General features: G+C 38.8%; 43 protein-coding genes and 1 riboswitch. Of the genes, 8 read left to right on the top strand and 35 right to left on the bottom strand.

Features of this window, described 5'->3' with window-relative positions:
• Nucleotides 1–254 precede the first annotated feature (254 nt).
• From VER_RS02420 to VER_RS02445, 6 genes are all read right to left on the bottom strand, one after another.
• Nucleotides 255–1400 carry an efflux RND transporter periplasmic adaptor subunit gene (locus VER_RS02420; protein ID WP_162099299.1) on the bottom strand — a complete coding sequence of 382 codons (1146 nt, stop codon included), beginning with the start codon at nt 1398–1400 and terminating at the stop codon, nt 255–257.
• Nucleotides 1401–1504: 104 nt separating this feature from the next.
• Complete coding sequence (locus VER_RS02425) at nt 1505–2131, bottom strand: tetratricopeptide repeat protein (RefSeq protein ID WP_162099300.1); 627 nt, start codon at nt 2129–2131, stop codon at nt 1505–1507.
• A 241-nt stretch (nt 2132–2372) separates the two neighbouring features.
• Entirely contained in the window at nt 2373–6998 is a 4626-nt protein-coding gene (gene gltB / locus VER_RS02430; protein ID WP_162099301.1) for a glutamate synthase large subunit, read from the bottom strand.
• A 309-nt stretch (nt 6999–7307) separates the two neighbouring features.
• On the bottom strand, nt 7308–10196 hold the full coding sequence (locus tag VER_RS02435) for an AAA family ATPase (protein WP_162099302.1): 2889 nt from the start codon (nt 10194–10196) through the stop codon (nt 7308–7310).
• A complete protein-coding gene (locus tag VER_RS02440) occupies nt 10186–11454 on the bottom strand; it encodes a DNA repair exonuclease (RefSeq protein WP_162099303.1) in 1269 nt (422 codons plus the stop codon). The genes VER_RS02435 and VER_RS02440 overlap by 11 nt, the downstream gene beginning before the upstream one ends.
• 1 nt (nt 11455) lies before the next feature.
• A complete protein-coding gene (locus VER_RS02445; RefSeq protein ID WP_162099304.1) occupies nt 11456–12943 on the bottom strand; it encodes a PLP-dependent aminotransferase family protein in 1488 nt (495 codons plus the stop codon).
• Nucleotides 12944–13345: 402 nt separating this feature from the next.
• Here VER_RS02445 and bioB point away from each other — a divergent pair, with 402 nt between their 5' ends.
• Nucleotides 13346–14365: a biotin synthase BioB gene (bioB, locus tag VER_RS02450; protein WP_162099305.1), complete on the top strand. Its 1020-nt coding sequence runs from the start codon at nt 13346–13348 to the stop codon at nt 14363–14365.
• A 184-nt stretch (nt 14366–14549) separates the two neighbouring features.
• On the opposite strand, the gene VER_RS02455 is transcribed toward bioB, so the two are convergent.
• From VER_RS02455 to pta, 4 genes are all read right to left on the bottom strand, one after another.
• A complete protein-coding gene (locus tag VER_RS02455; RefSeq protein ID WP_162099306.1) occupies nt 14550–15860 on the bottom strand; it encodes a DUF445 family protein in 1311 nt (436 codons plus the stop codon).
• A complete protein-coding gene (locus VER_RS02460; RefSeq protein WP_162099307.1) occupies nt 15857–17092 on the bottom strand; it encodes a DUF445 family protein in 1236 nt (411 codons plus the stop codon). The genes VER_RS02455 and VER_RS02460 overlap by 4 nt, the downstream gene beginning before the upstream one ends.
• 18 nt (nt 17093–17110) lie before the next feature.
• Nucleotides 17111–17815, bottom strand: a complete 705-nt coding sequence (locus VER_RS02465; protein WP_162099308.1) for an MBL fold metallo-hydrolase — start codon at nt 17813–17815, stop codon at nt 17111–17113.
• A 237-nt stretch (nt 17816–18052) separates the two neighbouring features.
• The gene (gene pta / locus VER_RS02470; RefSeq protein ID WP_162099309.1) at nt 18053–19054 is read right to left on the bottom strand and encodes a phosphate acetyltransferase; all 1002 of its coding nucleotides are present in this window, start codon (nt 19052–19054) and stop codon (nt 18053–18055) included.
• A 346-nt stretch (nt 19055–19400) separates the two neighbouring features.
• Between pta and VER_RS02475 the strand changes: the two genes are divergently transcribed.
• Genes VER_RS02475 through bioF form a run of 3 tightly spaced genes read left to right on the top strand, consistent with a single transcriptional unit; the run spans nt 19401 to nt 21852 of the window.
• Nucleotides 19401–19904, top strand: coding sequence for a hypothetical protein (locus VER_RS02475; protein ID WP_162099310.1), 504 nt, complete (start codon nt 19401–19403; stop codon nt 19902–19904).
• On the top strand, nt 19894–20643 hold the full coding sequence (locus tag VER_RS02480; RefSeq protein WP_162099311.1) for a 6-carboxyhexanoate--CoA ligase: 750 nt from the start codon (nt 19894–19896) through the stop codon (nt 20641–20643). The genes VER_RS02475 and VER_RS02480 overlap by 11 nt, the downstream gene beginning before the upstream one ends.
• A gap of 12 nt (nt 20644–20655) precedes the next feature.
• Nucleotides 20656–21852 carry an 8-amino-7-oxononanoate synthase gene (gene bioF / locus VER_RS02485; RefSeq protein WP_162099312.1) on the top strand — a complete coding sequence of 399 codons (1197 nt, stop codon included), beginning with the start codon at nt 20656–20658 and terminating at the stop codon, nt 21850–21852.
• Here the strand turns inward: bioF and VER_RS02490 are convergent.
• The 5 genes from VER_RS02490 to VER_RS02510 form a co-directional block, all read right to left on the bottom strand.
• Nucleotides 21845–23185 carry a metallophosphoesterase family protein gene (locus tag VER_RS02490; RefSeq protein WP_162099313.1) on the bottom strand — a complete coding sequence of 447 codons (1341 nt, stop codon included), beginning with the start codon at nt 23183–23185 and terminating at the stop codon, nt 21845–21847. The genes bioF and VER_RS02490 overlap by 8 nt on opposite strands.
• Nucleotides 23186–23344: 159 nt before the next feature.
• Entirely contained in the window at nt 23345–23875 is a 531-nt protein-coding gene (locus tag VER_RS02495) for a cyclophilin-like fold protein (protein ID WP_162099314.1), read from the bottom strand.
• Nucleotides 23876–23922: 47 nt separating this feature from the next.
• Complete coding sequence (locus tag VER_RS02500) at nt 23923–24906, bottom strand: alpha/beta hydrolase (protein ID WP_162099315.1); 984 nt, start codon at nt 24904–24906, stop codon at nt 23923–23925.
• Nucleotides 24907–25019: 113 nt separating this feature from the next.
• Entirely contained in the window at nt 25020–26252 is a 1233-nt protein-coding gene (locus tag VER_RS02505) for an alpha/beta hydrolase (RefSeq protein WP_202922108.1), read from the bottom strand.
• Nucleotides 26253–26314: 62 nt separating this feature from the next.
• Nucleotides 26315–27487, bottom strand: coding sequence for an MFS transporter (locus tag VER_RS02510; protein ID WP_162099316.1), 1173 nt, complete (start codon nt 27485–27487; stop codon nt 26315–26317).
• A gap of 216 nt (nt 27488–27703) precedes the next feature.
• On the opposite strand from VER_RS02510, the gene VER_RS02515 reads away from it, so the two are divergent.
• Nucleotides 27704–28579, top strand: coding sequence for a LysR family transcriptional regulator (locus VER_RS02515; RefSeq protein WP_162099317.1), 876 nt, complete (start codon nt 27704–27706; stop codon nt 28577–28579).
• Between the two features lie 97 nt (nt 28580–28676).
• Here the strand turns inward: VER_RS02515 and VER_RS02520 are convergent, their stop codons facing one another.
• The 9 genes from VER_RS02520 to VER_RS02560 form a co-directional block, all read right to left on the bottom strand.
• Nucleotides 28677–29987: a metallophosphoesterase family protein gene (locus VER_RS02520; protein WP_162099318.1), complete on the bottom strand. Its 1311-nt coding sequence runs from the start codon at nt 29985–29987 to the stop codon at nt 28677–28679.
• Nucleotides 29988–30356: 369 nt separating this feature from the next.
• Nucleotides 30357–31364 (bottom strand): galactose/methyl galactoside ABC transporter permease MglC, encoded by a 1008-nt coding sequence (mglC, locus tag VER_RS02525; protein ID WP_162099319.1) that lies wholly within the window; start codon nt 31362–31364, stop codon nt 30357–30359.
• Nucleotides 31365–31376: 12 nt separating this feature from the next.
• Nucleotides 31377–32888: a sugar ABC transporter ATP-binding protein gene (locus VER_RS02530; RefSeq protein ID WP_162099320.1), complete on the bottom strand. Its 1512-nt coding sequence runs from the start codon at nt 32886–32888 to the stop codon at nt 31377–31379.
• 70 nt (nt 32889–32958) lie between these two features.
• Complete coding sequence (locus VER_RS02535) at nt 32959–33999, bottom strand: galactose ABC transporter substrate-binding protein (protein ID WP_162099321.1); 1041 nt, start codon at nt 33997–33999, stop codon at nt 32959–32961.
• A gap of 66 nt (nt 34000–34065) precedes the next feature.
• A complete protein-coding gene (locus VER_RS02540; RefSeq protein WP_162099322.1) occupies nt 34066–35250 on the bottom strand; it encodes an ROK family transcriptional regulator in 1185 nt (394 codons plus the stop codon).
• A 20-nt stretch (nt 35251–35270) separates the two neighbouring features.
• On the bottom strand, nt 35271–36425 hold the full coding sequence (locus VER_RS02545) for a galactokinase (RefSeq protein WP_162099323.1): 1155 nt from the start codon (nt 36423–36425) through the stop codon (nt 35271–35273).
• Nucleotides 36418–37413, bottom strand: coding sequence for a galactose-1-phosphate uridylyltransferase (gene galT, locus VER_RS02550; protein ID WP_162099324.1), 996 nt, complete (start codon nt 37411–37413; stop codon nt 36418–36420). The genes VER_RS02545 and galT overlap by 8 nt, the downstream gene beginning before the upstream one ends.
• A gap of 415 nt (nt 37414–37828) precedes the next feature.
• A complete protein-coding gene (locus tag VER_RS02555; protein ID WP_162099325.1) occupies nt 37829–38641 on the bottom strand; it encodes a MetQ/NlpA family ABC transporter substrate-binding protein in 813 nt (270 codons plus the stop codon).
• Nucleotides 38642–38808: 167 nt separating this feature from the next.
• Nucleotides 38809–38911, bottom strand: a riboswitch (SAM riboswitch).
• A gap of 84 nt (nt 38912–38995) precedes the next feature.
• Complete coding sequence (locus VER_RS02560) at nt 38996–40207, bottom strand: helix-turn-helix domain-containing protein (protein ID WP_162099326.1); 1212 nt, start codon at nt 40205–40207, stop codon at nt 38996–38998.
• Between the two features lie 608 nt (nt 40208–40815).
• Here VER_RS02560 and VER_RS02565 point away from each other — a divergent pair.
• A complete protein-coding gene (locus VER_RS02565; protein ID WP_162099327.1) occupies nt 40816–41397 on the top strand; it encodes a hypothetical protein in 582 nt (193 codons plus the stop codon).
• 149 nt (nt 41398–41546) lie between these two features.
• Here the strand turns inward: VER_RS02565 and VER_RS02570 are convergent, their stop codons facing one another.
• The 10 genes from VER_RS02570 to VER_RS02615 form a co-directional block, all read right to left on the bottom strand.
• On the bottom strand, nt 41547–42329 hold the full coding sequence (locus VER_RS02570; protein WP_162099328.1) for a cyclase family protein: 783 nt from the start codon (nt 42327–42329) through the stop codon (nt 41547–41549).
• A 204-nt stretch (nt 42330–42533) separates the two neighbouring features.
• A complete protein-coding gene (locus tag VER_RS02575; RefSeq protein ID WP_162099329.1) occupies nt 42534–43727 on the bottom strand; it encodes a phospholipase D-like domain-containing protein in 1194 nt (397 codons plus the stop codon).
• Nucleotides 43728–43729: 2 nt separating this feature from the next.
• The gene (locus tag VER_RS02580; RefSeq protein WP_162099330.1) at nt 43730–44170 is read right to left on the bottom strand and encodes a hypothetical protein; all 441 of its coding nucleotides are present in this window, start codon (nt 44168–44170) and stop codon (nt 43730–43732) included.
• A gap of 18 nt (nt 44171–44188) precedes the next feature.
• The gene (locus tag VER_RS02585) at nt 44189–44659 is read right to left on the bottom strand and encodes a hypothetical protein (protein WP_162099331.1); all 471 of its coding nucleotides are present in this window, start codon (nt 44657–44659) and stop codon (nt 44189–44191) included.
• 263 nt (nt 44660–44922) lie between these two features.
• Nucleotides 44923–46665 (bottom strand): hypothetical protein, encoded by a 1743-nt coding sequence (locus tag VER_RS02590; RefSeq protein ID WP_162099332.1) that lies wholly within the window; start codon nt 46663–46665, stop codon nt 44923–44925.
• A gap of 358 nt (nt 46666–47023) precedes the next feature.
• On the bottom strand, nt 47024–47845 hold the full coding sequence (locus VER_RS02595; protein ID WP_162099333.1) for a hypothetical protein: 822 nt from the start codon (nt 47843–47845) through the stop codon (nt 47024–47026).
• A 481-nt stretch (nt 47846–48326) separates the two neighbouring features.
• Nucleotides 48327–49229 carry an alpha/beta hydrolase gene (locus VER_RS02600; RefSeq protein ID WP_202922109.1) on the bottom strand — a complete coding sequence of 301 codons (903 nt, stop codon included), beginning with the start codon at nt 49227–49229 and terminating at the stop codon, nt 48327–48329.
• A gap of 196 nt (nt 49230–49425) precedes the next feature.
• Nucleotides 49426–50448 (bottom strand): LacI family DNA-binding transcriptional regulator, encoded by a 1023-nt coding sequence (locus VER_RS02605; protein ID WP_202922110.1) that lies wholly within the window; start codon nt 50446–50448, stop codon nt 49426–49428.
• Nucleotides 50449–50576: 128 nt separating this feature from the next.
• Nucleotides 50577–51821, bottom strand: coding sequence for an Nramp family divalent metal transporter (locus VER_RS02610; RefSeq protein ID WP_202922111.1), 1245 nt, complete (start codon nt 51819–51821; stop codon nt 50577–50579).
• Nucleotides 51822–51979: 158 nt separating this feature from the next.
• Nucleotides 51980–52924, bottom strand: a complete 945-nt coding sequence (locus VER_RS02615) for a dihydrodipicolinate synthase family protein (protein WP_162099336.1) — start codon at nt 52922–52924, stop codon at nt 51980–51982.
• Nucleotides 52925–53323: 399 nt separating this feature from the next.
• Between VER_RS02615 and VER_RS02620 the strand changes: the two genes are divergently transcribed.
• Nucleotides 53324–54601 (top strand): S-layer homology domain-containing protein, encoded by a 1278-nt coding sequence (locus tag VER_RS02620; RefSeq protein ID WP_162099337.1) that lies wholly within the window; start codon nt 53324–53326, stop codon nt 54599–54601.
• Nucleotides 54602–54741: 140 nt separating this feature from the next.
• Nucleotides 54742–56199 carry a catalase gene (locus VER_RS02625; RefSeq protein ID WP_162099338.1) on the top strand — a complete coding sequence of 486 codons (1458 nt, stop codon included), beginning with the start codon at nt 54742–54744 and terminating at the stop codon, nt 56197–56199.
• Between the two features lie 78 nt (nt 56200–56277).
• On the opposite strand, the gene VER_RS02630 is transcribed toward VER_RS02625, so the two are convergent.
• The gene (locus VER_RS02630) at nt 56278–57582 is read right to left on the bottom strand and encodes a YjiH family protein (protein ID WP_202922112.1); all 1305 of its coding nucleotides are present in this window, start codon (nt 57580–57582) and stop codon (nt 56278–56280) included.
• Nucleotides 57583–57671: the final 89 nt, after the last annotated feature.

The raw sequence follows: 57671 nt of genomic DNA on the forward strand, positions 1-57671 counted from the left end.
TAAACGTCAACCCCTTTTTTAATTTTTTTCAGAAAAAAACTGTTGAGGTTTATTTTACACTTAAACCTCAACAGTCTAATAAGTAACACAATCCTTAATTCAACCGTCGATTAGCTATCGCCTTCCTTAGTCAACAACCGAATAGCTAACCCCACCCTTAATTCAACAGTCGAATAGCTAATGCCCCCCTTAATCCAATCGATAAATAACTAACGCGTTCTTTAATCAGCAATTTAATAGCTAAGCTAATACGCCTAATAAGTAACTTGTTCACCTAATTCAAATTCACCTTTAGAGTTAATTATTCGTTCCCCTTTACTAAGGCCCATAACGATAGCCGTATAATCATCAACCGTTTCACTGGTTTCAACAACACGTACATCGACCGTATTATCTGCCGTTACCACATAAACAAACTTGCCATCTTTATTTTCGTGAATAGCTGTCTTTGGTACCGCCAACACAGGCGCCGTAGCCGATGACTCAATAACTAAGGTATAAAACTCCCCTGGCTTAATCACATCATCCGTATTCGCAAAAGTGGCTTTTACTAATACACTTGGTGTACCTGCTGGCGCATTAGTATCTATATACGTTAATTCACCAGGTATTTCTTTATCGTCCACTTTTAAATACACTTTCAAGGTGCTTTTCGTAGCTGGTTCAGCTAATTTCAAAGCAAAGCTCTGAGGAATACTTAAGGAAGCAACCACAGGTGAACTTTGCTGAATGAGCATAAACGGCCGGCCCTCAATAGCCACTTTACGATCTTCATTATAAATAGCCGCTACGCGCCCATTCATAGGCGATACAATTTGGGACTGAGCAATCTGCGTCTGCAATTGAGCAATAGCCGCTTGAATACCTGCCACTTCCATGCCACCGCCCGTAGCTACATAGCCACCACCACTGGTAACTACCGTAGCTTGTGACCGCTGCACAATCGTTTGATATTCTTTTTCTGTAATTATCCCATTCATCATCATTTCGTGAGCTCTATTTACATCAGCTGCCGAAACAGCCCCTGGCACAACCGTAGTTTCTTGTGGCACCGCTTGTACGCCAGCATGACTCTGCTGATCACCTAACTCTTGAATCAACTGATTTAACTGAGTTTGCAAAGTACTGGTATCTAACATGGCCACCACTTGACCTTGTTTTACTTCATCCCCCACTTTGACAGTCATGGTGCTCACCTGCCCAGACACAGTAGGTTCAATCGTCACCTTATTAAGCGCTGTAATATTCGCATCATTACTAATCTTAACTGGCATTTCTTTTGTTTCCACTTCCGCCGTAGTTACTTTAGTCGGCCCAAAGCAACCACTTAAGAGTGCCATCATTAACATAATTATCGGAATTATAGACCAACGAAAGGCTCGTTGTTGCCGTCCTGTCATGCTTACGCCTCCACTCTATTACACTTTCATATTTTACTTATTTCAATGGTTTACCTATTTCAATGGTTTATCTATTTTAATGGTTTATCTATTTCCCGTTTTACCTATTTCACAATAGCTTCAAAGGTCTCATTCCCATGGAATCGCACAAAATGGTCTTGTGTGCGTGCCACCTCTTTTACTACAGGGTCTAATGAAACTGCTTGACGCAACCAAGTCAATGCGTCGGCTTCATTACCTTGATCAGCATAAATGGTAGCAATACCATACACTGACCACGTATTGTGAGGGTCTTTGGCTAACACCTTTTCAAACCAACCTTTAGCTTCGTCCAATTGTCCCTGCAATTTATACAACATGGCCATATTATAATAATTGCCTACATTATTAGGATTGAGTTCATACGCCTTTTTAGTAAATACTAAACCACCGGTCGCATCACCATCAAGGCCTAACGCCATACCTTTAATCGAATACGCTTCATCTGAATTGGGATATTTTGTCAAAATCTCATCCGCTTTAGCAATAGCCCCTTCATAGTCATTCTTTTGTAATAATCGAGTGGCCTCTTCAAGCGCCGCTACAGGCTTAGCCTCAGTAGCTACGGTCGTATTGGGTGTCACCGGTTTAGCACCTTCACTAGCGCCTGTGTCCACCGCATCAGCGCCACAACCACTAAGCCATAAAGCACTGCCTACTAAAATAGCACCTAGTGCATATGTTATTTTCACTGTACACTCCTTTATTCTGCACCTCTCCGTAAAACTCGTTTCAAGAGCTACGGTTTCCTGTCATTTATTATATACCATTTCCTGTAAATCTGAAATATTCAATACGCGAAAAACGGAGTTTAACGCAAAATGAGCCCGTTTGCAAGAGAATTCACAAGAACTCGCCCACAATATACGGACTCATATATACTCGTAGAAAGGTTATTAAAATTGAACCAGTTTCAAAAACTTCACCCTTCTTTTATTTAATGTGATAGGTATCTTTAAAGGCTTGTAATTGTGCGTCTTCTGCGCTAAACCCTTTAGCTTCATAAGTGGCAATAGCTTGTTGCATAGCTTCATAGGCGGTTGGCACAATTTTGGTAAAACGATGAGCAAAGTTTTGCCAGTTATCTAAAATATGACGTCCTTTGCGACTATTCGTATGCAATACATGAGCTTCAACCAAGGATTTAATTCGTTCTAAATCAGCACCTGTAGCTGGTCTAGGTTCGACTAAGCTAGTATTACATTTCCGTGCATCAAAATCTAAAATATAGGCATAGCCACCAGACATACCGGCCCCAAAGTTACGACCTGTATTACCAAGGACAAGCACTTCACCACCAGTCATATATTCACAGCCATGATCTCCAACACCTTCTATTACAGCCGTTATCCCACTGTTACGCACGGCAAACCGTTCACCAGCGCAGCCACTAATATACGCTTCACCAGCCGTAGCACCGTAAAAAGCAACATTACCAATAATAACGTTTTGATCAGCTTCAAATAAAGCCGCTCTTGGTGGATATACGGTAATTACCCCACCAGATAAACCTTTACCTAAATAGTCATTCGCATCCCCTTCTAATTCCATGGTCATCCCTTTAGGAATAAAGGCACCAAAGCTTTGGCCCGCACTACCTACAAAGTTAAGTTTAATCGTATTGGGCGCTAAACCTTTCGCACCATAGCGTTTCGTAATTTCACTGCCCACAATGGTGCCAACTACACGATGGGTATTATTAATGGCTAATTTGGCCCGAATCGGCTTCTGTTCCTCAATAGCCGGACGACACATGCGAAGTAGTTTCCCTTCATCCAGCGTTTTTGCCAATTCATGGTCTTGTTCATGTTGGTGATAGTGTCCCACCGAAATATCTGTATATGGTCGGAATAAAATCCGTTTTAAGTCTACGCGCGATAATTTATAATTATCATCCACTACTTTTTGACGCAATAAATCAACACGTCCTACCATTTCTTGGACTGTGCGAATTCCCAAACGAGCCATAATTTCACGAAGATCACGAGCTAAGAATAGCATCAAATGCTCTACATATTCTGGTTTGCCTTTAAAGTTTTTACGCAATTTTTCATCCTGCGTAGCTACACCGTACGGACAGGTATTCAAATTACATACACGAGCCATCTTACAGCCTACCGCAATAAGTGGCAAAGTACCAAACCCAAACATTTCAGCCCCTAATAAGGCCGCTACCGCAATATCAAAACCAGTCATCAATTTACTATCTACTTCAAGCACAATGCGATCGCGTAAACGATTTAATAATAAAGTCTGATGCGTTTCCGCTAGCCCCAATTCCCAAGGCGCACCGGTGTGACGCATACCGGTACGACCAGCCGCCCCAGTGCCACCATCATAGCCACAAATCAAAATATTGTCAGCTTTTGCTTTAGCTACCCCTGCCGCAATAGTGCCAACGCCAGCTTCCGCTGCTAATTTAACACTTATACGGGCATTGCGATTTGCATTTTTTAAATCAAAAATCAACTCAGCTAAATCTTCAATGGAATAAATATCATGATGAGGAGGTGGTGATACTAATTCTACACCAGGCGTAGAATGGCGGGCTTTACCAATAGGGGGATATACTTTTTTTCCTGGTAGTTGCCCCCCTTCACCTGGTTTAGCCCCTTGGGCACATTTAATCTGTAATTCTTTAGCATTGACAAGATATTCCGACGTAACACCAAAACGGCCTGAGGCAATTTGCTTAATTTCACTGCAAAGATTATCGCCATTTGGCAATAATTGATAGCGGCTAGCATCTTCGCCGCCTTCCCCAGAATTACTCATCGTTCCTAATCGATTCATAGCAATAGCAATCGTTTCATGCGCTTCTTTACTAATGGCACCATAACTCATAGCGCCCCCTTTGAAACGTTTCACAATGGATTCAACCGGTTCCACTTCTTCAATGGCGATACCACCACCTACCGGATAATTGAAATCTAACAAACTACGCAAAGTTACATGATAGTCATGACGAATTTCCTGCGCATACTCTTTGTACAAATCATAATTATTGTCAATACAAGCACGTTGTAATAAATCAATGGTCTTAGGATTATATAAATGAGGTTCCCCATCTTTCATAGGGCCATAGAAACCGCCCGCTTCAAGAACTGTTTCCTTCGTTTCAAAGGCACGAGCATGACGAGCCAAGGCTTCACGGGCGACCCCTTCCGTACCGATACCACCAATGCGAGTCGGCGTATTCACAAAGTATTTATCAATAAAGTCACTGTTAAGGCCCACTGCTTCAAAGATTTGCGCACCATGATAACTGCGCACCGTGGAAATCCCCATTTTTGACATAACTTTCAGAATACCGCTCACCGCTGCCTTAATATAATTGTGCTCCGCTTCTTCTGCCGTGATGTTCCCTAAACGTCCTTCTTGCTGTAAAGCGGCCACTGTTTCAAAAGCAATATATGGATTAATTGCCGTTACGCCATAGCCGATTAAAGTACAAAAATGATGAACTTCACGTGGTTCGCCAGACTCCAACACAAGGCCAATATCTGTGCGCAATACTTTTTTAATTAAGTGATTGTGTACAGCTGCCACCGCTAATAAAGCAGGAATTGGTGCATGCGTTGCATCTACGCCACGGTCCGACAGAATCAATACATTATGATCAGAACGAGCCGCTTCTTCCGCCTTAGCACATAACTCAGCTAACGCTTGGCGCATGCCTTGACTTCCTTCAGCCGGGTTAAACAAAATAGACAAAGTAGTGCTCTTCATACGGCGACAATCTAATTGTTTAATAGCAGCAAATTCTTTATTCGTTAAAATCGGCCGATCCAAGGACACACAATAGGTGCCACTCTTATGAGGATCCATCATATTGCCACTATTGCCAAACATGACGCCTGTAGACGTTACCATCTCTTCACGAATCGCATCAATTGGCGGATTCGTTACTTGGGCAAATAATTGTTTAAAATAATTATATAATAATTGCGGTTTATCTGATAAAATCGCTAACGGTGCATCAGCCCCCATAGCACCTACAGGATCTTTACCATCCTTAGCCATAGGCTGCAACATGCGCACTAAATCTTCCTGCGTATAACCAAAGACTTGCTGTTGTTCTTTTAAATTCGTAACGGTTGGTAAATCCGCTTCATTAGCAGGCGCAATGTCTTCCAAGTGAATAATATGTTCTTTGACCCATTCACCATAAGGCTGTTCAGTAGCAATACGATGCTTAATTTCTTCATCTGATACAAGGCGTTGTTCCTTCGTATCAACCAAAAGCATCTTGCCTGGTTCTAAACGCCCTTTATAGCGAATATTTTCAGCCGACTCATTCACTACCCCTACTTCAGAAGCCATGATTAAGCGGTCATCGCTAGTAATATAGTAACGAGATGGACGTAACCCATTGCGATCAAGAACACCGCCAATGACAGTGCCATCGGTAAAGCCCATAGCGGCTGGACCATCCCAAGGCTCCATCATAAAACTATTAAATTCATAGAAATCACGTTTTTCTTGACTCATGAGTTGATTCTTTTCCCAAGGCTCTGGGATCATCATCATCATAGCATGCGGTAAACTACGCCCCGTCATATATAAGAACTCAAGCGTATTATCAAACATAGCCGAATCAGAACCTGTGTCATCTACAACAGGGAATACTTTTTTAATCTGCGGAAAATACTCGGAATTAGCTTTCCCTTCACGAGCATTAATCCAGTTAATATTGCCACGGATAGTATTAATTTCCCCATTATGAACGATGAAACGATTTGGATGGGCCCGTGCCCAACTAGGGAAGGTATTGGTACTGAAACGGGAATGTACCATAGCCAAAGCGGAAGTAAAATCTAAATCCGCTAAATCCAAGTAGAAATCACGCAATTGTTTTGGCGTAAGCATCCCCTTATAAACGATAGTCTTAGCTGATAAGGAAGCAATATAAAAATCCCCACTTTCCGCCTTACTCAAGGGGATTATTTGTTTTTCTGCTTCTTTACGAATGACATACAAAATACGTTCAAATTCTTCGTCATTCATAACATTATTGCCTTTACCAATAAAAATTTGAATAAACCAAGGGCGAATTGCTGCCGCTTCATCCCCTACTGCATGGGAGTCTACAGGCACTTCACGCCAACCAAGAACGACTTGCCCTTCAGCACGGACAATATCTTCCAATATAGCTTTTTGTTTATTCCGCAGTGCTTCATAGCGATGGGCAAAAATCATGCCCACCCCATAACTGCCTACTGGGGGCAAAGAAAAACCTAACACTTCACATTCCCGTTGAAAAAAATTGTGAGGGATTTGTACTAAAATCCCCGCCCCATCGCCAGAAGATGCATCAGCACCACGGGCACCACGATGTTCTAGGCGCTCTAAAATACGCAAACCATCATCAATAATATCATGTGATTTACGTCCCTTTATATCAACTACAAAGCCCATCCCACAGGCATCTTTTTCATAGGCCGAATTATATAAGCCTTTTGCTTGCCATTGCGCCTGCTCTTGTTGTTGAATTTCAATTTGACTATTTCCTAATTGTCCTAATTGCGCGGATTGTCCGGCTTTACTGATTTGTCCCATAAGCCCTTGCTCCTTCCAAACCTATACTCTCTCTTCTTATTCATAGACTATTAGCTACAGCTACCTCATCCCTTAGTGATAAACTGCAACATAATTTCTATTCCTTCTCAATTCTATAGAAAATAGATTGTTTATATTATAACCCCTTTTCTCAAAAAATGCATATAGAAGATTAAGATATATATTGTGCAATAATCTCATGTATACAAGGTACTTTCAAATACAAAAGGACTTCTTAGCGTACTAAGAAGTCCTTAATTTTATTTAGGCTATAATCAAGACGGTCTGTTTTTATGTATTTTTATACTATTAACCTTGTAAACTATACACCGACATTCCCTCTAAATTGTCACTTCGCTCAGCCGTTCCTTGTTGACAGGTAAAGATAAAAATTTGTTCTGTAGCGCCAATATGAGCTAACAATTTAAGAGCGGCTTCCTGACGCCCTTCATCAAAGCGTAACAAAATATCATCTAAAATAATAGGCAAGGATTCCACTCGTTCCCCAAATACTTTAGCTAAACTAAGGCGCAAAGCCAAATATACTTGGTCACCTAGGCCACTGCTCCAACGTTCTGTTGGTACCACTTCGCCTGTAGCGAGTACTGCCTGTAGTGACGATGCCGTATCGCCTAATTGTAAAGTATATTTCCCATCAGTCATCATCGATAAATAAGACGACGCATTGGCCATCGCTTCTGGCTGGCGATCTTTTTCATAATCCATTTGCGCCAATTCCATAAAATGGCTCACTAAAACTTGAGTCGCCCAAGCTGTTAGTGCTTCTTGCAATTCCCCTTCCAATTGTTGTTCTTCTTGAAGGGCTAAAGACATAGCTTGATCTTGCGACAATGTGCGCATAGCTTCTTGCACTTGACCACGTTTTTCATGCAAGGCCGCTAACCGCTTCTCTAAGGCTTGTATTTCAGAGCGACTCCGTTCAGCCTCGGACTGCCATTTTTCTTTATTTCCCGATTTCAAGCGACGGTATAAAGCTTCATGGCTATCTTTCTTAGGCGCAAACAAGGCCAATTGGTCACGACTTTGTTCATACACCTTTTGCCATTGTACGTACTGATCTTGTAGTAATAAACGCTGACGATATTCACCAGCTGTAGCTACGCCATTCTTCTGTAATAATTCAGCTTGTTCCAATAACAAGGCTTTTTCTTGTCGGCTCCACTGCTCATACTCTTCGTGATAATTACGGCGCTGTGATTCTTTTTGTTCCCAACGCACTTGATTCTGACGATGAGATTTCAACAAATTATATACCCGACGCAATTCAATAGGAGTTACAGGAATAGCCAATTCTAGTTTTTCCCATAGTGCTGCGCAGCGACTTTCTAGCTCATGCAAGGATGCTTCGTGTTCTTGCAAACGTTTTTCATATTCTTTATATTGGTTCACATCTTCCATGTAAGTATCATATTCTTGCTTCAGCGCAAAGAATTGATTATCCGTAAGTACACGGCTAGCCCCTTGAGGCAACCAACGTTGCCAAGCTTCCATGGCTTTATTGCCAGCTGCTTCTAATTCCTTACCTTCTGCCAGCCATTGACTATGAACTTGTTCGTAACTATGAATCTTAGCCAATACTAAGTTCTGATTACTAAAAGCCGCACGCTTTGCCTTAACGGAATCTTCCATATCTACTACGTCCGCAGCAGACTGAGGTACCTGAAACCCTACATCTTGCGCTAACTTAGCCACCAACTCTTGCTGGCGTTCACATTGGTGAAGAGCCGCTTCATACAGCCCCTGATGTTTACGTTTATATTGCCAATCATAGGCAAATAAAGCACCCCCTGCTATAACTAATAAAATAGCCACCCAAACTCCGCCCGTAGCTAACATCATTAAGGCTAATACGGCTAGAATAAAACATGCCATCCCGCCATAGCGATAATACGAGGTTGGTAACGCTTCCCCCAAAGCCTGCCGATTAGCTACCGCCGCCTCATAATCAGCATACGCAGCTTTAATAGCTGTTACACCAGCTTCTAACCCTTTTAAGGTATTTTCTTCATCCTTAACATTTGTATTCACTAATTCTGCTGGTTCTACAGGCTTGCGTTTTTGCCAATGCAAATAATTATCTTGCGCACTGCGCAACTGCCGTGCTAAAGACTCCCCTTCGGCCCAATTAACCTCAGCCGGCATCTCCGCATCAGGACGCCAAGCATTATGCAAGGTCCGCGATACGTCTAATTGCGCTTTTACCCGCTTCAAATAAGCTCTGCCTTGATCACACTCTTTTTGCAGTTGTGTCCATTTACCAAGCTCCTGAAATAAGCTTTCAATCTCTTGGCTATACACGCCAATCAAGGAATCAGGCGCAAAATTATCAGGCACTAAGCCCGCCTCTTTACCACTCCAAAGTTGCATGTTATTACGACACTGGGTTATTTTTTCATCGAGTTCGTAAAAAGCGTCCTTTTCCAACAAATCCGTCACTGCGTACGTATTCATCTGCTCTTTGGCATGTTCAGCGCGCTTATACACATCCCAAGCACGCAATACTAAATCCACTTCCTTGCCGTAGTCCTGCCATTCTTTAAGACGCTCCGTCAATTCCTTTTCCGTCGTCACCATGCCATCAAGCTCTTGCTGATAGGCTGTATACGCTTCTTCGTGCTTACCTAGGTTAGCCATGGTTTCACGAACTTGTTTTAAGCGCTCCATAAGCACATTGATTTTCCGCTTCCCATTCGCTGAGGCTACTAATAAGTCAGATGAAGCCTTCTCAATATCTTTAACAGCCGTACTAAGGCGCTCGCCCCCTTCACCTCCAAAGAAACGCGCCCGTACTTCCACTTCAGCTAATACGTCCGCCCCTTGTAATTCATCAACAGTAATCGCAAAAATACGATCATAAGTTTTCTTATCCAGACCATGCCACCACAAGGAAGATGGTTCTTCAGCAATAGGCCCTTTGCCTAAGGGGTAAAAATTGAGTTTTTTACCATCGCGCCCAATATGATAAGACACGCCATCTCGTTCCACAATCAAATGTCCAGAGCCGTAACCATAGGCTTTACTTTTTTTACCAAACAGTAAAAAGCGTAAAGCTTCTAACAAAGAGGTTTTCCCACTTTCATTAGGGCCATAAATGACCTGCACCCCGTCAGCAGCTGGCGTAAATGACCAATCCCGATAGGGGCCAAACTCCTTAATATATATCTCCTTAATCCTCATCCGTATCTCCCATGAGACAACGAGCCCCTTCTACTTCTGCTCGTCGCAATGCTTCTTCCAAAATTTCATCCGTTAATAAATTACTATACATGCCTAAGCGCTTACTTTCAGGCCGTGCCTCAATAAGGTTTCGTATCTGGGCCACTTGTTCGGCCTTAGGCAAAGCACCTAACGTATCATAACTCCGCAAATAGTCGCCTACCATATCTTCCATTTGGCGTCGTGCCGTCCAATCAGTAACCCCTGCGGTCCTATCTACAATCGCATAAGGCATAACAAAATTGAACTTATTTTTTTCTTCTTCCTGTGCCAATTGTAGCCATACTTGCTGTGCTTCTATTTTACAACATAATTCGTGAAGTGCCCCTGTGCCAGTCAACACAATTTCCAACAAGATTTGCTTCTTTAACTTGCGCAGCATTTCTTTTTTATGGCGAATCATTTCTACCATATCGGAATTGTTGGCAAGACTAGCAATATCAATCGTCACCTGTTCAAAACGAATGGGCGCCGTTTCCTGAAATTGCATAGTTACTTGGCCTGTAGCACTTACATCTACTAAATAACAACCTTTTGCCCCCAACTCTTTTTTATGTAAGCCTTGCGTATTACCTGCATATACCACATAAGGGCTTTCATGTAATACTTGCCGTTTATGAATATGCCCAATAGCCCAGTATTTCATAGGCGAATTAGTTAATTCTCCCAAGGTGGTAGGCCCCACCACTTCATGGTCAGGCGTACTGCCTACACTGCCGTGAAACATACCAATCGAGAAGGGATCGTCCGCCCAAGGTTTCAAAAATTGAGCCACATTATCCGCTCGATTCTGTTCACTGCAACTAATGCCATATACATAGGCCGCCACTTTTCCTTTTACCAGTAAAGGCTTGCGCTCACTTTGTAACGAGGAAAAAACATGAACCGTTTCAGGTAAGCGAATATTAGATGTCCAACTCTCAGCAGGGTCATGATTCCCTTGTACGAGAAATACGGGAATTGTATGTTCACTTAAACGCTCACACTCATAGGCAAAACGTACTTGTGCTTCTAAATTATGCGTATCGCTATCGTAAATATCCCCTGTAATCAGCACTGCTTGAACTTGCTGCTCAATAGCCAAATCTACGATTTCAGTAAAGGAACGGTAGGTTGCTCGATTAACAGCCTCATCCACTTGTTTGCCTAACGATTTTAAGTATTTAAAAGGAGTCCCTAAATGAAGATCTCCACATTGTATAAAACGAAATGGTATCATTTCAAACTCCTTTCCAAGCCGCTGCTAATCGTGTAACAGCTGCATGCAGTTTAGCCGTAGGTATCGCACTGAAGGATAATAAACAATGAACTTCCCCTTCCATAGCAATATCCGCTTCAATACGCACATCACAGCCAGCTTGACGCGCTTTAGCTAATAAATCGTCTGCGCCTAGCAATGTATATACACTCAAACCAATGTATACACCACCTTCAGGTAGGTAGGCTTTTGCTTGATCACCAAAGGCTAATTGCAACTGCGACACCAATTGTTTGCTCTTATCAGCATAATGTTTACGTAACCGCCGAATTTGCTTAGACCATTCACCAGCCGCCATATAACGAGCCCATACAAGTTGTTCCATAACACTAGCGCTTTGCCGATACGAACTGCGGTACATCAAAAAGTCATTCCATAAAGATGGCGGCAATACCATGTAACTAATACGAATGGATGGCGGTAGCACTTTAGAAGGCGTTCCTAAGTAAATAACATGCTCCTCGCGCGCTAAGCCCTGCAAAGACGAGATAGGGCGACCATAATAACGCAACTCACTATCATAATCATCTTCAATCAAATAACTCCCAACAGCCTTAGACCATTGCAATAATTCTTTGCGCCGCCCTGCACTCATAACTCGACCCTGTCGGTCACCATGAGATGGGGTACAATATAAAGCCTGCACATTAGCGCTCATCAAATCAGCAATCAAACTCTCACTATGTTGATCAATGGTCACTACGGTAAAGCCATAATCTTTAAAAATATGCGTCACGCCAATTAACGCACTATGATCAATCGCTACCGTTGTAATATGTGCTCGTTTCAAAAGCGCTGCAATCATCATGACCATAGCCTGCGTACCACTGCCAATAATAATTTGTTCCGCTGTAGTCCGCACCGCTCTTGCGGTATTCAAATATTGGGCCAATTGTAAGCGTAGTTCTAATTCGCCTTGCGGATCGCCATACGCTAGCAAACGTTCCGGCTCGCGCAATACATAACCAATATACCGTTTCCAGCGCGTATAATCAAACCCTTCTGGATCCATAGCGCCAGTGGCAAAATTATATTCAATGACTGGCTTAGCAGCCACATTACTAGCCATCAGTGAATCTGGCCCTGCAAACGGACTTAGTGCCTTACCCAGCCCTGCCTCCGCCGTCACACTTTCGTCTAGCTTTACTGCTCTAGACTTTTGAAACAAAGAATCGACTCCACTAACGCCAGCAAATATAGTCTCCCCCGTTAAAGGCAAGGCTAACACTTCATAGGGCGAGCGATCATGCGCTTTAATATATCCTTCTGCGGCTAATTGTAAATAGGCCTGTTCCACCGTAATTTTGCTAACCCCAATTTCACCTGCTAAGGACCGTACAGAAGGCAATCGAGTCCCCGCTTCATACTGCCCTGCTTCAATACGGGCTTTAATATATTGATAGATTTGTTCATATAAAGGCGTAGCACTGCTTCGCTCTAGCACTAACACGGTCCTCACCTCCTTGCCATAACCTACCGACTACATTACTTTCTATTTTATCACAGCCCTTTGAAATTCGTAATCTGTCCTAGTCATTTTTTGTTAAATTTTTACAAACTGGCACTAACTATGTTAACCAAGCAAATACCAGTCATTGTTAACTGCCCTACCATTGTTAACTTAACTACTATGCATGTCCTTAACCTAAATGGGCAAACGCTCTTTATTAAGCGCGCTAACCAAGGTAAGCTACACTATTGTTAACCTTATTTATCTTTACAGTTATTGTTAACTCTATTTAAAATTTACGGTTGACTATATCCTATAAGCTACGTATAATAAAGGCAACGACTCATAGTCGTTGCTCCCAGGTAGAGCGGGATAAACTTTAGAATACAGAGGTGTAGGTTCATGACAACAAAAAAAATTGGTTACGAAGAAATTATTGCATACGCCCAACGCGTTTTAGATGGTGGTGAGATTACCCCAAAAGAAGCAGAAGAGCTTATTAATGTATCTGACGAAGATACTATGATTCTCTTAGCTATGGCTGATAAAATTCGCCAGAAATTCAACGGTAAAGAAGTTGACTTATGTGCTATTGTTAACGCCCGTTCTGGTAAATGTCCTGAAAACTGTAAATTCTGTGCACAATCAGCGCATCATGAAACAGGAGTTACCGTATATCCTTTCATGAACGAAGAAGATATTGTTGAACATGCACGCAAAGCAAAAGAAGCTGGTGCTATTCGCTTCTCTATCGTTACTAGCGGTCGTAATACCAATAATCCTAAAGAATTTGAACAAATTCTTAGTGCTTTACGCCGTATCCACGAAGAAACAGGCCTTGAAATTTGCTGTTCCTTAGGGCTTCTCACCTACGAACAAGCTGTACAATTAAAGGCTATTGGCGTAACTCGCTATCATTCCAACATTGAAACTGCACCTAGCAACTTCCCTAATATTTGTAGTACTCATAACTTTGAAGACAAAATGTCTACTATTGAAAATGCTAAAAAAGCAGGGATTCGCGTTTGCTCCGGTGGTATCATCGGTTTAAATGAAACCTTAGAACAACGTGTTGAAATGGCCTATGAATTAAAACGTTTAGGCATTGATTCCGTACCACTCAATATTTTAAACCCTATTAAAGGCACTCCATTTGAACATAATAAAGCGTTAGCTCCGCTTGAAATTTTGCGTACTTTCGCTATGTTCCGTTTCGTATTGCCATCCGCTCAGATTCGTACAGCTGGTGGTCGTGAAGTTAATCTCCGCGACTTACAAGTATTGGCTTTATCCGGCGGTCTTAATGGCATCATGGTTGGTGGCTATTTAACAACTGACGGTCGTTCCCCTCTTCAAGATTTGCAAATGATTGAAGACTTACAATTGGATCGTACCGCTCCGCAACCAATCCAAGCAAACTAAGCTGCTTTCATAGTCACATGACTATTTAGGCTACCATCGTAGTAGTACCATACTATAGATAACGTAAATAACTTCTTATTCCTTCAAACAAGAAGGGGCATTGGAAACCCTCCATTTCCAATGCCCCTTCTTTCTGTTTGTAATAACAGGAATTAGGTTATTACCTTTAATATCCTTATTAGCCTTATAACCCCCACATAGCTAATAAAGGTTCATAAATAAAATGTAAAAAACTCCAAGCCCCTAAGCCACACACAGCTCCTACTAAGGCACCATTAATACGGATCCAACTTAGATCATCTTCCACTTTAGATTCGATGAAATAAATAAATCGTTCTGTACTCAACGCCCCCAGTACTTGCCGTACAATCACGCCTAGTAAGGCATGACCACGTATTAGTAAATAGCCGGCCATATGTTGGCACATAGTTTCAATTTTAGCTTCAATGTCTGGTTTCTGACTATATACCTTCCACAAATCCTGCAAGGATTGCTCAAGTACTTTCACTGGAGTCTCTTGTTCAAATGTATCTTCTGTATCTGCCATATGAATAACATTATGAATGTACGGACAAATATAAGTTTCTAAAATATCGGCCCAATCCTGTTCATCAATCCAATGCTGCCATACCCCATCAATGGTCTGACTGACCGAACTATTATAGGCTAACTCTTGCAAGGGCCCTAACCATTGTTGCATCCACACCAATCGCTCGGTACTACCAGGTCGTTTCCACCGCTCTAATACCATGTACAATTCACGAAGCATAGCCATAGCCATGTCGCGAGCATTAATAATATCCGTTGCTTCTGAAACGCCAATAACAATGGCAGATATAAAATTATCTTTACGAGCTTGAATTTCACGGTCAATCGTATGCGTTAACCATAAAAGAACTTGTGGTTTGTCCAAAGCCTCTTGCAATAATACAATACCTTTAATAATGGTAGTTTCATGCTTATTCGTACGACATATGTCGGTCAAGAATTGTTGCATAGGACCTGTAATAGATTGGCGATGTAAAAAATAACGTAACTTTTCAGCGCCCCACTGGGCCCATTCTTTCTCACTACGACTATGCCATACTAGATGTAATAGACTACGCAAGGCTTTCCGAATATATTGACGCCCTCGTTCGCTTTGAATATAACCATCAATATATGGCAAAAACTTAACTGACTGCAATGCTTTTTGACATTGTTCTAAGGTTAATAAGCGAGTTTCAATCAAATGAATGAGCCCTGAAATCATACGCTCTTTATTGCGTGGAATCAACGCTGTATGATAGGGAAAACCGAGTGGTTTACGGAACAAAGCCGTCACCGCAAACCAGTCTGCCACACTGCCAATTAAAGCAGATTGTACTAACCAATACAAAGCTTCATACCAGGTAGCTTTGATATAAAATTGTCCAATAAAAACAGCGCCATACAAAATAGCGGAGATGACCAAAATACGATTGGCCCACACGCGATACGGTACGCCACCAATCATAAACCTACACCTCCTTGGACAAGTTGCGCCGCCACATAGAAGAGACCGCCCAACACAGCACCTACTAAGGAGCCGTTAATTCGAATCATTTGCAAATCATGATACAACTTCCCCTTAATAACATCGGACAACTTCTGTGGCGAATAAGCCATCAACTCTCGTACAACTGACGTATCCACAAAAGGTCGCAATTTTCGTAATAAAGGCACTAATTGATATAACAAGAGGCGCTCTAAACTTTGTAGCTTACCTTTATCTTGTAATAAACTACGTGCATAAGCTTCCGCCTCTTCTTGAGCCCGTTTAAAAATGCCTTGCCAAGCTTTCGTATCGCCGGACAAATCTACATCTTCTAACGCATCCTGAAGCCAACGATTTTTTACATTCTCTACCGTTTGGCGCCACTCACTATTTCGTTCTAATTCAGATAAGCTCCATAACACTTTATTATACACATACTGTCCCATAGGCGAATGAATAGATTCTTGAGACGCCAAAAATTCCGTCCCTTTTTGCTGAATTAATTCCGCCACACGCTCCGGTGAAAAACTATCACTCCCTAAGGCTAGCGCTAATTCACGCCAAAACGAATTTTCAGCATACCGATTCATCATCGATGCTACAATGCCTACAATATAAGGCTGTATGCCTTGTGAGCTAAGTAGCCGTTGCGCCATCCGATTTACATAGAGCCACAAAACAGCGGCCGTATCTCGTTGCATCATAAGATGACCAAAACGTATCAATAAAGGCGCTACTTCCCAATGAGCTACCCCTTTTTTGATGGCCCCAGTCACTTCTTTACGAAGTGGTGCCCCATCAAAGTGGCTGCCCATCTGCGTTCCCACTTCTTCAATAAATTGATTAATCTGACGACGGCCCTCTTCACTGAGGAAATACATAAGGATTCGCTTAGGTAGTTGCTCTTTTTTTATAATCATATACACAGGCTGCACGCGCAATAATTCTTCTACCATCATGTACCGTGCCGTTTCCACTAAGCGGGCCTTACTCCGTGGAATTAACGCCGTTTTATAAGAAATTCCTAGCGGTTTAGTAAATAAGGCCGTCACCGCATACCAATCGGCTAAACCACCTATCATCGCCGCCCCACTCACATGAGTAAGAAACCCAAATAAAGGATCGCCTCTAAAAGGGTATACCGCTAAAAAGATAACCATCATGACCAACAATAGCAATGTCGCTACAGGCCATGCTGTACGTTGTTTCATAATAAATATCCTTTCAACCTATTCAATACCATAGACTGATAAGTCTACTGCATCACCAGGTTGCTTAGGAATCCAAAGTGGCATATGCTCATACAGGGATTTAAAGTATAAAGAAGGTTCCCAAAGCGGGCCATTGGCATGCATAGGGACAAATAATTTAGGTTGTGGCACTACATGAAGTAATTCAATCGCCCCCCACTCCCGAGCTGCTTCTAAGCGAGCATCTACAGGGAACAAAATTAAGTCAGCCTCCATCCCTCTAACGCGGTCAAACTCTTGCTTGGCAAAATTACGGGCAAAATCAATATTTTCTGGCGTATCTCCTAACCAATGCCACCAATTCAAATCACCAGCATGGAATAGTTTACTTTTACCTGTATCAATTAAGAACGAGCCGCCTTCATCAGTGGAGCCATACATAGTAATTGTTAAATTAGCAACAACCGCCATATCCCCTACGGCCATAACCGTAGTGCGACTGGCAGGCATAGCCTGATGTGGCACATCTTCATGGACCACATAACGAGTCGTTTCACTATTAAACTCTAAAATAGCCGGTGAATAATGGTCGCCATGCCAATGCGTTACAAAGAACCATAACTCCTTACCTGCTTGTTGTGCTTGTTTTACAACTTGAGCTTGATCTTTCCAATAATCAAATATATAACATTGACGACCTGCGTCAATCATAAAGCCACTGTGTTCTAAATAATATAATTTCATAAGCAATCCTCTCTTACTTAAAAGAAGTTTTATTTTGAGAATATTATTAGTTATCCTTTTATATTATACCACAAAATAAAAAGCAAAAACTCCGTTATTGTCAGAGTTTTGTAAAAACTACAACAAAAACGGAGTTAATTGACTCATATATTATATGAAATTAGTATTCACCTATAGGTGAATGCGCGCTAAATTGCCTGTTCCTTACTAGGCCTAGACTAGCTACAGTTATAGCAATTATTCAGCACTTTCAGCAGCAGCAATAGCCACTACGTCAACAATATCAGTAGCGAAGCAACCGCGAGATAAATCATGGATTGGCGCTGCTAAGCCTTGAATCAATGGGCCAAGAGCGGTAGCACCAGCGAAACGTTGTACTAATTTATAGCCAATGTTAGCTGCTTGAAGATCAGGGAAAATAAGAATATTCGCTTTACCAGCCACTTTGCTACCAGGTGCTTTACGTTCAGCAACGGATGGCTCGATGGAAGCATCTAACTGTAATTCGCCGTCAAAATCGAAATCTACATTACGTTCTTTGAGCAATTCAACAGCCGCTACTACTTTGTCTACTTCAGGGGAGGACGCAGAACCCTTAGTGGAGAAGGACAAGAAGGAAACACGAGGATTAGCCATGTTACCTACTTTGCGAGCTTTTTCAACAGAAGACATAGCAATATCAGCTAATTGTTCAGAACTTGGATTAGGAATTACGCCGCAATCAGAGAATACAAGCATACCTTCGTCACCATATTGTTTTTTATCAGTGAATACGAACATAGAGCTAGATACTGTTTTAAGACCTGGTTTAGTACCTACTACTTGTAAAGCAGCACGTAATACATTAGCAGTTGGGCTAGCAGAACCAGCTACCATGCCGTCAACTACGCCAAGATGTACTAACATAGCACCAAAGAATAAGCAATCGCCAAGCATAGTTGCTTTTGCTTTTTCTGGTGTCATACCTTTTTTAGCACGTTTTTCTACAAATACGTCAATCATTTCTGGTAAACAATCGTACGTTTCAGGATTAATAATTTCAGCACCATCAATGTTGAAACCTTCTTTTTGAGCCAATGCTTTTACATCTTCAGGGTTGCCAACCAATACTGGTGTAGCGAAACCTTCTTTAAGAATCAAAGCAGTTGCTTCTAATACACGAGCGTCTTTGTATTCTGGCAATACAATTTTTTTACCTAATGGTTTTACTTTTGCTTTTAAATTTTGTACTAATTCCACAATATCGTCCTCCTTGACTGTGAACAACCTGCCCACGCAGGTTTGTTATTACTGTTTTATTATACCAAATTCGCAAGAGAGATTAAAGGGCTAGACGCTATATTACTTTTTGTAAATGCCTATAACCTTTTGAGATATGAGGTTCACTGATTGTACACTGTTTGTAATTCTTTTAATTCCTACTTAATAAATTGTAATTTACAGTCATACCCCCTTAGCGTATAATGAAAGCAATTAAGTTAACCTAAATATTTTTATAGGTTAACAATTAGTTTTGCATTAATTAGGGATATGTAAAACTAAGGTATTGGTAGGTAGAGTTTTTAATAAGGGAAAGGACTGTATCATGAAACAAACATCAATTCGTACTATCTGTGAAATTGGGATTTTAGCTGCTATGATTGGCATCACGGGGGCCATCAAGCTGCCCAATGTCATTCCAGGCGTGGACTTTCAACTTTCGGCGCCATTAGCCGTGGCCATTTGCGCTGTGTTTGGCTTTAAACGCTATATCATAGCTGGTTGTTTAGCCAGTCTTATTTCATTACTTCTAGGCACACAAAATCTACTCAATGTAGCTATTGCCATGCAATTTCGTCTGATTGCGGGAGCCGTGCTCTACCTAGGCCGTAATACAATTTGGTCACAAATCATCGCTGGCCCTATTGCGTCGATTATTGCCCGCCTAACCTTAGGCCTCATCTTCGGCAAATTGGCCTATGCTATGATTCTCATGGCTGTACCAGGCTATATCTTTACCGCCATTTTCTCCCCAATTCTTGTAAAAATACTCGGTAAAGTGCGTCGCGCCGTACCAGCCACAGCAGGAGGCTCAACGAATGTATTATAGTATTCGTATGCGGGCTGCTCAAGGTGGTGCTCATGAAGAAGGGGGCCACCACATTTCAGGGGCGGAACGGATTGTAACCAAAGATGAATTAGAACAACTATCAGCAGACTTAGTGCATCGAGCACTCCATCACAGTAAAGGCTGTGCCGACTTCATCCGCCTTACCATTGATGCCATTGATGAAGCAACCATTCATTATGTGCCAGCCTTAGCAGTCAATAACACCCAAGTCTGCACCGTAACAGAGGCCTATACAATAGCTAACGAATTATTAACGGCTCATGGTATTACAGACAGAGCGCTTCAACAAGGTTTACAATTATTACGTTCACAAAAAGAAGCTATGCGGGGAGCTTTAATTTGCAATGCCCTTACCGGCGAGCGACTCGATACCTTAGGTAATCGGGGCCTGCGGGTCAGTCGAATGGCTTTTGCTAATGAGAGCGAGGCCTGTCAACATTTTCAAGAACAAGGCCACACAGGCGTGCATTTTCAAGAAGCTCTCGTCTTAGCTACCAAAGTCCTAAGCGCCCCTCAAGTGATCGGTGAGTTTTGTATTTCCGATGACCCCGACTATACGATTGGCTATGTAAGCTATGGTCATACCTATCACCGCTTAGGCCCATTAAAAGAATTAGGTGATAGTCGTGGCGGTCGCATTTTCTTTGTTCACCCGGAAACCAATCTTACAGAATTACAAGAATATTTAGAAAATACAACTGTCTTAGTCACTATTTAAACGAGGTATCCCATGCTTTCAGCCACTACGCGTGAGTTCTATGAATCACAACTACAACAATTAAGCAATGCTAAACGGCGCCGACAATGCACTACCTATGAGCCTCTCGACAGCACCCATGTGCGCCTAAATGGTAAAACTTATCTTATGATGGCGTCCAATAATTACTTAGGTCTTACCCATCAGCCACAGGTCTTAGCAAGTGCGCAAAAAGCTATTAATGCCTATGGTACCGGTTCAGGCGGGGCCCGTCTAACCTCTGGCACCTATCCATTATTGCCACAATTAGAAACACAATTAGCCTGTCTTAAAGAAACTGAGCAAGCGCTCGTCTTTAACACAGGCTATATGGCCAATGTAGGTACTATTTCTGGCCTCATGGAAACAGGCGATTATATTCTAAGCGACGCCTTAAATCACGCCAGTATTATTGATGGTTGTCGGCTCAGTAGTGCCACCATCAAAGTATATGAACACAATAATTGTGAACATTTAGAGGAAATTTTAAAAGAACTCCCCCCTACCGGTAAACGACTCATCGTTACCGATGGTGTATTCAGCATGGACGGGGATCTGGCACCCTTGCCTGATTTAGTCACGCTCGCTAAACGGTACGGCGCCTTACTTATGGTTGATGACGCCCATGCGACAGGTGTTATCGGCGAAGGCCGTGGTACTGCGCACCATTTTAATTGCAGTAAAGATGTAGATATTCAGCTAGGCACCCTCAGCAAAGCCCTCGGCAGTGAAGGGGGCTTTGTCTGTGCCAATGAACTCCTCATTAATACACTTATTAATCGCAGTCGTAGTTTCATTTTTTCAACAGCCTTAGTACCGGCCGCTATCGGCGCCGCCCAACAAAGTCTTAACCTACTAACTAGTGACACTACGCTCTACAACCAGCTACACCACAATATTGAATATATGACGCAAGCCTTATTACAACAAGGTATTGCGGTGACCCATAAAACCACGGCCACCGCTTTAGTGTCTAACTATCAACCTACGCCGATTTTTCCTATCGTCGTAGGCTCTGCTGAAAAAGCCTTGCGCCTATCCCAGCAACTTTTTGAAAAAGGAATTATTCTAACCGCCATTCGACCGCCAACGGTACCACACGGAGCCAGTCGCCTACGCCTTACCGTAACAGCGGCGCACCAAGAAGCTGATTTACAATATGTAGCCCATACGCTAGGCGAACTTATTTAGTCAGCGTCACGGTATCAAACTGTGTGCCATCGGCTAAATAAGCATCTACAGTAAGGGAATCCCCTTGCTTACGCAAGACTAAATAATTATCAGACTCTAAATACGGTGATTTATATTCATCGAGCGGATGATCGAGCCAAATATTAGCATACTTCACATCGCCAGCCACGCCCGTTACAATATAGTATGGGCCTATGGCACTGCGTTGGAAGTTTTCTACATGACCACGGCGCCGATACATATGATAATGAGCCGACAACACTAAATCTACATTATATCTTTCAAAGGTAGGCATAAACATATCGCCAATCTCATTAATCCCCGGTACCGTATTAGGTGCTTTAGTATGCGGATAACGGAATGGATCCCGATGCATGAGCACTACCTTCCATGGTTGCTTAGTATTGGCCAAATCCTGCTCTAACCAAGCTAATTGTTCTGCTTGTACCGCCTCACGATAGGTTTCATTCATCTCTTGAAACTGTGTATTCAACACCACAAAATGAACATCGCCATAATCATAGGAATAAAAAGCACGCCGTGATGAATCACCAGCAGCTGTACTTTCTAAGCCTACCGTAGGTGCTTTAAACTTGAAAAAAGCATCATAGGCGGTAGGCTCTTTCATTTGCCAATCTAAGGAATAATATTCATGATTTCCTATAACACCAGAAAAGGGAATATTGCTTATCATAGGTTCTACCGCATCAAACCAAGCATCCCACTGCGAAGCAGATTCACCATTGTCTACTAAATCGCCCATATTAATAAATAAGCCTGCCTCTGGATTATTAGCGTACGCCGTTTTTACCAATTCATGCCAACCATTATAATTAGCGGACTGGGAATCGGGAAACACAAGTGCCGTAAAATTGTGTTGATTAACCGTTTGCAACGTATGCCAATCATTAGTAATCACATTTTGACCGACCTGATATTCATACGTCTTATTCGGCTCCAATTGAGTTAATTCAGCCCGATACATATAGCGGACTACCTTATCTTCTTTCAAGGTTTCCATCGTAGCCGGTACGGCCTGAATCGTACTATCTAAAGCGCCAGCTTCTTTATACAATACCACTGGATCAGCTTCTGGATTATGCGTCTCCCACATAATAATTCGTGAATGAGCCATATCAGGCGTAACTAATTGCCGCACATAACGAGCTTCAACACCAGCGTGTGGCATATACTGATAATACAAACTGCGACTTTGTCGCATAATATGAGCGCCCCAAGCGGTTGACGATACAATGGTGCCCAGCACCACAACTAATGCAAATACAGCAGACAACCAAATGAACCAGGGTTGTCTTTTTTTATGACCTTTCATGTTATAGCCCCTCCAACTTTCTCTTTATCTCTACTATTAACCTAATTGAATATATACTACTAAATATTTCCTAGTGCCACAATTAGTCAATACATCGAATATACTCCATTAATTGTATTATATAAGTTAGAGTTAACTTCAAGTCAAGGCATTTTTTTACTACTTTGAGAATGTAATCGTAACATTCCCATCACCAAGCAATTCTTCCCAATCTATAGGATTAACCGCTTCACCTAAATCCGTATAAGCATATGAAGACTCAAAGTTTTTATAAAATAAAACTAAACCTTGCCGCCCCCATAATTTCAACTGCCCAGCTTTAATAGTGCCCGCTACCTTTGAATCGGTAGGAAGGGACGAATTCAATACAATGTATTTCTCATTATCATTAACATCCTCTAATGTCAACGTCTGTGGTAATTGTTCTGCAAACTGCTTAGCAGCTGCTGTATTAGCTAAACGAAACGTAACTGTCTGCCCCTGAATATGCAGTTTTATATATTCAGTAGCTTGATTCTCACTATTAGTAAGGCTTTCACGCCCTTGCTCATTACTGACATTAGACATTTCTGCAGTTTTTGTTGCCTCATCAATGCCCTCTTGTGCCTGAGTACAACCAGCTAATGTACCTAATAAAACAAAAATATATCCTATGAGTAAGGCTCGACATATTTGATGTATCCTATTCATCTAAACCTCCCTTAATACAATTTTTGATTTTAGTAAAACTTTACAATCTATTTCATATATCGATTCACAAAGTCTCTCATTTCTAAAAGTGAATCTATCGATTCCTGCATATCTGGTAATAAAAGAGCAAAATCATGGGGCATTGCTGGATAGATTGTCATACTTACTATATTACCAACAGCTGCCATATTGGTAGCCAAAGCCTCGCCTTCTGTTAAAAACAACTCATTACCACCAATTTGTATAAGAGTTGGTGGCAACCCTTTTAAATCAGCATAAAGAACCGATACTTTAGGATCTAGCACATCAAGTTCACCTGCATACACAGGCTTAACTACAGCCTTATATAATGGTGTTCCTATACCTAGCACTTGATCTTTTCGTTCATTTTCCGTTCGTGAAGTATGTTGCTTATGTTCAAAATCAACCCAAGGAGATGCTAACAACATAGCTCCAGGCAATTCGATTTGATGGTTTCTTAAATATATTGACAAAGCAATCCCTAAATTTCCACCTGCAGAATCGCCAATTACAATAATATCCTTTCCTTGAATACCCTGACTCAAAAGCCCTTTATAAACAGTTACAGCATCCTCTAAAGCCGCTGGATACACGTAAGCCGGCGCTAAGCGATAATCTACGCTATATATTGCTCTAGCCCCCATCAGAGTAGCCTGTTTCAAAGCAAGCGTACGATGATAATCCGTCATCCCCGCTACATACCCACCACCATGAAGTTGTAAAATAACCCTATCACCTTGCTCCATTTCATGGGAAAAATACTCTACTGGCACATCTTGAAAATATAATGTTTGTTTTGTCCATGCATCAGGTAGTTCAAACGCTGCATTAGCACTTTCCAAATTCTGAAATAATGTATTCATTTCATTTGAAATATAGGCCTGTTTAGCCTCGCCCACTAAGCTAAGCCCTTCATTAGGTATATTTAATGGGGTAGCCCAAGATTGTCCACCCAGACCACTTACAAGCATACTCACTAGGACCATAATTTTAATAATTATTCTATTCATAGCTACTTATCTGTCCTCCTACTATTAAAGTTATTAATTTAGTAGCAACACACTAATTTCTAAAAAAATACTACTCATAAGTACTTAAATACCTACAAGTAGTATTTTATAAATTACTTCAAGTTTTTATGGAAGAATTCTGTAATTTCTTTAAATGGAATTACATCCGTCTTATCATATAAATCTACATGAGTAGCACCTGGTACAACAATCAATTCTTTATTATCACCAGTTAATGCTTTCATTACATCTTCGGACATATAACGAGAATGAGCATTTTCACCAGTCACCAATAATACAGGTCGTGGTGCAATTTCATCTAAATGCCCAGACATACTGAAATTCATGAAACCATACGGCATAATATCTACCCAAGCCGTTGTAGAATTAATAGAACGTGGATGATATCCTCGACCAGTGCGATAGAAATCAAAGAATTGTTTACCTACTGGATCCATATCTGAAGAAGCTACTTCTGGTAACAAGTGTCCATCTTCTAAGGTTATTAACTGTCCATCAATAATAGGTACCTCATGATAACCAAGCGCCGTAGTGCCTCTATCGACCATTTCCCAACGTTTATCGGCTAAATATTGTAATACCTTATCACGATCGGCTGCTGTATAATAATCATTTAACCCTTGCCCAATTGAGCGAGACATATCATATAAAACAGACGTAGCTACTGCTTTCACACGTTTATCCATTGCCGCATCGGATAAAGCCATACCACCAAAGCCACAAATACCCATAAGACCAATATTATCACGGTCTACATTGTCTAAAGTACCCAAGAAGTCAATGGCTGCACTAAAATCTTCTGTATTAATATCTGGCGAAGCCATATTTCGTGGAGTCCCACCACTTTCACCAGTATAAGATGGATCAAAGGCGATTGTTACAAATCCCTGCTCTGCTAGTGACTGTGCATATAAACCAGACGTCTGCTCTTTAACGGCACCAAACGGGCCTGCAACCGCAATAGCTGCCATTTTGCCAGTACCATTTTTAGGCGTATATAAATCACCGGCTAATGTAATGCCATAACGATTAACAAAGGTCACTTTACGATGATTTACTTTATCACTTTTAGGGAAAATTTTATCCCATTTTGCTTCTAATTTTAATGCTTCTGGTTGATTCATAGGGGAATTAATTTTGTCTTGCGCATCTACCGTAGGCATCACATGTTGCTGTGCCTCAGCTACATGAGCCGCATTACTCGCAATGGGTACATACTCTACACCAGCCGCCAAAGCAGAACTCTGACCGCCACTCATACCATATACAGAGGCCACTACAGCCGCTATGACTGCTTTTTTCAAAAAAGATTTACGAAGTTTCATTCTATTTCCTCCTAAAAATAATACACAATCTACAAATAACTTAAAGCAACTTATAAACTCTCTTATATTTCATGAACCGCTTCAGAATAAGCGCTTCGTTCATAAAACCGCTGATAGGTAAATACAACTATAGCTACTACAACCAAAGCTATACCGCCGTACATAATTGTCCCAATGCCATATTGATTAATGCCTAAGCCACAAAGAGTAGTCCCTACAATAACACCAATATTAGCAGCCGTAAGGAACAGGCCATTTGCAAAATTCAAAGCTTCTCGTGCAGCTCGTGTTATCCAGTATTGAGTAATATTAGCACTAATACCGGCTATAATTCCCCAAAAAGTGACGAGCCCTATGGCCAACCAACGTTGTGAACCACCTACTAAGAAACTACTATAAATAACGATAATTAAAAGGAGCACCCCTTGAATGGTCCTTATAGCTTGATTACTTAACAAGCGACCAGCTAAACCACTCCCCACTAGATTCATTAGGCCATATACTAATAAAGTCACACTCACTACATTCGTGCTTAAAGCACTTACATCTAACGCATATTCTACAAAATAGTTATATACGCCATATATAGAACCATTAAGGGCTATTACGAAAACTATCGACAACCATAGTGTTGGCTTACGCAAGACCCTAAGCTGTTCACCATAAGAAATGGTTTCTTTTGGCAGTGAATTAGGAATATACAAAACAGTCATTACAAACACTAACGCTGTAACGAGCGCCGAAAATAAAAAGGCTAAACTTAAACCAAAATGAACTGCCAACCAATTACTAATAGGAATCCCCACTACCATACCCGCAGCCACGCCCATATTAATCTTAGCTACCGCTTTAGGTGCCTCTTTACGTGCTACAGAGCTAGCAGCTAACGAAAAAGCCATAGCACAGTACACAGGATGTAATAAGGCAGGTACTAAACGAGCTACAAATAAAGTTTCAAAATTGGGCGCCCAAGCAGCCAAGATACTGGTCATTGTAAAAATAGCTAATACCAACAGCATTAACGGTTTACGTGGCCACTTTGATAGCAACAAAGGCATCGTAGGCCCCGATATGGCAACACCTAACGCAAATATGCTTAATAAACTACCTGCTTGACTTAACGAAATTTGATAATTCTCAGCAATATATGGCAATATGCCAATGATGCCCATTTCCGTATTCAAAATACCAAATACGCCGATTGCTAAAATATACACTAATCGAGTGGATGCCATTACCACGCCTCCTTTATCCGTCCAGATTCATCTATCCCCATATTTACACTTAACTCATACTTTGAATGGAGTCATTTGATAGTTCTATTATATTCAACCCATTAAATATAGCAATTATTTATAATTCATATCTAGTTATGCTTTTAATCTATTTCTATGTGCGATATACTATAAGCAGATATCCTATACTACTAAAAGAATTAAGGAGTTAGAACTATGGAAATTCGTGTACTGCGCTACTTCTTAGAAATGGCTCGCGAAGGCAATATGTCACGAGCTGCTCAAAAGCTTCATATTACACAGCCAACTATGTCAAAACAACTACGTGACTTAGAAACCGAATTAGGTGTTAAACTCTACACGCGCACTAATTACAATATAGAGCTCACTGAAGCAGGCCATTTATTACAAAAACGAGCCCACGATATTATAGATTTAACAGATAAGACTACCCTAGAATTCCAGAATTTAGCCACCCTAGCTGAAGGTACCATATATGTTGGCAGTGCTGAATCAGAATCGTTTACCACCGTAGCAAAAGCTATTAAAGAGCTACAATTAGTACATCCTAAAATTCAACTCCATGTTTTCAGCGGCAATATTCAAGATGTATTAGAACAACTCGATAAAGGCCTAATAGATTTTGCTTTTATTATGGACTATCAGGACTCTACCAAGTATGAAAGCTATCCAATGCCTATGCCTGATCGTTGGGGCTTAATAGTTCCTCAAACTGATCCTCTATCACAGAAAGACAGTTTAACATTGGCAGAACTCATAGGTTTACCATTAATTTGTTCTCGTCAAAATATGATTATCGACTTTCCACGCTGGTTTGGTAATGCTAACTTACATATTGTAGCTACCTATAATCTACTGTATAATGCCATGATTCTAGTGCGTGAAGGCGTAGGCTACGCCCTTTCCTATGATAAATTAGCTAATACAGCCTTAAACAGTAAATTAACCTTTGTCCCTTTGCGTGATGTCAATACATCAACCATGTATTGTTTATGGCGTAAACACCATACGTTCAGTACGGTGGCTCAATTATTTATAAATGAACTCAGAAAACAACTTAACCACGTATAACAAAAGAGGCTGCAACTACTACAGATTACCTCTGTCTAGTTGCAGCCTCTTTGTATAGGTTTTTATTTTGACGCCTTGTATTGGCAATGCTAACAAACTATTTTGTTAAACGTACTTCATCAAATTGAGTGCCATCAAACCAAAATGCTTTTACAATTAATGCATTCCCCTCTTTACTTAGCAACAAGTAATTAGGTTTGTCATCAGAGGGCGGTGCATATTCATCTAATGGATGTGTTTGCCAACGTTCATTATAAAAAATATCCCCAGCCACACCACTTACAATATAATATGGTCCCGTCTTACTCCGTTCATAATTAACGATATGACCATGACGACGATACATATGATAATGACCTGCCAATACTAAATCTACATTATAAATTTCAAAAATTGGCATAAAAATGCGTCCTATCTCAGAAAAGCCGGACGCACTATTTGGATTTTTAGCCCGACCATACTGGAAAACATCACGATGCATCAAAACAACTTTCCAAGGAGCCTTAGTATTTTGTAAATCTTCACGAAGCCAAGCTAATTCGCCAGCTTTCATTTGTTCGCGCACCCCTTCAGGCATCGCTTCAAATTCTGTATCAACTACTACAAAGTGAACCTCACCATAGTCAAACGAGTAAAACGGTTCACGTCGTAAGGTTGAATTAGCTTGCACAAAGGGAAAGAAATGAGAATAGGCTAAAGGGGCTCGAAACTTTAAATCAGTCGTATAAAATTCATGGGAACCGATAACACCTGCAAAAGGAACTTCTGAAATCATTGGTTCGACCGCATGAAACCATTCATTCCATTGCTTTGCTGATTCACCATTATCTACTAAATCACCAAGATTAACAAAAAACTGCACATTCGGATTTTGCCCATAAGCAGTTTTTACTAAATTTGACCACTTCGTATAGTCATTCGATTGTGAGTCAGGAAATATGAGGGCTGAAAAATTAGCATTCTGCTTCGTACTCAACGAATGCCATTCATCATCGGTATGACCTTCACGTCCCACTTGATATACATATTCTTCATTAGGCTGTAAATCGCGCAAATCTACACGATAAATATAACGCCGTTCTTTACCATCTTCAAACATTTCTGATACGGCATACACTGTCTGCATGGTATCATCGCTATGCCCTTTGAGCTTATACTTTACCACTGAGTTAGCTTGTTGGGCCTTCGTTTCCCATAAAATAATACGTCGTGTACTCATATCAGGAGTCACTAATTGACGTATATGTAATGGCTTGCTGTCAGAAACTGGCATGTATTTGTGATATCCCGCCACCATACGCTGCCAAATTCCCGCGTCCTTTTCATCTGCCCCACTATAGCTCCACCACACCAAAGCCATTATGGCGCACACAAAAATGGCGCTTACGGTTAATCCCGTACGCTTCATAGTTTCTTATTCCACTCCTATTGTCACATTTAAACTGCTACCACAACACATACATAAATATACATACTATTTTCACGTTACAATACGCATATCTATATACACATTCAAATATCTCTATTCCACTATACACTACTATCATTATATATCATTAATTATATATAACGCAATATTTATAATAAACTTTCATCAATTACATATATATACTTTTTTATACAAAAAACACCATAACCAAGGACATTTTCACCATAAATAGTCCTTATTTTTACTACAAACATAAAAAAAGAGAAATCAACGAATCGTAAAAATATTCATTGATTCCTCTTTTTTACACATTTTTATAGAAGCGTATGCTTCCTCATCAATATATAATTATTTACGAGCTAAGTATTTACGAACGTCTACAGCTACAGCTACTACGATAATTAAACCCTTAATAATGAGCTGCCAATATGGTCCCATACCAACGAAGGTTAAACCGTAGTTAATAACGGTAAAGATAAGTACGCCAGCAATAATGCCTGGTACCGTACCAATACCACCTGTAACGGATACGCCCCCTACTACCGCGGCAGCGATAGCATCTAATTCATACATGTTACCATAGTTATTAGTAGCCCCACCAGTACGAGCCGCTTCCAAAATACCACCTACACCATATAAAGCCCCAGCAATAACATAAATAGCAATTAAGGTAGCCGCTACATTAATCCCCGACACCACAGCGGCTTGTGGGTTACCACCAATGGCAAACATATTTTTACCAAGCACGGTCTTGTTATACACAATCCACATAACAAAGGCAATAACGGCCGCAATAATTACAATATAGGGAATCGTAATAACCCCTAAGTCTAAGGAGCCAGAACCGAATACGGTAAATTCAGGACGTAAACCACCAATTGGTTGCGAATTATTTGGTTCCATATCAAAATACAAGGAACATACGCCATAGGTCATAACCATAGTGCCTAAAGTAGCAATAAATGGCACAATTTTTAAATACGCTACAATCAACCCTGAAATAAGACCAACCAAAGCCCCTACGGCAATGGCAATAATAATCGGTAAGAACGTAGGTAATTGTGGCACCTGTTCAAAGAAGGGATGCGGATAATTGGGCATCTGCGATAAAGAAGCCGACACGACAGCGGTCAAACCAACGACACGACCAGCCGATAAGTCACACCCTGCAGTAATCAAAATCATAGCTGACCCTAAGGCAATGATGACACGTGGCGACGATTGAATTAAAATATCGCGAAAACTAGTCATCGATAAAAAGTTAGGGCTATAAATAGAAATGGCCGCTACTAATACAACCAATACAATATAAATAGCATTTTGCGTCATAAACTTGCTAATGCGTGATCCATTCATTGTTATGTCCTCCTATACTAAACCTGCTGTAGCAAGTTCCATGATTTTTTCTTCCGTTGCGTCTTTAGCATCAATAATGCCTTCCATAATGCCATTACTCATAACCATTATGCGGTCACTCATCCCTAGCAATTCCGACATTTCCGAAGAAATCATGATTACACTTTTACCTTGCGAAGCTAAGCGATTAATAATCGTGTAAATTTCATATTTAGCCCCCACATCAATACCACGGGTGGGTTCATCGAGCAATAAAATTTCAGGATTCGTATTTAACCATCTTGAAATCAGTACTTTTTGCTGATTCCCACCAGACAAGGATTGAATGCGCGTCTGTGTATCAGGAGTTTTGATACGCAGTGAAGCAACACCTTCTTGCGTATCTACTTCACGCAGTTTGTCATTTAATAAACCTGCTTTATTACGGTATTTAGGCATACATGCCATAGTGTTATTATCCACAATATTGAGCATTGGGAAAATCCCCGTAGCTCGTCGTTCTTCCGTTAAAAGCGCAATATGATGTTTCTTTGCATCCCGTGGGCTTTTAATCTTAACTTCTTTACCATGAATAAAAATCTTACCCGCAGCCAAGTGACGAAGTCCAAATAAGGCTTCAATAACTTCTGTTCGCTGCGCCCCTACTAAGCCACCAATACCAAGTACTTCACCTTTGCGCAAAGAAAAGTTAACATCTTTAAAGGAATGGTCACGAATCGAGGTCATCCCTTCAACACGCAAGATTTCTTCCCCTGGTTCATTCGTTTTCTCAGGGAATAATTGCGTCATTTCACGGCCTACCATCCGTTTAATAATTAGGTCGGTTGTAAGTTCTTCTGACGGCCAAGTACCTATATAGTTACCATCACGCATAATCGTTACTTCGTCGGATATGCGCAGGATTTCTTCCATTTTATGAGAAATATAGATGATAGCCACCCCTTTAGCTTTCAAGCTTTCAATAATTTTAAATAAGTGCTCTACTTCATCACTTGTCAGCGATGAGGTTGGTTCATCCATTACAATGATACGTGCGCTATGCGACACGGCTTTAGCAATTTCAATACTTTGCAATTTAGAAACGGATAAATGACCAGCCAATTCTTCTGGATCAATATCTACGTCAATTTCTTTAAACAAAGCCAACGTATCTTCTTTCATTTTCTTGTGGTCCACCAATTTAAGGGGGCCAATTCGTCTGGTTGGGAAACGTCCTAACCATAAATTTTCCATAACATTTCGTTGAAGTACAGGATATAATTCCTGATGAATCATGGAAATACCAAGCTCCAACGCGGTCCGTGAATCAGCAATTTCTACTGGTTCACCATTAAGTATAATTTGTCCCTCATCCTGTTTATATATACCAAATAAGCATTTCATCAAGGTCGATTTCCCAGCCCCATTTTCGCCCATCAGCGCATGTACCGAACCTGGACGGAGCCGCAGAGATACATCATTTAGTGCCTTTACGCCGGGAAATGATTTGGTTATATGTTGCATCTCTAAAATATACTCGCTCATGCTTGCCCTCCTACCAGTATTAGTAAGTGAGGGAGGCCTGCAACAAGCCTCCCCAACTTACTTGTATGACTTATTTATCACCTAAGATTTGATCTGCATTTTCTTTCGTTACGATTTCGTAAGGAACCCAGATATATTGTTTGTCGATAATTTCGAATCCTACATTATCTTTTGTTGGTGTTTCACCTTTAGATAATACTAACATTAAGTTAAATACAGCGTCCCCTTGTTTCTTAGCATTATTAAGTACAGTACCTAATAAAGTGCCATCTTTCAAAGCCTGTACAGCTGGTGCGGTTGCATCTACCCCTACGACTGGCATATATTTACCATCTTTGAAATACCCCGCTGCTTTCAATGCTTCAATAGCACCTAAGGCCATGTCATCATTGTTAGAAATTACAGCATCAATTTTATCGCCATAGCTAGATAAGAAAGCTGCCATTTTTTCCTGACCTTTTACACGGTCCCACATAGCTGTGTCTTGCGCAATTTCATCTACTTGAATACCTTCTTTTTTGAGGGATTCAATTACATATTTAGAACGAAGTTCTGCATCTTGATGGCCTGGTTCGCCTTTAATTAATACATAGTGTAATACATTGTCTTTGCTCTTATAAGCTTCTGGATGCTTTTTGAAGTAATCGGCTAAGATTTTACCTTGCATTTCACCGCTTTGTTCTGCTTTAGCCCCTACATAGTACACTTTGTCCCATTTTGCCATGTCTTCTGTTAACGGTTCACGGTTCATGAAAACAACAGGTACATTCGCTGCTTTTGCTTTTTCTATAATCCCACCAGCTGCTGGACGGTCAACAATGTTAACACCAATGGCTTTGTATTTTTTGTTAAGGAATAAATCAACTTTTTCGTTTTGGGTAGGTTGGGAGTTCTGGCTATCTACGATATCCACTTTTGCTTTCCCCTTAGCGTCTGCATCGATACGAGCGCGTACGCCACTCATGAAGGTATCGTCAAATTTGTAAATGGCCACCCCTACTTGTGGCAATTCACCACCACCAGAATTACTAGAATCACTGCCACAACCACTCACTACCAAAGCCCCTACTGCGAAGGTTGCTAACATTGCTGCTTTCCATGCCTTTTTCACGAGAAATTCCTCCTTTAAGATGAAACTGTAGACTCTATATTTCGCTATGTTTAGCGGTTCTACCTATTACCGGCCCCCATTGAGCCATACTTCACTAGCACGCCGACTGCTTACAATATCTACCATCCCCAGTAACGTGTAGTAACTACCATTACCAGAGTAGACTAAGTCAACCCCTTGCGCTCGATGAAGGTTCTTTTCTAACACGGTTCGTAAAATAGGATCCATTGTTCCTACTGCATTCCCCATGGCACTACTTAAAATAATCCGTTGTGGATTAATCATATTGTATAAATTAGCTAAGGTGATTCCTAAGTATTTCCCCACGCGATTTAACGCTTCTAAACAAATCTCATCGCCTTCAACCGCAGCCTCATAAATAGGCTCTACGCGGAAAGCATCTGCTAAGATGTCTTCATTAGTCGCCACTTTAGATAGACGGCCTTTCTTAACTTCATTGAGCACGTACTCACGGATAGCCGTTTCAGAAGCCACTTCCTCTAAACGAGTAAAGGAATCGGTCTTACTTTCGTCAATATCAATGACCGAATAACCAATTTCACCAGCACAGTCATTGTAACCACGATAAAGGGCTCCATGGTAAATCAAAGACGCCCCTAAGCCATAGCTAAATTTCAAAACTAACAGATTTTCAATGCCTTTGCCACTGCCATAATAATATTCACCAGTGGATAAACAACGCACATCATTCTCTACATACGTAGGCAATTGAAAACGTTCTTCTAAAATATATTTGAACGGAATATTCGTCCATTTACCATTGGGTGAAAAAATGGAAATACCTTTCTTGGAATCAACTGGACCGCGTAAAATTAAACCAATGGCAGCAATGGTCCAGCGCATATCTTCAATAATGTCTTCCGCACAATGATAGATGATATTTAAAATTTCCTCCACAGTTAACCCAATGATGGATTGTTTCATTTGATGCAAAATAATACCGCCAGACTGCACGACGTAGCACACTACATTGTGCGTGCGCACGTGAATAATTAATAGCATTTCCTTCTGCTCATTAAATTTTAACAACATAGAGGGTCGCCCCAAAGCGCTCCGCTCTTGCCGATCTTCATAGATGAGCCCCTTATCTGCTAAGGTATTGCAAATATTGGTAACCGTAGGTGGAGTTATCCCTGTATTGCGGGCAATAATGGCTTTAGACACCGAACCATTACGGCGTATGTAATTTAAAATTATTTCATCATTGCTCAATACCTGCTTAGATTGCATTCCTTCACCTCCTCAGGTATTTATAAACTATATACGCCATCGCCTATTTCAGCATCATATAAAGTTGGTTCCGTACCAATAGCCGCTTCATATAATTTAGGCACATTTTCTTTAAACGCCGCTACCGCTTCACTCGCTACGAGCGCAATGGCACAGCCACCAAAGCCGGCCCCAGTCATACGCGAAGCCAAACAACCTGGTTGTTGCCGCGCAATATCAACGATAGTGTCTAGCTCTAAGCCACTCACTTCATAGTCATGTTTTAAAGACTCATGAGAAGCTGTAATAATGTCTGCAATCTTAGTTGTATCACCGGCTTGTAAGGCCTCCATAAAGGCAAGAACTCTAAGATTTTCCGTAATGACATGCCGCGCCCGACGACGCAATACCTCATCGGCAATAAGCGCTAAATCAGCTTCTGTGCCTAGTGCTAAGGCTTTCAAAGGATGGTGCTTCTGAATCTCGGCCAGCGCTGCATCACATTCTGCTTTACGTTCATTAAACTTGGAATCTACTAGGCCACGTTTTTTATTAGTATTCATAATAATGAGATGGTAATCACCCCAATTCAGTGGTACATGTTTAAATTCCATAGCCGTGCAATCTAGGAGCACACCATGACCATCCTTACCATGACTAATGGCAAACTGATCCATAATACCTACCTTAACGCCGACGAAGTTATATTCTACTTGTTGTGCCATTTCAGCCAACTTTGTCCTATCGATAGGCGTAAAATCTAAGTGACTCCATAACATATAGCCTGTTAAATCTAGAATACAAGCCGAAGACGATAACCCCGCCCCAGCAGGTAAATTGCCACTATAAAATAAATCCATACCAGGCAAGGTGTGACCTGCTTTTTTCAAAAACTCAATAATCCCAAGGGGATAGTTAGCCCAGTCATGAGCCGTATCATATACAAAATCTTCGTTTATATCGACCACTACAGTAGTTTCCATATTTTCCGAATAGAGACGAACCTTTGAATCGTCCCGTAGACGCATGGCTCCCCAAATCCCACAAGTTAAGGCAGCGGGAAATACATGACCACCATTATAATCTTGGTGCTCGCCAATAATATTTACACGCCCCGGGGCAAAATAGCAATCAATGGGCTTTCCAGTATCTCCGAATTGCTCAATAAATTTAGCTATTAGTTCCGCTTTATTCATTATTCATATCTTCCTTTTCTAAAATCTGATTAACTAACTTGCGTAATACAGGCGCCGTTTCTTCTACAGCACTGGTATTAGCAGCCGCCCAGGCTCCCATTTCCGAAGATGCATAATATTTAATCTTATTTGCTTCTCTAAATGGTGGGTAAAACTCAATATGGAAATGGTAATAATCTTTAGCTCTAGCATATTCTGGACTATTCACCGGCATCTGATGATATACCATCATGTATGGGAATGGCGCTTTGAATAATTCGTCAAAGGCCTGAGTAACTACTTTTAAAATGCGTGCTAAATCTTCCCGTTCTTTAGCCGTGCAATCAGCCAGCATACCTAAATGACGTTTCGAAACAATAAATACGCCATACGGATAATCGGTGAAGAACGGAATATAGGCTACAAAACTATCATTTTCAGCAACAATGCGCTTATCTGAGTCTTTTTCTTCTTCGTTCATTTGACAGAGTAAGCAACGTTTCCGCTTCTCATAGTGGTCTTTACAATTGCGAAGCTCTGTTTCAATCTTCTGTGGCACAAATGGATAGCCATAAATCTGCCCGTGCGGATGTGGCATTGTCACCCCTACCGCTTCCCCTTTATTTTCAAAAGGATACACGTATTTAATTCGTTTATCGGCACTCAAAGCGGTGCAACGATCAGCAATTAAGTCTAATAACTCCACAATGTGTGACACAGACAAATCGTAAAACTTTACATTATGTCGTGGTGAATACAAAATGACTTCACATTTGCCATAATTCTCAGCACTCTTGTAGAAACCACCATCCCAATATGGCGCTTCTGGATGCTGCGTTAAAGCAGGAAAATCATTATCATAAGCATACACAGTAAATTCTGAAGGCACCTTTTTCCCTTCGCCTGGGCAAAACGGACACCAATCTTGTGGCATATTGGGACGCATTTTACGGTTTGATGCGACCATCGTCCATGTGCCGAGTAATGGATTCCATCTTAATTCTGACATACTATCCGCTCCTCGCACTTAATAAACTACTTAAGAAAATATATTACAAATATATTTTTCCATATGTCACTCTTTTTTTCAAGCCATAATTGACAATCCTCCATACCAATTTCACATACCCCCTGAAATAATAAAAAAAGAGGCTATAAAGCCGCATTATTACTGCAACTTTATAACCTCTCCTATTATTTTTGTGCGTTTTTGGAAACAAAAAACTAAGCATTTACTTAATTTCTTAATTAAGTATAACCTAAAAACATATATAAAAACCATTAATTGCTTAGTGAGTACGCATCGCACACTACCTACCAACACTAAGCAACCAATGGTTTCACTAACATGCCGAGATGCTCAGCTCATAGCCAACTCCGTCCACGCCTCGGCACGCCACAGCCAACACGTCCCTAAGTAAATCTTACCAAGCAGGAATTAACACCTTGTCATAGTTCTTATTAATATAATCCTTAATAGCTTGTGATTGGAAAATCTTCACAAACTTTGCGTAAGTTGGATTATCTTTAGCCCGTGCTGCAATAATATTTACATACGGACTCGTATCAGACTCAATAGCAATCCCATCTTTGGTCGCATTAAGACCAGCTGATTTAGCAAAACCAGCATTAATAATAGAGGCCGTCGTATCATCAAGAGAGCGTGGTAGCTGAGCCGCTTCTAACTCAAGAATTTTAATATTTTTAGGATTTTCTACAATATCCTGCGGCACTGCTTTTAATTGGTCTTTATTAGGATCCAATTTAATAATCCCTTTTTGTTGTAATAAAATCAAAGCTCGACTTCCATTGGTAGGGTCATTAGGAATCGCAATCGTATCCCCTGCTTTTAATTCATCTAAACTTTTAATTTTATGCGAATATACCGCTAATGGCGCCAAATAAGTATCACCAATACTTACTAAATCCGTGCCATTCTTTTGGTTAAAGGCTTCCATAAAGGGCACATGCTGATACGAATTCAAGTCAATATCACCAACCGCTAACGCTTGGTTTGGCGTTACATAATCAGAAAATGTTTTAAGCACCACCTTAAGACCTTGCTTATCCGCTTCCTTCACCACTTCTTCCATAACTTCTTCACTGAAACCTGGCGTAATTCCTACGGTAATTTCTTGTTTTTCACCACTGCTGGCCGTATCACTACCACAACCGGCTAATACGGCTACCGCCGCAATCAAAGCCAAACCTAATACTAATAGTCGTTTAATATTCATAATCTCTCTCCTTTGCACCGCTTGTTTCACCCCAATTGAAACAAGCCCTCAACATAACACATGACATACGTGGCATACATGTTATACATAATATACACAACATACATGACCCGCCTATCATACAAAAAAGCATCTCCGTAGATACGAAGATGCTTACTCACTTAATTTACTCATCTATCGAATCTTACAATTCGCTGGAATTGGCACCTTTCTAATTAGAAGGTTGCCGCAACATCATCGGGCCAGTCCCTCAGTCGCTCTTGATGAAATCCTATTAAATTGATGGACTTATTCTATCATTGTAGGTCTAAACTTGTCAATTCTATTTTCTAATAAATTTAACACGCCCTTTGCCTACTTATTTGACTTGTCCTCTTTGCTAATTAAATCGGTCAAATCAGTCTCAATTACATTAGCCATTAAATCTTCGTACGAAATATCGTCCGTTAAAGCCTCTTCATTAACCTGACCATATTCATTGTGCGCTTGATCCCATTCCCGTCGCTCCGCTTTTAAGCCATGTTCGTCAAGAATTTCATCATCATAACCAGCTAATAACGGATTATGACGGGACCGCTTTGCCAAGATCTGTGTTGTCACAGGCCCACTAGCCTTAGTAGCGCCTTGACCGGCCCGCTTCGCCGCATTACCATTAGAGCCTTCTCCCCCATTTTCCTTAGCCTCTTGCAAAGCACTCAACAGCGCACTGGTATCCGTAATTTCACCAATGTTGCGCCATACTTCAAGCTCGTCACTATCAACGAGGGTAAATAAATAGGCCCACACTATACGGTTATATCGTCTAAAATCAGTAACCACCCGCGCCACTTTAGAGGTAATCCCGACTTCCTTAGCCACTTCTTCAATGGTATGCAACAATTCAACGGTATGTCCATTAGCAATAGCCTTTACACAAGAGGTTACAATTTCCCCCATTCGCTCATGGAGAGCAACTTCTGCTCTAGCACCTGCCTTCGCTTCGTAAATTTTACGTAATTTAGAACGAACTAACATAGCTTCTTCTGAGCCAATGTGCATGAAAACAATACTCATACCTTGGTCATCTAAGCGTTCGCCAAATAAGCGAGTCATGCCCGCTTCGCTAATGAGGAATGTACCATCACTTTCACGGCATTCAGTTTCATTAAAACAGTTGAGCCCCGTTCCTTGGCAGGCTTTAATAACTGCCGTCAAACCAACTTCCCATAACTTAGCGGCTTCACTATCAGTAAATACCTGATCAACTACAGGCTTAGGCTGTTTAGGAGTTGGCTTTTTAATAGCTAATTCAGCCAAGGTACTAGTACTATGTGCTTCAAAATAAGGCTTTTCAAATTCATAACGTGCTTGCCCTACCATTTGAAGTAATACATCTTCAGGCTTTTCATAATAACGTCCGTGAAACGGATCTTTCCCGTACCAATTAACGACTACATCATCAATGACGACGAGTTGAAGTGTATCATATACGGACAACGTCCCCTTTTCAATGGCCTTACTCACTTGAGCTGCTAATGCCAAATACCCTTTCCTCATAGCCTCTGAATCACAACGGAATTCTCCCATTCTACACATCCTTCCTGTCAAACTCGCCAGTCTGTCGAGCTTTTTTACTAACTAGCAAAATATACAATCAATCCTTATCAAAAAATTCAAACAATCAGATTTATGAGTATACACGCACTCATCTATATCATTATTAAACTTATAACTACTTTATAAGCTTCATAAAGAGAAGCTTCCATATAATAGACAATCCTCTATATCCTATAATAGCAGTTAAATTTAATATAGGCTAGAGCAAATATCATTTAAATCATATATGCTATACATTTTTAGAATAGTAATTGGTGGAAGTATTCAATTTATGAATTTGAATCTATCTGTTCACCACGTTATCAAAATATATCCACCTTTTATTAAAATATTCCTTTGATTAAAAGATGCCTTCTCTTATAGTAGATTCTTCTATTAGGAAATATTATTCCGCATAAATCACTTGACAGCGCCATGTTAACCAAGGCAAATTACAGCAATTAAATTGTTAAAAACTAATTTTTTCGTCCATTCCCTTGAAATTTTTGTTCTTTTTGTGTTATAATGAATACATAGAAAATAATCGATGTTGAATTTTCAATGTATTTTGAAGTTCTTTTGAAGGGAGTATAGATATTATGAAATTACAGAAAACATTACTTTTAGGTTTAGCATTCGCAACAGTAGCCGGTGCCGCTTCTGCCAAAACATTACCAGCTGACCAATGGTACTGGGTACATTCCGACAAAGACTACACAACTCGCGTTAATGTGCAATCCATTAACTACGATGTAAATACAGATACAGCTGATTTCCAAGCAGCTGCCGTAAATCCTAACACAGGTCTTACTGATGTAGTGAACTACAAATTAGACTTTGCTAACAACACGCTTTACACTTACCAAAAAGATGTATACCCTAACAACTCTGAAAATGTTCAAAGCACCTCCAATGCCAATGGCGCTGGTCATGCAATTCAACCTAACACAGCTGATGCTGCTTTAGAAAACGTAGTAGCTAATCTTGCTAACCGCAATTATCAGTTGAAAAACAAACCTGACATTGCTATCACTCCAGCTGAAGCACAACAGAAAAAAGTAGAAGATGCTCAAATCGCTGCTACTTGGCAGAATGCTAAAGCAAAAAGCGCTAACGAATTCCAGAAAACTGATGTAATCATTGAAAATACAGACACTGAAGTAGCTCAACCTGCTAAATAAGTTAGCCTTCAATGAATATCTAAAGTAGGATTACCTGCTTTAAACGATTCATTACCACACACTAATAGCCATAGGCAAGTATAACAATTGTATGCATTGCTCGCTATTAGCAAAAGCCCCCACGGCCTAGGCCGTGGGGGCTTTTGTGTTTATTCATTTTCAACTAACGCAAATACGCGCGCTGCAAAACCAGTACCATTTTTTAAGCATGGAAAGGTTACAAAAATAATCGCACCTACTGGTGGCAACTCATCTAAATGAGCCAACACTTCCACTTGAATTCTATCTTGAGATAGAATATATTGTTCAGCCGGCAATGGATGACAGTCTGGTTGAAACGCCCGAATCGCTGCATCCGTATCTGCTGTTTCATGACCAATAGCACCAATATTGCGTTCTTTTACCAAAAACTCTAAGGTAGGAATCGGCCAACCTGGAGAATGAGGCTTTCCTTCTGCATCTTTATTTTCAAAATCATTGGCTGGACGCTTATGCCAATCTGTACGAAATGCTACAAACGCCCCTTCAGGGATTCGACCATATTCCGCTTCAAAAGCGAGAATATCTTCAACTGATAATTCATAGTCTGGATTTTGCGCCACTTCGCTGGATTTATCAATAACAACTAATGGATATACCATTTCTTCAACACGAAGTTGATCTTGAGTGCGGCCTTTAGGATCAAAATGAATGGGTGCATCTACATGTGTTCCATATTGCCCTACCACAGTATATTCTTTAATCTGCATAGGTGCTGCTGTCCAAGTATCTCCTTCTTTTTTGTTTTCAGGATAATCATACAACACTGTTTCTTTTAATGGCTGGAATCCCCACCAATGCGGCGTTTCTGGACTTAATTCATGTGTTAAATCAACAAATCGATATTTTGGCGATTTCCAAGCCGCCACCTGTTCCCATAAATGTAAACTCATAGTCTCTCCTCTTTTCTCTTACTAAAAATTGATAAAAAATTCTCTTTTTCTCTATATTTACCCAATTAGGTAAACATCCGTATGTGTACGGTAGATATATTATAACATTAAGAGGAAGTTGAAGGAATAACAAGAATAAAAATTCTAAACTCAATATACAATTTTATAATTATATGTAACTTAAATTACATTATTATAATTACCTTAAAAACTAAAATATTCCTTTTTATATAATTGTATTTTTTTAGAATTATAAATTTTTTCCGCTAACTCTTCTCTCTTATCATCAGAATCACTATAATCAAAAGATAATAAATTCATACTTCCCAATAGATACCAATTATCATCAACAATAAAAAGTTTAGCATGCGTATGTCGTTCTTCAGTAGATATAAGATTAGCTTTCTTTTCTTTAGTATAAAAACTTTTAAGATACTTTACTGCATTACGTGATTTAACTAAGCGATTATAATTGCTATCATTTACATCTACTACCTGCTTATCTACACCAATTCCATAAATTAGTTTTACACGAACCCCTTTACGTGCTAGACTTTGAAATTCCTTTGCATAGTTTTTGATAACACGATGTCCTACCCACGGAGAGATAATACAAATTTCACTTTGTGCACTATTTAATCCATTTTTAAATGCATCTCTAATTTTTTCATTTTTTAATATTTGTGTTTCTTTATCATCTTTAATTTTTTGATTTTCAATCTTTTTTATAGTACTATCATATGAATTTCTTAAATCAGCTAACGTATTTTGTAATTCTTGATTTTCTTCAACCAAAACAAAATTGATATCTCTAAGCGTCTCATTTTCTTTTGATAAAGCTTGTAATGCCTGAGAAGCCTTTAATAATTGTTCATCTTTCTCTTCATTTATTGATTGAATTAACTTTTCATATTTTTTCTTATTATTTTTACTTTTTTCATACTTACTTCTTAATGCTTCTATATCTTTACGATAAATAGCCTCTAATTCATTTCTCAATTTATTTTCAACAGATACAATATCTACCGTATTTTGAATATGATTTAATTCATCCTCAATGATATGTTCACTTTTAAAAAACATCTTCTGACGATTATATGAAGTTATAACTGCACAAGCTGTATTAAAGATAAACCAAAATACAAATACAGCTATCGCTAAACTACCTTGACCTAATAGCTTATATAAAATAATGCTGAAAAGCATATATATAAATAGTTCAAAATCAAATTTTCTTAAAATATATTTACTATCAATAGTATAAATAACACATAATATCGCCCCTAATACTATTAATAATAGAGTAGGAATAATCTGATTTTGAAAAAAATACATACGAAATATATCTAATAAAAATACTAAAATGATTATAGAATACTTATTAAAAAAACAGTTCATAATCATTCACCTACTTTTTGTATTATTATCTGGATTTTTTTATTATATTCATTTACCTTTCCTGTAACTAAAACTTTCTTTTTTGCCTGCTTAGCTACTCTTAGTTCACTTGCCATATCTTTATATTTATTAGCTTCAAATAAAACTGCATCCATCTTTTTATTTACATTTTTTGAATCTGCCAAAGTAAAAAATAAATCCTCACGCTTATCATTTTTACCCTCTCGAATATCAATAATTAAGACCTCAACTTTTACTTCTTGACCAACTATTGTTTTGTCAATTTTATCAAGAGTCCTTATACTATCTTGATATAAAAATCCATTCACTATATTCATTACTTGATTATAGTTGTTACGATCTAAATATATATAACCTCCTAAAATAATAATAATAATACAAACTGCTGATATAAGGGCTTTCTTCACTGATTGTTTCTCCATAACTAACTCCTTTTATACTTACTCAACAAATACTTGTTGCGCCTCAATCCGCAATAAATCTTTGTATTCACAAATTCTCCCTTTAACATAAATTATGCGTTCTTTGTCATCTCCCTCTATCAATAAAATTCCCCTATCTATTAAATCTTGATATTCATCAGCAAATAAAATACTATTTAAATAATTCTCGGTTGTTAGATCTTTTAATTGAAATATAATATGCCCTTTATCTTTTTCTACATAAGATACATAGCCAGCTATTAAAACATTACTATTAATCCAACCAGAATTCACTTCTGATACGTGATGAACTACAGAACTATCAGGTATTGTCTTTTCTTTTTCTGGCAAGGGCTTTGGCTTTAATATTGACTCTTCAGTAACACTCAAGGTAGCATTAAACCCCTCATCTTTGTCAAAATGCAAATAATATATTAATCCACACAAAAACATAGCCATTAAAACTAAAATTCGAATAATAACTTTCATCTTATAGCTCCCTAATTCCCCCAAAAATCTAACTTAAGATATTTTAATTATCTATAGTATAACTAACTTACCTAGTAATTCTTTACTATAAATCAAGGAAAAAATAAATGATAAAAAGAGAAATAAAAAATCGTAAGTCATAATGTTCAAAAATAACTTACGATTTTTGTTGTCAAACTTTATACTTAAAAACTATGATAAAAACAATTCTTAACAAGCTCATTTAATATTTTTTGTCATAAACTACACTGCCATTATTAATGTTATTTATCAAGCTTTTTACTCAAATAAAATAATACACCCTCTTTCTCTAATCCTGATTTTCCTCCTCCCATTACTATAGTCCTTACTTTTAGCATATCCTCTTTTTGAGTTTTACCTTTATGGGCAGCAGGGTTCCTTATCTTACGAATAGAATTAAAATTATTCTGTAACTCTTGTGCATTTGGCTTCCAATATACTTCATACCTATTATCCGAAATATATTTTTTTATTAAATTATTTAATGCGTCTCGTTCATCGCCCCGTTGAAATAATCCAAATACTTTTAAGACATCAATAAGTAATGTTTCCAATGCTTTTGCGTAAGCCATAACAATTTGAGAATAATCTACCTTATCTACCTCACCCCACATTTGATAGCTCAATTCACCAGAAGCAATAAATTCCAAAACTTTTTCGTTTTGTACTTCTGGATATCTCAATTGTACTTCTTTTAAACATGCATCATATCGAACCGGAAATTCTGCCTTCTGCTGTTCTAGCAAATCTTCTAATTGTTTATTAACCTCTTTAAGATTAGCAATTTCTTGATGTTGTTGTTCTACTTTTTTCTGTAATCTTTTTAACTCACTTACTATCAAGCTATAATTTTCTACAGTAGCATGAGGTAACTCATTCATAATAAGACGATTTTCTTCTGTTAATTTATCATAAAACTCCTCATATTGAGTTCCACATCCTAAAGCTAATTCATGAATTGAGTGAATCTCTTCCTCTATCCGCTCATTAAATTTTCCTTCAGTATTCAATACAGAAATGCCTAAATATAATTTAGCAATTTCTATTACCTCATCAAACAGTTTATTAAATAACGTTTTTTCTACACCAAAAGAAGCCACTAAAGTGGATGCATCAATAACCTTAGTAAAGATTTCTAAATATTGTTGCGCATTACTATTCAACTGCTGCATAAAAAGAATTACAAGCTCATAATGTTTAAATAAACTATCACACGCTTTTTTTTGTAAATTAACCTGCTCTTCAGCCTCTTTAGCCTTTATATAAGCTTTTTCTATTTCTTTATCAGCAATAACGCCAGCTACTGCTAATGCTGGAATTGTCACAATAGACCCTAAAACAATAGTCCCTCCCACAATTCCAAATCCACCTGCAGCTAAAGAACCTCCTCCAAAAGACGCTAATAAAGCATTTGTAAACGCAGATCCAGATAATGCACTCAAGGCCGTCCCCGTGCTTGCCGTCCCAAAAGCAGTCATCACCCCTGCCGCTACACCACCAGTCAATACCCCCGTTCCTACACCTTTAGCTAAAGAAGCACTTGCCACCTCAATACTATTAAGCGAAGTTTGCGCATATAATTTATTAGTAGTATTTTTATTTTCTGTTCTGAAAGAATTTTCGTTCATTCCTTCATAATAAAGCGAATACTTTTCTGATGTTTTAACAACATTTAAAATGGACTTACAAGTTAAATCATACTTCACAATTTCAACATTAATCTTTTTTTCATATTCTGCTTGTTTTTTCTGTATAATTTCTTTTTCTTCTTCTTGAAATTTTTTCACATTAATTTCAATTTGTTTTATTTCATCTATTTTTCTTTTTCCATCAACAGTTTTTTCATATACAACTTTAGAGCCACTAACAATTTTTTTACCTAACCACATACTACTTTTAGCCGCAATATATCCTGTAGCTAAAACTGTACCAGCAATAACCTGTCCAGCAAGCTCCCATCCACTTTCATTCTTTTCCTTATCCACACTATACCTCCTCTATATCCCCATATTATCTATATTAATTCTCTATCTTATATAAAATCCCTTTCAATTACATAAAACTTCCACAAATCATTCCTTATAAAACATAAATTTACAACACAATACAACCTTTTCCACAAGCAAATCCTAATTTATTCTTATTCCGATAAATTCCCCCTATATCAAACATAATAAATAGTATTGCCCTTCATCAATTTATCCAGGATAAACATAAGCCAAATAATAAATTTAGCTAACATACTTCAATTAAATTTATTTTAAATAACGCAATCTCATATATCCATAGTTAAAACGCAACAGATAGCATTCTTTTTCTAAGATTATTCCTAACTAATCATTATTAGCAAAACAAATAATAAAATATAATAAGACTAGCAATAATCATAAAACTCCATTTCAGCGGAGAACCATCTATATTATCATCACTCTGAGGTTCTTGAATAAAATCTTCACAATTACTTTTAGTAAATTGAATTTTATTTTTAATGTTGCCTTCTTCCTTCTGCTTTTTATGAATATTTTGAACTACTTGATTATCTTTATCAGCTGAGTCTTGCTTCTGACAAAGAAACTCGTCAAGCTGGTGAGTAAATATATTAATTTTAGTATCAATATGTTGTAATAATGTCGTATAATTAACATTAAAATATTCATTCAGTTCACTAGATAATACGGTCATAATTTCAACACCTTTATGCTGCGCACTAGCTTCATAAAGCCCTTCAGATGTAAAATCATAATCATTAGGTAAATCATACTTTGAACCATGAATTGAATGCCAATATCTATCTTTTATCGGTTGAGAAACATGCACATTCAAATGGGCTAATATAGCATATCCACAATGGCGTGTTATAATCCCTTGCTCCTTTGTCAATTTTTTTCTATGATGTGGAATTACCGTCGAAGTAGTGTATCCTAATAAATAGGCGTCTATACTTAGTGCATAAGCTTCTAGTAAATATAATAATTTTCCAATTGATTTATATACATCTACGATATAAGGGTGACGAACAGTATCATATATTTTTATAGATATTTTAAGACTTTCATACTCAATTAGTAACGCTTCATAAATTTTCCCTCTCCGTTTTAACTCTTTTGCCTTAAATAACTGTTCATCAAGAATTTGCTGAAATTGAAGTACCTCTTCATTTGTCATAAGCATCCCCTAATTTTAATCAAAAATTCATTTATCTTTATTTTATCAAAAAAAAGATAAAAAAGGAATTAAATTCCTTCTAGTCCCTAATTAGTCTTATTAAGCAATAAATCTATTAATATTATTTTATTATTTTCATACTTAATTCACAAAACAACTATTAAATCAAAGCCTTTACACTTTTAATCTTAACGTTACAATTACGCCCACTTAACTAATCCATTAACACAATCCATTTATGATTTTAAGGCATCAATACTAACTTTAGTTAAATTTCTACAAAAACACATATTATTCCTTCTTTTATGCAAAAAGTTTTCATTAAATAAATACCCTCTTAATTAAAATACAGTTGCACATAAAAAGACCTATGAAACTGTAAGCACATACACTTATGATACTTATAGTTTCACAGGTCTTTTTGTTTTTTTTATTTTTGTTTTTTTATTTTTGTTTTTTTATTTTTTAATTACAATCTTGTTTACTGCCAATAACTATTAACCAATTCATATAGCCACTGTTTCAATCGTTCCCACCAAGAAGACGTCTGATTATTAGCAACTACCTCCTGGCCCCTTGCAACGTCTGAATTTATAATAAATTTAGTCACCAAATCTGCTACTGCGGGCATATTCTGGGTAAATTCATGATCATAGCCATCAAGAATTTCTAATTCCACATTATCATACATATTAGCAAATTCCTTACTGTAACGAGTAGGCACCATTTCATCTTGACTACCATGAATAATTTTTACAGGCCCAGTATATTGCTTGGCAGTTTCATAAATGGGTAAGTTATACGCAGTTTTAAAATAATTTCGTCCGACTCGCAAACCGCTAGGTAATTCAATATACTCTGGCATAGTATCAACATTAAATTGAATCCCAAATGTACCACTCCCTAACGCCCCATCTTTAATATTACTAGCCGGCGCTAATAACACTAAACTTTGAATCGCTGTTTTACCTTCTTCTTTACTTAATTCACCCGCCAACATACTAGCCACTACCCCACCTTGTGAATGGCCTACCAAAAAAATCTTTGTAACCGCAGGCAACTGCTTTACATAGGTATATACTTGCTTTGCATCCTCAATTTCATTAGGCACTGTCATATCTTGGAAACGACCGTCACTCTCACCGTGTCCATTAAAATCAAAGCAAACAGAGGCAATTCCATTAGCCTCTAACTCATTAGCAATGAGCTCTAATAATTTGTAATCTTTGCTCGCAGAAAATCCATGCATAAGAATAACCATAGGATAACTATCTTTATTATCTGGAGTCTGTATAATAGCTGCAAGCTGACCATGGTCTCCAGCCAAAGTGGTGTGAACTGTTTTTGCTTGAGCCCCTAATGGAACTATAAGGCAACACGCCATTAATATAATTCTAAAAATATATTTCATATACTATATTGCTCACCCTCATTATAAACATACAATTAAATCGATATGTTTATGATACTACAAAGAAATAAAATGTAAATGAGAAAAGCACGTAACCTAAACTATGTACAAAAAGCTGTAGTAAGTACTATAATTACACTTACTACAGCCATTTTTTGACAAACATTTATCATTTTAATGCTTTTACACTATTACCTTCTTGAAGTTCCGTAGGAAATACAAATCGTTCAATCACATCGGGGAATTCTTTAGGTGTCAATAATCGCTCTACTGCTTTTACCCCAATTTCATATAAAGGAATTTTCATAGTAGTCAAAATAGGCGATGAATATTGACTATTGGGCAAGCCACCGATACCCACTACAGAAATATCTTCAGGCACCCGTAATCCATAATCTTTAACTGCACGCATCACACTTAACGCAACATTATCATTATCACAAAATATCGCTGTAAATGAAGGCTTCTCTTCAAGAACAGAACTTACTACCTCATACGCCCCTGACCACGTATTATCTGTATGGATAATTAAATCCTCATTAACTAAAAGATTATATTTTGCTAATGCTTTTTTATATCCTTTCAAACGTTCTTGTACAGTACACACATTATCTGGCCCACCTACATATAGTACAGAACGATGACCTAACTCTAATAAATGCTCTGCCATTTTTTCTGCAGTTGCTGCATTGTCAATCATAACAGAGTCAATATCAATCCCTTGTGGAGCCAGTGCAATAATTCGTAAATCTCGAGATTTATATTTTTCAATTTCTTCAGCTAATGTTTTACGATATTGTGCTGTATTAAACCCGCCCCCACCTAAAATTAAACCACGAATTCGATATTGATTAAACAACTCATGATAACGCATCTCATCATCTGTTTTACGCCCTGTATTACATACAAAGGATAATACACCTCGATTAATGGCGGCCTCTGTAATTCCTCTCGCCATTTCACCATAATAAGCATCCGATAAATCGCGAGCAATAAACGCAATCACATTCGTGTATGATTGCCGTAATGTTTGAGCAGAAATATTAGGCTTATAATCTAGCTTCTTTATTGCTTTTTCAACTTTTTTCCGAGTCTTTTCTGAAACAGCATGGCTTGAATTATTAATGACACGCGAAACCGTCGTAATAGACACACCTGCTTCTTTAGCGACATCTTCGATAGAATAAGCCATAATTTACCTCAATTCTGTAATAGCATAAAATACACTCCTAGGAGTGTATTTTATTGGAATTCTGCTAAAAAATAACAAAGTTTTTAATAGCAACTATATATAATTATTATAACTCAGAGTAAAAAAAATTAAAACATCTTTGCTATAGCAAATCCTGTAATCACTAAAACAAAGAGATAACTAATTAACATTGCAAACTGTAACATCCTAGGTGTTCCATACCCTTCATTAACATCTTTTCTAAAAATCATGAGTGTAATAAAGAATCCTGCAAAAGGAGTTGCAATGGCAGTAGCAACATTAGCAATAAAAATTAATTGTGTTGGTGAGCCATCATACAAAAAACAAATTACAGTAGCAATAACAATACATACAAAACAGCCCCATTTGATAGGTTTACTCTCTAATCCAACAGCTTTATCAAAACCTGCATTCAATAATACCATGCCACGCTGTGTATTACCAAGCAACGAGGAAAAGCCAGCCCCTAATAAAGCTACCCCCATCATATATTTAGCCGCATCACCCATAAATGGTGATAACAACTCAGCTAATTGTGCTGGTTGTTTAATCGTTAAACCTTGAGGATGTAATACAATGGCACCTACTAATACAATAGCTCCAGAAATTAAAATAACACTTACTACATGCACCACCGAATCAGCTAACATCGTACCATTAAATAGATCTTCTTTTTTCCATTTCTTTTCAAGACCTAAATACGTCCCATACACCCCCGCCGTTACAGATGCATTTGTACTAATATAACCTAAAGCTGTAGCTAAACTACCAGTAGCTATTGTCCAATGAGATAAACCATAACCGAATTCTCCCCAGTCAGGCCCACCTACAGCTCCTAAAGTTGCAAAGAAGGCAACAATCATAGCTAAAATACAAATTAAAATACCTTTTTCTACTTTACTATATACACCTTTAGAAAAATAACAGTACATTAAAACCGCTAGCATGATTAAAGCGCCTAACTTCCAATTTATATTAAAAATTAACTGCATGCCCGCACCCGTACCGGTAATATTGCCAAGGGTAAAGAAAAAACAAGATAAAAATGTCGCTACACCAGCCACAATAGCAGCCCATTTACCATAATAATGTCGAATCGCATGAATAATGGGCATACCCGTTAACATACCAATACGGTACGACGTAATCATAAATGCAATCCCCATAAACATAATTGGTAAAATTAGCCAGACCATACTATATCCATAATTAGCACCTAACATAGCCGACATAGTTATATTCCCAGGCCCAATAACAACACCCGTTAAAATAATCCCAGGTCCTACTTTTTTCAATAATTCTAAAAAGCTTAACTTCCTAACTTCTTTTCCATCAACTATTATATTAGCCATATTATTTCTCCATATTTTAATGAGAATATTCACCATATGGACTTATAAAAAATAGAGGAGATAGACTTTATTTAGTTATCTCCTCTAACATTTCTTACTTATTTACTAATATACTATAAAATTATGAAAGTCGCTTGGTGAATATTTCTATTTCGGTATTATACTAAATCAACAGTTTTTACATTACCAAGTCTAATCGCTTCAGTTACACTATCTTTTTCAGCTTGAGACAATGGAACTAGTGGTTTACGCATTAATGGAGAGCTAAATACTTTACGTTGATATAAAGCTTCTTTCATACGAGCATGTGCTTCACCAGTAGGTTCGCCAGTACCATAAATAGCCGCTGACATACGTTGAACTGGTTCATTGGCTTCGCGAATTTCAGCCAAATTACCTTCAAGTACTTTTTGATACATATTATTAATAGCTTCTGGAACGCAACCACAGAAACCAATCAATGCGCCATCCATACCTGGGTTTAATAAAGAAGTACAAATATATTCATCATGACAAGTCCATAACATTACATGAGGTGCTTTTTCACGTAAGATTCGAATGTCGCGTTCATAAAGCGCTTCATCACGAGTACCCATTTTAATAGCTTTAACATTAGGGATTTTGCACATTTCTAATAATGTCTGTACAGGATAGAAACCTTTAGAGTTAGCAGGATATAAGTGAATGACGATACCAATATCAATGGCATCAGCCACGTCTTTAATAAATTGGATGGCAGATTCTTGTTTCATGCTAAAACGTAGCCATACATGTGGTGGCATCAATAAAATACCATCAGCACCAGCTTCTTGAGCTGCTTTAGCATCTTCGATAGCGTCGATAGTACCTTCTGCACTAACACCAGAAATAACACGAACACGACCTTTTGCTTGATCTGCAACGATTTTAGTAATGCGAGCACGTTCTTCACGAGTGAAACCACCTATTTCGCCAGTATGGCCATTCGTTACTAAACCAGTAATATGTTCATGAGAAATTAACCATTCTACATAATTCCGAAGTTCTTTCTCATTAATAGAGTAATCATCATTAAGAGGAATCATAATTGCAGGATTTAAGCCTTTCCAGTTGTCATTTAACATAGTTTACACGTCCTTTTCTTTTTTATGAAAACAATTTCTACTTACTATTACTACTTAAAACCGGTTTTTAATACTCGTGTTACGGAAATCGTTTTCCATAACCCTTGACTACAAGATACACCATTTAGCAATACATGTCAATCATCTTTATTATGCTTTATAGTTATATTCAAAACATTTTTATTTTATTTTTTCACTTTATTATCTTATCAACCCTCGGTATCATGGAAAACGTTGTCCTTTTACTTTTAGTAATAATTCTCTAAAAAATTTATAATATTCATTCTTTTATTTTCATAATCACTAATTAATGATATACTCCAACTAGAACTACTTACTGTTACTACCCACTAACTAACACTTACATTTAGTGCTTATATTAAAAGGGAGTAACCTACTATGAACAAAAAAACACTTATTGCCATATTATTATCAACCATAGCAACCACTACTACTAGCGTTGCCACCAATCCATTTGTAGATGTTACGGCCGATACATGGGCCTACCAAGCTGTTAGCCAACTTGCCAAAGAAGGTATTATAACTGGCTATCCTGATCAAACTTTCAAAGGAAATCAAACAATTACCCGCTTTGAAATGGCGCAAATGGTCGCTAAAGCACTGGCTCACCAAGAAACAGCCTCCACAGAACAATTAGCTGTAATCAATAGACTCTCTACAGAATTTAGTGCAGAGTTAAATAATCTAGGCATACGCGTAGAAGCCTTAGAGTCAAAAGTTGGCAATACTAAAATATCTGGTGATGTACGTATTCGTTATAGAGGGAGCGAAAACGAAGGTGTTTTCAAAACTAAGAGCAAATCAAAGTTTGATTATCGGGCACGCATTCAACTAGATACCTTTATTAATAAAAATACGTCTGCAACAATTCGTGTACGAACTGGTAGTACCAAAGGAGACCCAGAATTTGGTGCTGCCAATAATACGGACATTGGTTTCGATCGAATGGCCATCACCCATGCCTTTAGCAATAAGTTTCGTCTGTCGCTTGGCAGAACTGGCCTCCGCTTAGGTGAAGGACTCGCCTATAGTAATGAGCCATTTGACGGTATACTCGGTAGCTATTCGCATGATGGACTTCAATTTGAAGTAGGTTATGGATCCCTAACTTCTTTTTATGCCGGGACATTCCCAGCTACACGAAATGATAAACGAACCAAAATTGTCCCCAACTTATCGGGTGACGAAAACCCTACTTTAACAGTTATACAGTTACGTAAAAACTTTGCCAAACGAGTAGATATGTCGACCTACTATCTAATAGGCAACAAAAACATAAATACTGATTTTTATGGATTCGCAACTAAAATAAAACTCAATCAGCATCTTACCTTAGATGGAGAATGGCTCACCGCTAAAGACTTTGATAACGGTGATGCTTGGGTAGCGAGCCTTACCTATGGTAATTATAACCTGTCTAAAGAAGGTTCTTGGGATGTTAAATTACAATATTTTAATGAAGATATTAACTCCCCAGTATTTACGTCCCGCTATGCCCAAGCTTGGTTACGAGACTACAAAGGTTGGCTAGTAAGCACTAATTACGCCCTCGAAAAAAATCTAGGATTCTCTGCTTTCTATGGTTTTAATAGTAAAAATCAAGAAGGCATATCCTTAGGCGATTACTACCGAGCTGAATTTAATTTAAAATTCTAGCACCGCATTCATCAATTCCACATTTTGCATATCCCCTTGTACATCGAAAATATTAATGTTATAATAACATTAACAACGGATAATAATTATCCATTACTAAGACAGTAAGAATCTAGTAAGTACTAAGGAGGACAGAGAAAATGAGTGACAAAAAGAAATTGACCACTGCTTTTGGTGCACCCGTACCGGACAACAATAACAGTATGACCGCTGGTAAACGGGGCCCCGTTTTAATGCAAGATGTATGGCTTATGGAGAAATTAGGCCATTTTGCTCGCGAAGTCATTCCTGAACGTCGCATGCATGCTAAAGGGTCTGGTGCCTTTGGTACCTTCACCGTTACCCACGATATTACAAAATATACAAAAGCTAACCTCTTTTCAGAAGTTGGTAAGAAAACAGATTTATTCGTTCGTTTTTCCACAGTAGCTGGTGAACGTGGCGCCGCTGATGCAGAACGAGATATTCGTGGTTTTGCCGTTAAATTTTACACCGAAGAAGGTAACTGGGACTTAGTAGGTAACAACACGCCCGTATTTTTCATCCGCGATCCATTACAATTTCCTGATTTAAACCGCGCTGTAAAACGCAATCCTAAAACCAATCTTCGCGATGCCACGGCTAACTGGGATTTCTGGACTAGCCTTCCCGAAGCCATTCATCAAATAACCATTGTTATGAGTGACCGTGGTATTCCGTCCTCCTATCGCCATATGCATGGTTTTGGTAGTCATACTTACAGTTTAATCAATGCTAATGATGAACGTGTTTGGGTCAAATTCCACTGGGTATGCCAACAAGGCATTGAAAATTTAACAGACCAAGAAGCCGCTAATTTAGTAGCTAATGATCGCGAAAGTCATCAACGAGATTTATTTGATGCCATTGAAAACGGGGATTTTCCAAAATGGAAATTGTTCATTCAGGTCATGACCGAAGAACAAGCAAAACAAATGCCATATAATGCATTTGATTTAACTAAAGTTTGGTACCATGATGAATTCCCATTAATCGAAGTGGGCGTAATGGAATTGAACCGCAATCCAGAAAACTATTTCCAAGATGTAGAACAAGCTGCCTTTGCCCCTTCCACAATTGTGCCAGGCATCGGCTTCTCCCCTGACAGAATGTTACAAGGACGCTTATTCTCCTATGCGGATGCGCAACGTTACCGTCTAGGTACTAACTATCATCAAATTCCTGTTAACGCCGCTAAATGCCCGGTTAACATGTATCATCGCGATGGCCTCGGCCGTGTAGATGGCAACCATGGTAGCACTATTGGCTATGCCCCAAATAGCTATGGCGAATGGGCTAACCAACCAGAATTTAAAGAACCAGCCCTCGACGTGACGGGGCCAGCCTACCAATATGATTTTTACGAAGATGATTCTGATTTCTTCACCCAACCAGGCAAATTATTCCGCCTTATGAAACCAGAACAACAACAAGTATTATTTGAAAACACAGCTCGCGCTATGACCGGTGTACCTGATTTCATCAAAGAACGGCATGCTAAACATTGTTATCAATGTGATCCTGCCTATGGCGAAGGTATTGCGAAAGCCCTTGGCATTACTGTAGACTTTTCAAAATAGGATGATAACAAAATAAGAAATAAAAAGAATCCGCCTTATAGCTGTTTTGCACAACTATAGGGCGGATATTTTTAGTTACTACATAATAAGTTTTGCTGCATAAATAACAGGCACTGAAATGAGAATAGATAAAGCTACCCGTTCAAACCAAATAATAAAATAGTCACTCAATTTAATTGGAATTTCTGTTGCCATCATACATGGGATTGAAGCAGAGAAGAATAATACTTCTGAAACGCAAGTAATCGCTACTAACATACGTACTTCAAAGCTCAACTGAGTTACTAACACGGCTGGCAAGAACATTTCAGCAATCCCTAAGGATAACGCTTTAGCCACTAAGAATGGTTCTTCAAAACCAGTTACCAAGGTAAATGGATATAAAAGATATGCCAGTACATTAAATACAGGTGTATGGTTAGCAATAACAATCCCCAACACGCCAATCGCCATCAAGGATGGGGCAATTTTTAACGCCAAATTAAGACCATCCCGTAAATGATGGTAAGTGCCTATAATAATGCCATCTGCTTGTGAAGCGGTTTCCATAGCTTCTTCAAAAGCCACTTTAAATTTATCATGGACTACTGTTTTTTCAACATTACCTTGTACCCCTTGATAATATTCATCAGCTTTACGGCTAATAGGATAAATACGAGCTGTTACTGCCGTTACCAAGAAAGTAACTACAACCGTAGCCCAGAAGTATAAATTCCACACATCCAATAGATTAAGAGTCTTCGCTACAATAATCATAAAAGTAGCCGATACAGTCGAGAACCCGGTGGCAATAATGACCGCTTCTTTCGCTGTATATTTACCTTCTTTAAATACGCGGTTCGTAATGAGTAACGCTACCGAATAACTACCTACAAAGGACGCTACCGCATCAATAGCAGAACGTCCTGGCGTTTTCCATAGTGGTCGCATAATAGGTCGCATAAATACACCTACAAATTCCATAAGGCCATAATTAATTAAAAGTGCCAGGAATGCAGCCCCAATAGGTACAATCGTAATTACAGGCACTACAATTTTAGAGTAAATAAACGGAATCGTATCCTTATTCATCAAAAAATCGGGCCCTGTTTTCATCAAAGCCATATATACAAAGGGAATCGCTAAAATATTTAATATTGAAAAAATAGTCGTTGTTGTATTTTTGTTCCACGTTCTAGTAATAAAGGGAAGCAAAGCACCGATGACTACTAAAAGACCGCCATATACCTCTTGAAAATAAGGAATTTTCAAAATATAGGATACCACGTGATCTAGGGGGATTGTGGATTTACCGCCAATCGTTATAGGTATGAAAAATATAATAATACCGAGAATACTAAAAACGACAAACCTCATAACATGTTCCATCGAATACTTTTTCATAATCATCACCCTTATTTATTAATTACTACATTAAAAATCCTTCCTTTACTACACAAATACAACTTAATCTTGATATGTTATGTTCATTT

The organism is Veillonella sp. R32 (assembly GCF_010093125.1).
Classification (GTDB): domain Bacteria; phylum Bacillota; class Negativicutes; order Veillonellales; family Veillonellaceae; genus Veillonella_A.

Coding starts and splice junctions, on each gene's coding strand:
- VER_RS02420 (WP_162099299.1), bottom strand. CDS start 1,400: ATGACAGGACGGCAACAACGAGCCTTTCGTTGGTCTATAATTCCGATA.
- gltB (WP_162099301.1), bottom strand. CDS start 6,998: ATGGGACAAATCAGTAAAGCCGGACAATCCGCGCAATTAGGACAATTA.
- VER_RS02435 (WP_162099302.1), bottom strand. CDS start 10,196: ATGAGGATTAAGGAGATATATATTAAGGAGTTTGGCCCCTATCGGGAT.
- VER_RS02440 (WP_162099303.1), bottom strand. CDS start 11,454: ATGATACCATTTCGTTTTATACAATGTGGAGATCTTCATTTAGGGACT.
- bioB (WP_162099305.1), top strand. CDS start 13,346: ATGACAACAAAAAAAATTGGTTACGAAGAAATTATTGCATACGCCCAA.
- VER_RS02455 (WP_162099306.1), bottom strand. CDS start 15,860: ATGATTGGTGGCGTACCGTATCGCGTGTGGGCCAATCGTATTTTGGTC.
- VER_RS02460 (WP_162099307.1), bottom strand. CDS start 17,092: ATGAAACAACGTACAGCATGGCCTGTAGCGACATTGCTATTGTTGGTC.
- VER_RS02465 (WP_162099308.1), bottom strand. CDS start 17,815: ATGAAATTATATTATTTAGAACACAGTGGCTTTATGATTGACGCAGGT.
- VER_RS02475 (WP_162099310.1), top strand. CDS start 19,401: ATGAAACAAACATCAATTCGTACTATCTGTGAAATTGGGATTTTAGCT.
- VER_RS02480 (WP_162099311.1), top strand. CDS start 19,894: ATGTATTATAGTATTCGTATGCGGGCTGCTCAAGGTGGTGCTCATGAA.
- bioF (WP_162099312.1), top strand. CDS start 20,656: ATGCTTTCAGCCACTACGCGTGAGTTCTATGAATCACAACTACAACAA.
- VER_RS02490 (WP_162099313.1), bottom strand. CDS start 23,185: ATGAAAGGTCATAAAAAAAGACAACCCTGGTTCATTTGGTTGTCTGCT.
- VER_RS02495 (WP_162099314.1), bottom strand. CDS start 23,875: ATGAATAGGATACATCAAATATGTCGAGCCTTACTCATAGGATATATT.
- VER_RS02500 (WP_162099315.1), bottom strand. CDS start 24,906: ATGAATAGAATAATTATTAAAATTATGGTCCTAGTGAGTATGCTTGTA.
- VER_RS02505 (WP_202922108.1), bottom strand. CDS start 26,252: ATGAAACTTCGTAAATCTTTTTTGAAAAAAGCAGTCATAGCGGCTGTA.
- VER_RS02510 (WP_162099316.1), bottom strand. CDS start 27,487: ATGGCATCCACTCGATTAGTGTATATTTTAGCAATCGGCGTATTTGGT.
- VER_RS02515 (WP_162099317.1), top strand. CDS start 27,704: ATGGAAATTCGTGTACTGCGCTACTTCTTAGAAATGGCTCGCGAAGGC.
- VER_RS02520 (WP_162099318.1), bottom strand. CDS start 29,987: ATGAAGCGTACGGGATTAACCGTAAGCGCCATTTTTGTGTGCGCCATA.
- mglC (WP_162099319.1), bottom strand. CDS start 31,364: ATGAATGGATCACGCATTAGCAAGTTTATGACGCAAAATGCTATTTAT.
- VER_RS02530 (WP_162099320.1), bottom strand. CDS start 32,888: ATGAGCGAGTATATTTTAGAGATGCAACATATAACCAAATCATTTCCC.
- VER_RS02540 (WP_162099322.1), bottom strand. CDS start 35,250: ATGCAATCTAAGCAGGTATTGAGCAATGATGAAATAATTTTAAATTAC.
- VER_RS02545 (WP_162099323.1), bottom strand. CDS start 36,425: ATGAATAAAGCGGAACTAATAGCTAAATTTATTGAGCAATTCGGAGAT.
- galT (WP_162099324.1), bottom strand. CDS start 37,413: ATGTCAGAATTAAGATGGAATCCATTACTCGGCACATGGACGATGGTC.
- VER_RS02555 (WP_162099325.1), bottom strand. CDS start 38,641: ATGAATATTAAACGACTATTAGTATTAGGTTTGGCTTTGATTGCGGCG.
- VER_RS02560 (WP_162099326.1), bottom strand. CDS start 40,207: ATGGGAGAATTCCGTTGTGATTCAGAGGCTATGAGGAAAGGGTATTTG.
- VER_RS02565 (WP_162099327.1), top strand. CDS start 40,816: ATGAAATTACAGAAAACATTACTTTTAGGTTTAGCATTCGCAACAGTA.
- VER_RS02570 (WP_162099328.1), bottom strand. CDS start 42,329: ATGAGTTTACATTTATGGGAACAGGTGGCGGCTTGGAAATCGCCAAAA.
- VER_RS02575 (WP_162099329.1), bottom strand. CDS start 43,727: ATGAACTGTTTTTTTAATAAGTATTCTATAATCATTTTAGTATTTTTA.
- VER_RS02580 (WP_162099330.1), bottom strand. CDS start 44,170: ATGGAGAAACAATCAGTGAAGAAAGCCCTTATATCAGCAGTTTGTATT.
- VER_RS02585 (WP_162099331.1), bottom strand. CDS start 44,659: ATGAAAGTTATTATTCGAATTTTAGTTTTAATGGCTATGTTTTTGTGT.
- VER_RS02595 (WP_162099333.1), bottom strand. CDS start 47,845: ATGACAAATGAAGAGGTACTTCAATTTCAGCAAATTCTTGATGAACAG.
- VER_RS02600 (WP_202922109.1), bottom strand. CDS start 49,229: ATGGCGTGTTGCCTTATAGTTCCATTAGGGGCTCAAGCAAAAACAGTT.
- VER_RS02605 (WP_202922110.1), bottom strand. CDS start 50,448: ATGGCTTATTCTATCGAAGATGTCGCTAAAGAAGCAGGTGTGTCTATT.
- VER_RS02610 (WP_202922111.1), bottom strand. CDS start 51,821: ATGGCTAATATAATAGTTGATGGAAAAGAAGTTAGGAAGTTAAGCTTT.
- VER_RS02615 (WP_162099336.1), bottom strand. CDS start 52,924: ATGTTAAATGACAACTGGAAAGGCTTAAATCCTGCAATTATGATTCCT.
- VER_RS02620 (WP_162099337.1), top strand. CDS start 53,324: ATGAACAAAAAAACACTTATTGCCATATTATTATCAACCATAGCAACC.
- VER_RS02625 (WP_162099338.1), top strand. CDS start 54,742: ATGAGTGACAAAAAGAAATTGACCACTGCTTTTGGTGCACCCGTACCG.
- VER_RS02630 (WP_202922112.1), bottom strand. CDS start 57,582: ATGAAAAAGTATTCGATGGAACATGTTATGAGGTTTGTCGTTTTTAGT.